Source organism: Staphylococcus sp. GDX8P54P, assembly GCF_017893165.1.
GTDB classification, from domain to species: Bacteria; Bacillota; Bacilli; order Staphylococcales; family Staphylococcaceae; genus Staphylococcus; species Staphylococcus borealis.
In genome coordinates, this window is record NZ_JAESMM010000033.1 from 1 (window position 1) to 57671 (window position 57671).

At 33.8% G+C, this 57671-nt stretch carries 54 protein-coding genes and 1 pseudogene (1 of these 55 running past the window's edge); 43 read left to right on the forward strand and 12 right to left on the reverse strand.

Annotated elements, in window-relative coordinates; all coding sequences use genetic code 11:
• From KA909_RS10555 to KA909_RS10570, 4 genes are all read right to left on the reverse strand, one after another.
• Window positions 1-652: TetR/AcrR family transcriptional regulator (locus tag KA909_RS10555; RefSeq protein ID WP_210130188.1), on the reverse strand; the 652-nt coding region annotated here is incomplete at its 3' end.
• Between the two features lie 12 nt (window positions 653-664).
• Window positions 665-1321, reverse strand: a complete 657-nt coding sequence (locus KA909_RS10560; protein ID WP_193839889.1) for an HXXEE domain-containing protein — start codon at window positions 1319-1321, stop codon at window positions 665-667.
• A 458-nt stretch (window positions 1322-1779) separates the two neighbouring features.
• The gene (locus KA909_RS10565) at window positions 1780-1950 is read right to left on the reverse strand and encodes a hypothetical protein (protein WP_193839890.1); all 171 of its coding nucleotides are present in this window, start codon (window positions 1948-1950) and stop codon (window positions 1780-1782) included.
• A 292-nt stretch (window positions 1951-2242) separates the two neighbouring features.
• A complete protein-coding gene (locus KA909_RS10570; protein WP_193839891.1) occupies window positions 2243-2764 on the reverse strand; it encodes a hypothetical protein in 522 nt (173 codons plus the stop codon).
• A 546-nt stretch (window positions 2765-3310) separates the two neighbouring features.
• Between KA909_RS10570 and KA909_RS10575 the strand changes: the two genes are divergently transcribed.
• On the forward strand, window positions 3311-4717 hold the full coding sequence (locus KA909_RS10575; RefSeq protein WP_193839892.1) for a glycosyltransferase family 2 protein: 1407 nt from the start codon (window positions 3311-3313) through the stop codon (window positions 4715-4717).
• Window positions 4718-5081: 364 nt separating this feature from the next.
• Here the strand turns inward: KA909_RS10575 and KA909_RS10580 are convergent, their stop codons facing one another.
• Window positions 5082-5573 (reverse strand): peptide-methionine (S)-S-oxide reductase, encoded by a 492-nt coding sequence (locus tag KA909_RS10580; protein ID WP_193839893.1) that lies wholly within the window; start codon window positions 5571-5573, stop codon window positions 5082-5084.
• Between the two features lie 142 nt (window positions 5574-5715).
• On the opposite strand from KA909_RS10580, the gene KA909_RS10585 reads away from it, so the two are divergent.
• The 7 genes from KA909_RS10585 to KA909_RS10615 all read left to right on the forward strand — a co-directional run bounded on the left by KA909_RS10585 (window position 5716) and on the right by KA909_RS10615 (window position 14879).
• On the forward strand, window positions 5716-6519 hold the full coding sequence (locus KA909_RS10585; RefSeq protein ID WP_193839894.1) for a Cof-type HAD-IIB family hydrolase: 804 nt from the start codon (window positions 5716-5718) through the stop codon (window positions 6517-6519).
• A 52-nt stretch (window positions 6520-6571) separates the two neighbouring features.
• Window positions 6572-8266, forward strand: coding sequence for an AAA family ATPase (locus KA909_RS10590; protein ID WP_193839930.1), 1695 nt, complete (start codon window positions 6572-6574; stop codon window positions 8264-8266).
• On the forward strand, window positions 8266-9306 hold the full coding sequence (mcrC, locus tag KA909_RS10595; protein WP_193839895.1) for a 5-methylcytosine-specific restriction endonuclease system specificity protein McrC: 1041 nt from the start codon (window positions 8266-8268) through the stop codon (window positions 9304-9306). The genes KA909_RS10590 and mcrC overlap by 1 nt, the downstream gene beginning before the upstream one ends.
• A gap of 517 nt (window positions 9307-9823) precedes the next feature.
• A complete protein-coding gene (locus tag KA909_RS10600; RefSeq protein WP_193839896.1) occupies window positions 9824-11137 on the forward strand; it encodes a PrsW family glutamic-type intramembrane protease in 1314 nt (437 codons plus the stop codon).
• Between the two features lie 6 nt (window positions 11138-11143).
• The gene (locus KA909_RS10605; RefSeq protein WP_193839897.1) at window positions 11144-12196 is read left to right on the forward strand and encodes a zinc ribbon domain-containing protein; all 1053 of its coding nucleotides are present in this window, start codon (window positions 11144-11146) and stop codon (window positions 12194-12196) included.
• Between the two features lie 29 nt (window positions 12197-12225).
• Window positions 12226-14265, forward strand: a complete 2040-nt coding sequence (locus tag KA909_RS10610) for an Ig-like domain-containing protein (RefSeq protein ID WP_210130189.1) — start codon at window positions 12226-12228, stop codon at window positions 14263-14265.
• A gap of 86 nt (window positions 14266-14351) precedes the next feature.
• The gene (locus KA909_RS10615; RefSeq protein ID WP_193839899.1) at window positions 14352-14879 is read left to right on the forward strand and encodes a DUF3267 domain-containing protein; all 528 of its coding nucleotides are present in this window, start codon (window positions 14352-14354) and stop codon (window positions 14877-14879) included.
• A 67-nt stretch (window positions 14880-14946) separates the two neighbouring features.
• Here the strand turns inward: KA909_RS10615 and KA909_RS10620 are convergent, their stop codons facing one another.
• Complete coding sequence (locus tag KA909_RS10620; RefSeq protein ID WP_193839900.1) at window positions 14947-15825, reverse strand: CobW family GTP-binding protein; 879 nt, start codon at window positions 15823-15825, stop codon at window positions 14947-14949.
• Window positions 15826-16102: 277 nt separating this feature from the next.
• Between KA909_RS10620 and KA909_RS10625 the strand changes: the two genes are divergently transcribed.
• The 4 genes from KA909_RS10625 (at window position 16103) to KA909_RS10640 (ending at window position 20937) form a co-directional block, all read left to right on the forward strand.
• Window positions 16103-17092, forward strand: a complete 990-nt coding sequence (locus KA909_RS10625; RefSeq protein WP_193839901.1) for a metal ABC transporter solute-binding protein, Zn/Mn family — start codon at window positions 16103-16105, stop codon at window positions 17090-17092.
• 159 nt (window positions 17093-17251) lie between these two features.
• On the forward strand, window positions 17252-17806 hold the full coding sequence (locus KA909_RS10630) for a TetR/AcrR family transcriptional regulator (protein ID WP_193838676.1): 555 nt from the start codon (window positions 17252-17254) through the stop codon (window positions 17804-17806).
• 282 nt (window positions 17807-18088) lie between these two features.
• Window positions 18089-19294, forward strand: a complete 1206-nt coding sequence (locus tag KA909_RS10635) for an MFS transporter (RefSeq protein WP_193838677.1) — start codon at window positions 18089-18091, stop codon at window positions 19292-19294.
• 290 nt (window positions 19295-19584) lie between these two features.
• The gene (locus KA909_RS10640) at window positions 19585-20937 is read left to right on the forward strand and encodes a trypsin-like peptidase domain-containing protein (RefSeq protein ID WP_481906438.1); all 1353 of its coding nucleotides are present in this window, start codon (window positions 19585-19587) and stop codon (window positions 20935-20937) included.
• A 307-nt stretch (window positions 20938-21244) separates the two neighbouring features.
• Here the strand turns inward: KA909_RS10640 and KA909_RS10645 are convergent, their stop codons facing one another.
• The gene (locus KA909_RS10645) at window positions 21245-22468 is read right to left on the reverse strand and encodes an ArgE/DapE family deacylase (RefSeq protein WP_193838678.1); all 1224 of its coding nucleotides are present in this window, start codon (window positions 22466-22468) and stop codon (window positions 21245-21247) included.
• A gap of 301 nt (window positions 22469-22769) precedes the next feature.
• On the opposite strand from KA909_RS10645, the gene KA909_RS10650 reads away from it, so the two are divergent.
• From KA909_RS10650 to KA909_RS10675, 7 genes are all read left to right on the forward strand, one after another.
• Entirely contained in the window at window positions 22770-23822 is a 1053-nt protein-coding gene (locus tag KA909_RS10650) for a PTS sugar transporter subunit IIC (RefSeq protein WP_053030192.1), read from the forward strand.
• 371 nt (window positions 23823-24193) lie between these two features.
• Window positions 24194-26110 (forward strand): threonine--tRNA ligase, encoded by a 1917-nt coding sequence (gene thrS, locus KA909_RS10655; RefSeq protein ID WP_210130190.1) that lies wholly within the window; start codon window positions 24194-24196, stop codon window positions 26108-26110.
• A gap of 151 nt (window positions 26111-26261) precedes the next feature.
• Window positions 26262-27116 (forward strand): GIY-YIG nuclease family protein, encoded by an 855-nt coding sequence (locus KA909_RS10660; protein ID WP_193838679.1) that lies wholly within the window; start codon window positions 26262-26264, stop codon window positions 27114-27116.
• 106 nt (window positions 27117-27222) lie between these two features.
• Entirely contained in the window at window positions 27223-27357 is a 135-nt protein-coding gene (locus KA909_RS10665) for a MepB family protein (protein ID WP_312883989.1), read from the forward strand.
• 571 nt (window positions 27358-27928) lie between these two features.
• Window positions 27929-28996, forward strand: a complete 1068-nt coding sequence (locus KA909_RS10670; RefSeq protein WP_193838680.1) for an acyltransferase family protein — start codon at window positions 27929-27931, stop codon at window positions 28994-28996.
• Between the two features lie 16 nt (window positions 28997-29012).
• Window positions 29013-29639 carry a glycosyltransferase family 2 protein gene (locus KA909_RS13560; protein ID WP_245339379.1) on the forward strand — a complete coding sequence of 209 codons (627 nt, stop codon included), beginning with the start codon at window positions 29013-29015 and terminating at the stop codon, window positions 29637-29639.
• A complete protein-coding gene (locus KA909_RS10675; protein WP_245339381.1) occupies window positions 29612-30907 on the forward strand; it encodes a DUF5776 domain-containing protein in 1296 nt (431 codons plus the stop codon). The genes KA909_RS13560 and KA909_RS10675 overlap by 28 nt, the downstream gene beginning before the upstream one ends.
• Window positions 30908-31403: 496 nt before the next feature.
• Here the strand turns inward: KA909_RS10675 and mntC are convergent, their stop codons facing one another.
• From mntC to KA909_RS10690, 3 genes are read right to left on the reverse strand one after another with little or no spacing between them, the layout of a single operon-like run.
• The gene (mntC, locus tag KA909_RS10680; protein ID WP_193838682.1) at window positions 31404-32333 is read right to left on the reverse strand and encodes a manganese ABC transporter substrate-binding lipoprotein MntC; all 930 of its coding nucleotides are present in this window, start codon (window positions 32331-32333) and stop codon (window positions 31404-31406) included.
• Window positions 32330-33166, reverse strand: coding sequence for a metal ABC transporter permease (locus KA909_RS10685; protein ID WP_053030184.1), 837 nt, complete (start codon window positions 33164-33166; stop codon window positions 32330-32332). The genes mntC and KA909_RS10685 overlap by 4 nt, the downstream gene beginning before the upstream one ends.
• Entirely contained in the window at window positions 33159-33902 is a 744-nt protein-coding gene (locus KA909_RS10690; protein WP_193838683.1) for a metal ABC transporter ATP-binding protein, read from the reverse strand. Before KA909_RS10690 ends, KA909_RS10685 begins: the two co-directional genes overlap by 8 nt.
• Window positions 33903-34160: 258 nt before the next feature.
• Here KA909_RS10690 and KA909_RS10695 point away from each other — a divergent pair, with 258 nt between their 5' ends.
• The 15 genes and pseudogenes from KA909_RS10695 (at window position 34161) to KA909_RS10765 (ending at window position 47541) form a co-directional block, all read left to right on the forward strand.
• Window positions 34161-35360, forward strand: a complete 1200-nt coding sequence (locus tag KA909_RS10695) for a GTP-binding protein (protein ID WP_193838684.1) — start codon at window positions 34161-34163, stop codon at window positions 35358-35360.
• A 230-nt stretch (window positions 35361-35590) separates the two neighbouring features.
• A complete protein-coding gene (gene brnQ / locus KA909_RS10700) occupies window positions 35591-36952 on the forward strand; it encodes a branched-chain amino acid transport system II carrier protein (protein ID WP_193838685.1) in 1362 nt (453 codons plus the stop codon).
• 169 nt (window positions 36953-37121) lie between these two features.
• Window positions 37122-37814, forward strand: coding sequence for a class I SAM-dependent methyltransferase (locus KA909_RS10705; protein WP_193838686.1), 693 nt, complete (start codon window positions 37122-37124; stop codon window positions 37812-37814).
• Entirely contained in the window at window positions 37811-39364 is a 1554-nt protein-coding gene (locus KA909_RS10710) for an ABC transporter substrate-binding protein (protein ID WP_210130191.1), read from the forward strand. The genes KA909_RS10705 and KA909_RS10710 overlap by 4 nt, the downstream gene beginning before the upstream one ends.
• Before the next feature lie 2 nt (window positions 39365-39366).
• Window positions 39367-40323 carry an ABC transporter permease gene (locus KA909_RS10715; RefSeq protein WP_210130192.1) on the forward strand — a complete coding sequence of 319 codons (957 nt, stop codon included), beginning with the start codon at window positions 39367-39369 and terminating at the stop codon, window positions 40321-40323.
• Window positions 40323-41090, forward strand: a complete 768-nt coding sequence (locus tag KA909_RS10720; RefSeq protein ID WP_019165743.1) for an ABC transporter permease — start codon at window positions 40323-40325, stop codon at window positions 41088-41090. The genes KA909_RS10715 and KA909_RS10720 overlap by 1 nt, the downstream gene beginning before the upstream one ends.
• Window positions 41057-41824 carry an ATP-binding cassette domain-containing protein gene (locus KA909_RS10725; RefSeq protein WP_193838689.1) on the forward strand — a complete coding sequence of 256 codons (768 nt, stop codon included), beginning with the start codon at window positions 41057-41059 and terminating at the stop codon, window positions 41822-41824. Before KA909_RS10720 ends, KA909_RS10725 begins: the two co-directional genes overlap by 34 nt.
• A pseudogene (locus KA909_RS10730) lies at window positions 41817-42451 on the forward strand (ATP-binding cassette domain-containing protein). The gene KA909_RS10725 and the pseudogene KA909_RS10730 overlap by 8 nt, the downstream one beginning before the upstream one ends.
• Before the next feature lie 159 nt (window positions 42452-42610).
• Window positions 42611-42835: a DNA-dependent RNA polymerase auxiliary subunit epsilon family protein gene (locus tag KA909_RS10735; protein ID WP_053030174.1), complete on the forward strand. Its 225-nt coding sequence runs from the start codon at window positions 42611-42613 to the stop codon at window positions 42833-42835.
• Between the two features lie 338 nt (window positions 42836-43173).
• Window positions 43174-43632: a MarR family winged helix-turn-helix transcriptional regulator gene (locus KA909_RS10740; RefSeq protein WP_210130193.1), complete on the forward strand. Its 459-nt coding sequence runs from the start codon at window positions 43174-43176 to the stop codon at window positions 43630-43632.
• Between the two features lie 21 nt (window positions 43633-43653).
• Window positions 43654-44514 carry a patatin-like phospholipase family protein gene (locus tag KA909_RS10745; RefSeq protein WP_210130194.1) on the forward strand — a complete coding sequence of 287 codons (861 nt, stop codon included), beginning with the start codon at window positions 43654-43656 and terminating at the stop codon, window positions 44512-44514.
• A gap of 56 nt (window positions 44515-44570) precedes the next feature.
• Entirely contained in the window at window positions 44571-45002 is a 432-nt protein-coding gene (locus KA909_RS10750; RefSeq protein ID WP_210130195.1) for a 6-pyruvoyl trahydropterin synthase family protein, read from the forward strand.
• A 161-nt stretch (window positions 45003-45163) separates the two neighbouring features.
• Window positions 45164-46180 (forward strand): hemolysin family protein, encoded by a 1017-nt coding sequence (locus KA909_RS10755; protein ID WP_210130196.1) that lies wholly within the window; start codon window positions 45164-45166, stop codon window positions 46178-46180.
• 156 nt (window positions 46181-46336) lie between these two features.
• Window positions 46337-46765 carry an Rrf2 family transcriptional regulator gene (locus KA909_RS10760; RefSeq protein ID WP_193838693.1) on the forward strand — a complete coding sequence of 143 codons (429 nt, stop codon included), beginning with the start codon at window positions 46337-46339 and terminating at the stop codon, window positions 46763-46765.
• Between the two features lie 137 nt (window positions 46766-46902).
• Complete coding sequence (locus tag KA909_RS10765; protein WP_193838694.1) at window positions 46903-47541, forward strand: NAD(P)-dependent oxidoreductase; 639 nt, start codon at window positions 46903-46905, stop codon at window positions 47539-47541.
• A 138-nt stretch (window positions 47542-47679) separates the two neighbouring features.
• Here the strand turns inward: KA909_RS10765 and KA909_RS10770 are convergent, their stop codons facing one another.
• On the reverse strand, window positions 47680-48594 hold the full coding sequence (locus tag KA909_RS10770; protein WP_210130197.1) for a LysR family transcriptional regulator: 915 nt from the start codon (window positions 48592-48594) through the stop codon (window positions 47680-47682).
• A gap of 174 nt (window positions 48595-48768) precedes the next feature.
• Here KA909_RS10770 and KA909_RS10775 point away from each other — a divergent pair, with 174 nt between their 5' ends.
• The 7 genes from KA909_RS10775 to KA909_RS10805 all read left to right on the forward strand — a co-directional run bounded on the left by KA909_RS10775 (window position 48769) and on the right by KA909_RS10805 (window position 54844).
• Window positions 48769-50085, forward strand: a complete 1317-nt coding sequence (locus tag KA909_RS10775; RefSeq protein ID WP_193838696.1) for a GntP family permease — start codon at window positions 48769-48771, stop codon at window positions 50083-50085.
• A 39-nt stretch (window positions 50086-50124) separates the two neighbouring features.
• Window positions 50125-50880 (forward strand): 3-hydroxybutyrate dehydrogenase, encoded by a 756-nt coding sequence (locus KA909_RS10780; protein WP_053030166.1) that lies wholly within the window; start codon window positions 50125-50127, stop codon window positions 50878-50880.
• 40 nt (window positions 50881-50920) lie between these two features.
• On the forward strand, window positions 50921-51343 hold the full coding sequence (locus KA909_RS10785; RefSeq protein WP_193838697.1) for a lipocalin-like domain-containing protein: 423 nt from the start codon (window positions 50921-50923) through the stop codon (window positions 51341-51343).
• Between the two features lie 147 nt (window positions 51344-51490).
• A complete protein-coding gene (locus KA909_RS10790) occupies window positions 51491-52249 on the forward strand; it encodes an SDR family NAD(P)-dependent oxidoreductase (protein WP_210130198.1) in 759 nt (252 codons plus the stop codon).
• Between the two features lie 260 nt (window positions 52250-52509).
• Window positions 52510-53034 carry a dihydrofolate reductase family protein gene (locus KA909_RS10795; RefSeq protein ID WP_210130199.1) on the forward strand — a complete coding sequence of 175 codons (525 nt, stop codon included), beginning with the start codon at window positions 52510-52512 and terminating at the stop codon, window positions 53032-53034.
• A gap of 85 nt (window positions 53035-53119) precedes the next feature.
• Window positions 53120-54169 (forward strand): ABC transporter permease, encoded by a 1050-nt coding sequence (locus tag KA909_RS10800; RefSeq protein ID WP_107629358.1) that lies wholly within the window; start codon window positions 53120-53122, stop codon window positions 54167-54169.
• Window positions 54170-54181: 12 nt separating this feature from the next.
• Window positions 54182-54844, forward strand: a complete 663-nt coding sequence (locus tag KA909_RS10805) for an ABC transporter ATP-binding protein (RefSeq protein WP_075109084.1) — start codon at window positions 54182-54184, stop codon at window positions 54842-54844.
• A gap of 84 nt (window positions 54845-54928) precedes the next feature.
• Here KA909_RS10805 and KA909_RS10810 read toward each other — a convergent pair whose 3' ends face one another.
• The gene (locus tag KA909_RS10810) at window positions 54929-56338 is read right to left on the reverse strand and encodes an amino acid permease (protein ID WP_193838700.1); all 1410 of its coding nucleotides are present in this window, start codon (window positions 56336-56338) and stop codon (window positions 54929-54931) included.
• Window positions 56339-56702: 364 nt separating this feature from the next.
• On the opposite strand from KA909_RS10810, the gene KA909_RS10815 reads away from it, so the two are divergent.
• Together KA909_RS10815 and KA909_RS10820 are read left to right on the forward strand one after the other, a co-directional pair.
• Window positions 56703-57326: a nitroreductase family protein gene (locus KA909_RS10815; RefSeq protein ID WP_193838701.1), complete on the forward strand. Its 624-nt coding sequence runs from the start codon at window positions 56703-56705 to the stop codon at window positions 57324-57326.
• 225 nt (window positions 57327-57551) lie between these two features.
• Window positions 57552-57671 carry the 5' portion of an MBL fold metallo-hydrolase gene (locus KA909_RS10820; protein WP_193838702.1) on the forward strand. Its footprint extends 546 nt past the window's final position, so the window shows 120 of its 666 coding nt (coding positions 1-120); the start codon lies at window positions 57552-57554; its stop codon lies beyond the right edge, outside the window.

The window sequence follows — 57671 nt, forward strand, 5'->3', positions numbered from 1 at the left end:
CAGGAGTCTGGACTTGACTTTTTAATGCTCTGTATATTTGTGAAACTAACTGTTCTTGTTGATTATCTTTAACATTAAATACATATATTTGTGTGAAGTTAATTAGTAATTGTCCCATAAAAATTCTTAGTAAAGAATTGTAATCTATATCAGACGCTAGTTCTTGAGTATTATGAAAGACTTTAAAAATTTTAGATGCATTGTCGAAATGATTGTTTTCTAAATATTTTATTAAATTATCTCTAATATCAGCATCGACTAAAATTTGGCTTAATATGATTGTTATGACATCTTTATTTTGTTCTAAAAACTGAATACGATCATTTACAACGAGATGTACTAAAGTTTTTAAATCACAATTTTCTTTTTTCGCTATTTGATTTGCGAATATATTTTCATAAGATGGAAGGCAATGCTCAAGAATTGGAGTGATTATAGCCATCAATAAACCACGTTTATTTTTAAAATATTTAAATATCGTCGCTTCACTTACACCGGCATTTTTTGCAATTTCAGAAGTACTTACAGCATTAAATCCAAATTTAGAAAATAAGTTAATACTTGAAATGAGTACTTTTCTTTTTCCTGGTGTAGTCTTTTCATTCTTTAAAATGAGTTCTAGGTCAATTTTAATATCGTTAGAATAATCCATAAATTTCTCCTATCAGTTATCCTTTCTTTGGGCAAAAGTTATTACTTTTTTAAATTGTTCAATTTGCCAATCTGAAATGATATATTTGGTATTTCTATCTTTTAATGCTTGGACAGGTAAAATGATAGTTACTACTAAAATTATAAAGAAGGTAATAATAGCGGCAATCCATATATAAATATTTATTAAGTGTTCATTGTATATATAAATAATGTAATAAATGCTTATAGGTGCAAAAAGAGAAACACTTGTAAACAATCCCGGATTGTACCATGTATTTAAAGCTTTATTCATTGATATACCATGTCCTAATACCTGCATTATATTAAATATCATTGTGGCTAATCCAAGCCAAATAAATTGAGGGAAAATAATAGCTAATACATAAAATAGATAAGCGCTAATGTTCACTATACAGATTGATAATGTATTACCAGGATAATGGTCGAAGTCTTCATCTTCTTTATAAGTTGCTTTATTAATAACAGGTGCACCGCCACCTGGGAAAACATATTCTTCAAATTGATGAATAGATAATGCCATCAAACTATACATTAGAATAATTTGAATTGAACTTAGTTTTGCATGACCATAAAAGCCCATGAAAAATGATAACCCTACGAAAATAAAAATTGTGAAGTAATACCAGTGATTTCGAATAAAATTCATAATGTTTACACCTCTTTGGTAAGTGATTACTTACTAACTATATATTATTATTTTTCTTTTGTCACGTAATTACTAAAAAAGAGTTTTATGTTATTAGTAATTGAACTTAAGTTCATAAAAAAAAGGGATATATTCAGTCTAGTATCAATTATTTTTGATTTAATAATTTTTAAAAGGGATATTGCGGATTTTAGCGTTGTTAGAGTAATTGTTATGTATAACGGCATGTTTATATGAGGAGTAGGTAATCTTGAGCAACTTACATTTGTCGAATATATAATTGTTATTCGATTATAGAAAAGATAAGAGTTATATTATTGATTATTTCAAATTCAAATATAAGAAATATTTAATGTTTATTCGTAGATTTAAAGGCGAATTTATAATAAGAAAAAGAGAAGTGTTTAAGACACCTCTCTAATTTAATAACCTATAATATTAGGATTTATTATACTATTTTAATCCTTTATCTTTTTTTGCTTATCAGTTAAAAAGTATCCTTCTGGATCGTCAGGTAATCCATCAGGTTCAGGTTGAAAATGCCCCTTGTGTTCGGCATCTAAAGCTTCAGGATTACTATTTGTTTCACTTCTAGTAATAATTCCATCATTATTAGTATCAAATCGCATAATATTATTTGGATTTTCTTCGTTATGATCAATGTTTTGTTGAGCGTTAGTTTCGTTTTCTATTTGGTCATCAGAGTTAATTTTTATTGTTCTTCTCTTTTAATTGATTTTTGGTAGTAGTATCAGTTTTTGTATTATCAATAATGAATGTATCTTTAGAAAAGTTTATTGCAAATAGCACTAAATCAATAAATTACGATTGATAGTATTGCAATTAAAAGAATATTAATCGTTTTTTTCATGCGTTACTCCTTTATTTATATAATTAATAATTTAATTTATCTATTTATTATTAATGTACTCTAGCACCAGGCTCTTCAATTTCTCCTCGGGCTGCTTGTTCATATACCTCTTTTTGTTTCTCATAATCTGTTTTATATTCATCTGGTGTATAGCCACCACCTGATTGAGACATTACGTCTTTTTCAAATTCAGCTTCTTCTTGTGGAGAATTAAACTCACCAATGTAATCAATCCCATGCTTTGTTTTATGTATGACCTCACCATTTTCGTTGGTTCTGACTTCATTTGTTGTAACATTATTTGTTGTATTTGATTGAGTATCATTAATTGCTGTTTCAGCTGAAGTGTTATTTTGTTGAGTATTTTGATAGTCAGTATTAATTTCTTGTGAGTTATCGGTTTCTATATTTTCTTTTTTATCCTTCTTACTTTCTTTGTTTTTAGCTGCGCTTTCTGTTTTTGTATTCTCTTTAGTTAAGATATCCTTACCAAAACTTACACCGAATACGACTAACCCTATGAGAATGACCGACAGAATAGCGATAATTAATATATTTATAATTTTTTGCATACTAGACTCCTTTAATTTATGAATTCAACAATTAAATTTTATCTTTTAATTATTGAATTATCTACTATATTTTTGATTTTTTAAAATAAAATTAGTATCGTGTTACGCTTTTTGATTCGCCACATTGCTACTAATTAAGGTGACGATACAATTAACTAGCCTGCCATTATTTTGTTTAAGTAAAAATATATTAATATAAAATATACTATAAATAAAGTTAATTTTATTATATATTATTGACTAAAACTAGAAATCAAATTATTATTTGTATTGTGTCATATATAATAAAGTAATTTAATAGTATGAACACATGTTATTATCACATCCCGGTGAAGTGTGTGTTCAACTGATAATTCAAAACTAAATGGGATATAAGGGTCATCGTTGTTATTGGTAACACGTAATTTCTCATGATAATGAGTTAACAGATGGAATACATCCATTATGTGATTACCTTCATAAACGATGTTTTGAAACTTTATGATTATTTAAGAATAGTGAATACGTTACATAAACAAAATAACGATTAATCAAAGGGGAATAGAAATGAAGATTATAAAAAATAAAGAAATTAATCACAGGCCTAAGGTAAGTGTACTAATAAGTACCTATAATAAAGAAAAGTTTATTGGTACAACATTAGATAGTGTTTTGAAACAAACAATGAATATGAAAGATTTCGAAGTGATTGTGGTGGACGATTGTTCAACTGATCAAACTTTCGATATTGTGAGTCAAAAAATAGAAGACTTTGCTAATTATAAGTTTGTTCAATTAGATGCCAATTCGGGTACGCCAGCTAAACCACGTAATTTATCTATCGAATTAAGCAAAGGGAAATATATTATTTTTATAGATGGTGATGATTGGTTACCTGAGGATGCTTTGAAAAAGCTATATACACTTTTAAAAACAAATAAGACAGACTATGCTACTGGTTTAACAAAATATGTGCATAGTGACCGTATTGCTAGAAGTGGCGTGGCGTTATCTAAACTTGCATATAACAAAGCAGATTTAAAATATTTTAAAAAATCGTTTTATCATTTAGCACCTGCTGGACGTATGATTAAAGCAAGCGTCATTAAAAAGAATCATATTCAATTTCCAGAAATGATTTTCGGAGAAGATTTACAATTCTTTGCTGAAGTATTTTTCAATACGAAGCGCATTAGTACGACACAAGATGTTGTTTATTGTGCTAATCGATATGATGATAATATTTCTTTAGTTAAATCAGAAAGTTCTACAAATATTAATCGAATGAAATGGCAAGGCGAAGCTTATAAACATTTAATGAATAAATATAAACATAATAAGTTAATGCCTAATTTACTATACCGTATTATTAATAAAGATATTTTAGAAGCTAAATTTTATAAAAAACGTTTTATTAATAACATAGATGAATTACTGCCTATTTTCCAAAATATTATTCAAATGATAGAAGAGAATTTCAATCCTTTAGATTATGTAGATGATGATTTAAATCGCCGAGCAATAGAATTAATACGCAAAGGTGATAAAGAAGCCATTTTAAATTTCGTTAACTTTTATCTTAAAAAAGATGAAAAGCCGCTCCATGAGAAAAATGATATCTATTATTACTCATTTAAAGGGAAACATTATAAAAAAAGAATGCACCCTACATTGCTAAAAATCGAGCAAGAGCATGATAAGATTTTCTTAAAATTACTTTCTAAAAATGCAGATTTAAAATATCTTGAAGTTAAAAATCGAAAAGACCCAACTCAGTTTATTGTAATAGATATTAAGAAAAGTCGTTTCAAATCTGGAGAATATAGTGTTCAGTTTAAAACAGATCACTTACCTAAAGGGAAATTGGCACTTACAGTTTATGATAAAGATTTAAATGGTTCAGTCATTAAATCGGGCATGCGTTTTGACTTTTATGAAACAGTTGGTGGTAATTTAGGATATATTAAGAAGTAATTAAAAGTTAAAACATAATTATCTTAGAATAGTCAATAAGATTAGACAAAAATATGGGAGTGGGACAGAATTCTTTTTAAATTCGTTGTCCCACTCCCAGCTTGCTTTGCTTGTAGAATTTCTTTATGAAATTCTCTTTGCTGGGGCCCCGAACCCCAACTTGCTTAGCTTGTAAAATCACTTTTGTAATTTTTTTGTGTTGGGGCCCCGCCCACCTCCGCAAGGGTGACTAGAACTGAGAAAAGCTTGATTTAAGCGCCTTCTCAGTTCAGTCAGCTACTGCGAATTTGCAAAATAACTTCATTATATTATTTTTGTCGCGGACTCATTTGTATATGTGATGGATAATTTGAGTTTACGACACCTACAATGATTTACTTTCAGTATTTTTATATTTATATACTAAACTTTTAGGTAGGTGACAGTAATCGTCAGGGTAACGTTCTAATCGATTTTGATGCATTTCAGCACTTTTAACGTAATTAGTGAGCGGTAAGACTTCGGTCGCTATAAGATGATGATCTTCTATAGCATCAATAAAGGCTTGTGCTTCTTTAAGGTGTTTAGGATCTTCACTATATAAACCAGTTCTATATTTTAAACCAATATCTTGACCTTGTTGATGAACGCTGTAAGGATCTATGATTTCGAATAGATAACCCATTAAGTCAGTAACTGATACTTTGTCAGAATCAAATTCTGTTTTAACAGCTTCTACGTAACCATCGTATTCTCCGTCTAAAGTATTCGTAATGCCGTTTGCTCTTCCACTAGTCGTATTGATAACGCCAGGAAGTGTGCGAATATATGCCTCTACGCCGTATAAACAACCTCCAGCTAAATAAACGGTTTCCATAAGTTCCACTCCTTTAATTGATAATTCTTCTCATTTAAAATGATAACGAATTAGATTTGTTTATTCAAATCAGAAGGGGTATGATTGCGTCAAAAGCATGTTGATATTTTAGGGAAATATAGTAAATAAATGGGGGATTACAATGTTTCAGCTAGTCGTTACTGATATGGATGGGACGTTTTTAAATTCAGAGAGTACTTTCAATCGTGAGAAGTTTCAAAGTTTACTATCGGAATTAAAGAATAAGGGTATTCGCTTTGCTTTTTGCACGGGAAAGCAAAATGAACGCGTGGATGCGATTGTGGGAGATTTGACGCAAGATGTGTTTATCATTGGGGATAGCGCATCTCGAATTAAAATCAATGACATGAACATTTATGCGAAGCCATTTAGTAATCAACTTGGCCTACAGTTAATCAAGCGCATTAAGCACATTGATGAGCATTTAGTAATGATTGTTTGTACTGAAGGTATGGCTTATGCGGAAAATCATATTTCCGAAAAAGAGAGACACATGGTTCTAGGTTCATATGAGAAAGTAACTTTTGTGGAAGACTTAAATACGATAGATCAAGATATGCTGAAAATTACGATTTTTGACATACAAGGTCAGTGCTTTGAACATGTTAAAGGTTTAAACAAATATGAGAATGATCTCTATATCGTTGCTGCAGAGGAGAATTGGATAGACATTACACACAAAGATGTCGATAAAGGAAAAACGATTCGCTTTCTACAACAATTATTAAATATCAGTAGCGAAGAAACCATTGTATTTGGCGATGGCCTAAACGATATCCCCTTATTTGAAAATGCACGATATAAAGTTGCAATGGACAATGCTTATCCAGAACTAAAACGTAATGCTAATTTGATTGCTATTAATAATGATAGAGACGGCGTGATAGAAACGCTGAATACATTGCTTGGAAGTGATGAAAAGTAATTATTAATGCGATGATATAATATTTATAAAATGAATTGGAGGATTTATAGTGATTGAAACAATCGATAAAACTTGGGTTGATTTTTACCATGAACTAGCCGAAAAGTTAGTTTATTATCAAGATAAGCGTAATGAATTAATTGAGATAATTAACAATGTCTATAAAACAACAGGTATAAACTTACCTACTTTAGAAAGTGATAATATATTAATTGATATTGATCCTTTTACTATATTTGCTTTATTTAATAAGGCTTCGATGAGGGATGTTAATAAAACGAAAATACTTACAGAATTTGCTTCATATTTTGATATTAAATCTAAAGTGCCTACAAGTTTTGATAGCATTCCCACAGTTAATAATTTGAACGCAACATATTATAATTTCAAAGGATATCGTAATGATAAAGACATTGATACTTTATGGGAGTTATTTATAGCTGCTTTAAATTACGCAAAAAATCGTTCCGAAGATAATCAAAGAAAATTTATTATATATTTTAATGAGATAATCAATCAACCGGGTATTGGAAATAGTAAGTTAACAAGTGGTTTATATTGGATTAATCCAGATACATATGCAAACTTTGATTCACGTTCTATTTGGTATATTTTTGATACATATAAACTACCTAAAGAATTAATTAAAGCGCAACTAAAACCTAAAGGAAAATTAACAGGAGAACATTATATAGACTTAATAGACATGTTAAAAGTAATCTTAAATAGTGGTGAAACAAATATAGATAATTTTGTAGATTTAAGTCATGAAGCTTGGCGCTATTCTGAAGAAGTAAATAAAGGTAAGATAAAAAAAATTCAATCTGTTATAAAAGAAAAAGAAGATACTAAATATGGAAAGCTATCTAAAGATACTAAACAAGAAGTGGATGACGTAATTTATGGCAAACAAGAGTTCTTGAATGAAGTTTTTATTAATGAATCAAACTATGATAGATTAGTACAACTTCTTCAAAGAAAGAAAAACGTAATACTTCAAGGGCCTCCAGGTGTTGGGAAGACATTTGCAGCGAAGCGTCTTGCGTATTCAATTATAGGTAGTAAGAAAGAAGAACGTATTAAACTTGTTCAATTTCACCAGAGCTATTCGTATGAAGATTTTATTATGGGATATAGACCCAATGGTGCAGGGTTCGAACTGACTACTGGCGCTTTCTATGACTTTTGTAAGAAGGCGGAAAGTGATCGTGAGAATGCTTACTTCTTTATTATCGATGAAATTAACCGTGGTAATTTAAGTAAAATTTTCGGTGAATTATTTATGTTGATTGAAAATGATAAAAGAGACGAAGAAATGAGATTGCTTTACAAAGATGAGCCATTTTCAGTGCCAAGCAATATTTATATTATAGGAATGATGAATACAGCAGATCGAAGTTTGGCTATCTTAGATTATGCACTACGTAGACGTTTTGCTTTTTATAATATGCAACCAGCTTTTAATACAATTAAATTTAAGAATTATCTTAAAGCAATGAATAATATCGAATTTGAATTGCTTATCCAGTGTATTGAAGATTTAAATAATGAAATTACTCAAGATGATATGCTAGGTAAAGGGTTCGTAATAGGTCACAGTTATTTTAGTAATATGAATTCTGTAACTAAGTTGGAACTGTCTAATATCGTAGAATATGAAATTATACCATTATTAGATGAATATTGGTTTGATGAACCTTCGAAAGTTGATTTTTGGTCTGAAAAATTAAGGAATGCAATAAAATAATGATTAATATTAAAAATGTTTATTATATGCTTTCTTATGCGTTCACTATACTAAACAAAAAGGGTTACCAAAAATTAGCTACAGAGCAGTTTGAAAATATACTAGATTTATATTCAGCAATACTTATTAAGGGAGTATCAAGTCAATTAAAGAGTGGACTCCACCATGAATACGTTGAGCATGATGATACTTTGAAAGTTATCAGAGGGAAAGTAAATGTCACAAATTCAATTCGTAACTTAGACATTTTAAATCAACGTATTAATTGTACTTATGATGAATTTTCAATGAATACATATATGAACAAGATTTTAAAGACAACTATGCAAATATTAATAAAGACTGATATTTCTAAGAAACATAAGAAAGAGATACGCAATTTATTAATTCATTTTAGTGGTGTTGATATATTAAACCCTAGTATGATTCAATGGCAACTTCCATTCAATCGTAATAATCATACTTATAAAATGTTAATTTCTATAAGCTATTTAATTCATCAAGGTGTAATTCAGTCAGAAAGTGAAGGTAATAAGCAACTGATGACTTTCGAAGATGAACAACAAATGGCTCGTTTATATGAAAAATTTATACTTGAATATTATAAAAAAGAGTTTCCTCAGCTGACTGTTACAGCTTCACATATACCGTGGGCATTAGATCATAATGAGAATTTGAATTTACTACCTATTATGAAAAGTGATATTATGATTAGCTATAAAAACAAATGTCTAATCATTGATGCAAAGTATTATAAGAATCAGTTGAGCAACTACTATGATACACGAAAGATACATTCAGCGAATTTATATCAAATATTTACATATGTGAAAAATCAAGAATTATATTTAAAAGATGAAGGTACAAAAGTTTCGGGCATGTTGTTGTATGCTGGAACAGATGAGGGATATATTTTAAATAATTCATTTTGTATGAGTGGCAATAATATACATGTGAGAACCCTAGATTTAAATAGTGATTTTGCTAATATCTCACGTCAGTTGAATGAAATTGTTAAAGAGATATTGATTAAAAAATAAATAAGACGATGAAATGCTAGTGGTAGGAGTTAGTGTATATCCAATTTCTATCTAGTAGACAATTGAATATTTAATAGTATTGAACAAATTTAAAAAATTAGAAAGCGAATGTGCGCGTAGTAGCACATTCGCTTTTTTAACGATTATTATTCTACATCTTCGCCATCATTATCAATACCCTCATGAGCTGCTGATATACCTGGTCCACCGACGTCGACTTGGATTATATCCAATTCCTTATGCAACTCGCTTGATTAGAGTGACAGATAGAATTGCAATAATTAATATGCTAATAATTTTTTTTGCATATAATACCCCGTATTTTGAAATTAATAAGTTGATTTCACCTTTAAATTAAATCTTTGGATACTGTAATTAAATATTATTTCAATATAGCAACGCCTATTAATTATATATTATAAATCCTTAAAAATTCTTTAAAATTAAATAGTATTTTAACGAAAAATAAATTAAAATATTTGTATTAATAATAATTAAAAATAAGGAGTGCAACTAAATGGAATGTTTAGCTTGTGGTGGTAATGTTAATCGTGATGATAAATTCTGCCAGCATTGTGGTCATGATTTAATGACTGATAATTTGAAAGCCATGGATCAAGAGGGCATCTCAACGCCTTTAACGTGTCCTACTTGTCATCAAATGGTAGATGAGAGTGACAAGTTCTGTACTAATTGTGGCTATGATTTAACAAATACAGATAATCATACAATGCAAGGGGCTTATATTCATAACAATCAACAAGTCGAAATGACAGAAAATATGAATTTAGCATATGAGGCAAAGAATTTATTTAATAATACAACGAAATCAATTGGTAGAATCGCTGGTAATGAAGAAGTGTTGCGTTTAAATTTAAAAGATATGTTTTCAGAAGTATTCAAATCTCATGCTAAGCATGAATCTGATGACATTTTTATTGCTGGTACGAGAAATACGACACCACACATTAAAGATGTATCACAAGAATGGGCTAAGCCATGGGTCTTTTCACGTGTGTTTTTAGCTTTAGGTATCACTTTTATGATCTTATTAATTTTAGTTAATACATTTGCGAATACGAATGCGTTACCTGGATTGATTTTTATAGGTGCACTCATTGTTCCTATTTCAGGTCTGATATTTTTCTATGAATCTAATGCGTTTCAGAATATTAGTTTCTTTGAAGTGCTGAAAATGTTTTTCATAGGTGGCGTGTTCTCGCTACTAAGTACGATCATTTTATATCATTTTGTCTCTTTTAGTGATGAATTAGAAACTTATGGGATCATGACGATTACTGACGCGTTCTTAATAGGATTAGTTGAAGAACTTGGTAAAGCCATTATAGTTATCTTATTTATTAACTATCTTAAAACAAACAAGATACTAAATGGTCTATTGATTGGTGCTTCTATAGGCGCAGGTTTTGCTGTATTTGAAACAGCAGGATATATCTTGAATTATGGGATTTTGAGTACTGGTACACCAGATTTAACTGAAATTATGGATATTACTATTTTAAGAGGTTGGTCAGCAATTGGTGGACATTTAGTATGGGCGGCTATCATTGGTGCGGCAGCAGTTATTGTTAAAGATGCGCGTCATTTTACCTGGGCTAATATTTTAGATAAACGTTTTCTATTTTTCTTTTTTGTATCTGTAATTCTCCATTGTATTTGGGATACTGATATAACAGTTTTAGGTAGTAGTAATTTGAAAATGATTTTCCTAATCATTATTGCATGGATTTTTGTGTTCATATTAATGAAATCTGGGCTTAATCAAGTAAACCAAATTCAAAATGATTATCTAGAAATGGAAGGAAGATAGTGCTAAATGAGATACTGTACAAATTGTGGACACAAAATCAATGACAATCAATCATTTTGTAATAACTGTGGGACTAAGCTACATGATGCTCAAAGCAATCAACAAAGTGATCAACCGAACAACCAACATGACAATCAATCAAGTCATCAACAAAATAATCAACATAGCCATCAACCAAATAACCAATACAGTCATCACAATAGAATTGCCAGAAATAGAGAAGTAAATGATCAATACGCATATCATTATCAAGATAATAGCCAACGTAAGCGTTCTGGGTTTGGAAGCGTGTTATTAGCCATACTTGCAGTCGTTATTTTAGGTTTACTCGTATATGGGCTTTATTTTGCTTATCATCAATTTACAGGTCATAACAGTTCTAATGATACAACACAAAGTCAAAGTTCAAATACGTCAGATGATAATGCTCACGGCGCTCAAATTGATATTTTTAGTGATACATTTGACCAAGCCTATACGAAAGCACCTTCTAAAGACGGCTATGCAGAAATATACAACGGTATGAGTCGCTCAGGTGTTGAAACGAAATACGGACAATCGAATGGCACAGTCTATTTACAAGGTAGTACATATGAAAAGTATGGAGATATAGCTGTTTTATATGATGAACACGATGATGTGAGCCAAGTCATTATCACACCAAGTAATATAACGGAAGACGACTACATTGAACATTACGGTGAACCTGACGATAGAGAAGGCAATACGCTCATTTATGATACTTACAAAGATAATGATTTTAGTGTCTTAGTAACAATTAAAGATGGCATGGTATTAGCTATAGAGAATGTCGATCAATTACCAAGTAATAATTCAGATGACAGCGATAGTGATGAAGTATCAAGTACAAGTGAAGCAAGAACCATTGCGAATGATGTGTTAGATGGTAGTGATTGGATACACTCAGTCGATGAAGGTGAATTCAGTTATAGAGTTAATTATGGTAAAGAAAATGAAGATAAAGCCCATCGTGCAATCATCGTAGAAAAAAGTGATGGCAGCACCTCTGAATGGCATGGCGAAGAATGGGATTATTAGGACAATATAAAAATTAAGGGGATAGGTAGATGAAAGAAAATATTCAAAAACGATTAGTCAAAACGACAATTAAGACAATCATTGCTTGCCAAGGCATGATTGCGGTAGGCATACTTACACATACTCTAGGTGATAATCAGCAGAAAGCTTTTGCGGCTGAGCGTAAAATAAACAATCAACAAGCGACGCCAACAGAAACCGTTCAACAAAATCAATTGAATGGTAAGGTTCAAAATAACGTTAATAAGACTACTGGCAGTCTAAATAATGTTAAAAATAAGCAACAAGCATATACCAATGTAAACACTGCACAACAAACGCAAAATAAATCATTCACTCAGTCAGACGCAGCGACTTTGAAACAATCAATCATTCCTAAAAGTGACGCACCACAAACTAACACGTCAAATATTCAAAGAAGTACGAGTCATACACAATCAACAAAGGTATCAATTGCACCCACTAAGGAAATAAATGACCAAAAAGCAGTTAGGCAAGAACAAACACATAGCACATCAAATAGTACTAAACATGTAAACACATCAGTTAAATATAGTAGTCATTCGAACAAAACACTTCACAACACTAGTGCACCAAAAGCGACGACACCACAAATTAAAGTGAATAGAAAATATACAGTTTCATCTAATGCTACAAGTGATCAAGAAAAAGAAATTAGAAGAATTAAAAAATATAATGATGAACGAATGAGTTACATAGAGGGAAATAGCACTTACAAATATGATGATGACGATACTACGTATCAAGGTATATTAGGAATTGAAACAGATAAAGTAACGTATAAACCAGGCGAAACAGTAAGAATATATACGGAACATAATAAAGATTTTGTTAAACCAATCTACAATGAAGCTAAACTTTTTTCTCATCGATTAGGTGGTTGGAATGGAATGGATCCGCCTTATTATTTTGATAGAACAGCTTACATAGGACGTACAACTCGATTCTACAAGAAACCCAATGGCAACTGGGAATCATTAATCGAAATTAAATTACCAGATAAAATGGTGGATGAGGCATTTGATTTAGATATCAATTGTTGGAATGATAATTATGCTAGTAACTCTAAAAGTAACTTCAATAATATTGTAATTAAAGTAATCAATGATAGTACAGCAGATCCATTAGGTGGTTATGATGGTTCAGCATTTGATGCTTCATCAACACGTAAAGCAGACTATGATAATCTGAAAGTGGTGAACATTAACTTAGATAAGAAAGTGTATAATCCTAATGACATTGTGACGCTTACGGCTGAGATTGAAGAGGCAAGTGATTTGATGTTTGCAAGTGCGGATATGTCTACAGTTGAACCATATGGTTACAAAAGAGGAACTCACCAATATATTCCAATGCAGTTTACACATTCTACAAGAACATTGACGCTACTGGACAATGGTAACTGGCAAGTTAAATTCCAGTTTAAACTTCCGGATTATATTAAGACAGGTGTTGTGAACATAGATCAAATATTAGCTGCTGATAAATATGGTAATGAAATGAGATATAATCCTGTGTTCGCTAACAACGAACTAAATGGTCAATTTAAAGTTGAAAGAACAGAGAATGTACAATCATTTTCAGCAGATCCTGTTGCAGACTTTTCAACGGAAATAAGAGGCAAAGCCACTTCAGGAATGACGATGTATGCTTATGTGAATGGTAAAAAGATAGGGCAAGCGCCAGTAGTAGATGGCAAATATTTTATGAAAATACCTAAACAATTGGCGAATAGCAAAATTCAACTTTACACAGTTAATAAATATAAAAATAAAAGTAAAATCATAACAATAACAGTGTTAGATAAGACAGCACCTAAAAAGCCAACAGTCAGCAAGATAGCGCCAAGAACGATTTCTGGCAAAGGAGAAAAAGGGTCAATCATTTATATTTATAAAGGCTCTACCAAATTGGGGAGCGCGACAGTTAATGCTAAGGGAACATATACGATTAATATAAGACCACAGAAAAAAGGAACAACACTCGTTATGTATGCTAAAGATAAAGCGAATAATAAGAGTGCTTCTTTAAAGTTAAAAGTAAAATAAATTAAAAATGAAACAATGATGCATTGTGAACTTCACGAAATCATATTACGATTGTAATAACAAAACTTTCAAAAGGGGCGCTATCTTTGGAAGAAATTAATTTGTTAGAAGATAAAAAATTGGCGAATAAGCTAGCTATATATTCTTATATTAGCTTTGTCGTTTTTGGTATCATTTTTTATATTATTATGAAGTTTTCGAATGCACCTAAATTTTTTGATTCTGTATTAGTTAACGCATTATTCGTGATTATTCTTATTGTACTAATGTTTGTTATTCATGAGTGTATTCACGGCGTATGTTTCAAACTATTTTCACCTAAGAATAAAGTCTACTTTGGGGCAGCTAGCGGTATGATTTATTGTGCGATACCAGGTGGGACGTTTACACCGCTCACATTTTTAATTAGTAGTATTGCACCGTTTGTCATTATTACAACGCTATTTATAGTGACGTTATTTTTAGGGTGGTTTCCACGGGGGCTCTTTTTCTTCTTTGCCACATTTCATGCAGGATGTTGCGCTGGTGATTTCTATTGGGTTTGGAAAATGATTAAAGCTCCGAAAGACGCAACCATTGAAACAACGGATAAAGGCATTATTATCCATTCATAATTAAGATATGATTAATAAATTTTTTAAAAGCATCCAACATTAAATGACCTGTTGGGTGCTTTTAGTTTTATAATACCAACGCTATATCATCTAACTGCTTGCCAATGACTACCAAATATAAAGGGACGTCTGATTTAAATTGAACGGGTGTTAATTCCATTTCTCCTTCAGCATACTGAACTAGATGTATCAATTCATGATCTGTAAAACGAACAAATCCTTTCACACGGTAAACTTGTTGTGGGAGTTGGGTTAATCTTTCAATTAACGCTGCTTTCGTTTGTGAGAGAGGTGGTTCTATTAACTGATGATTGATTGCGTGATGTAGTGAACCACTTTGTTTAACATCTAAATGTTTCACGTTTAACAATGTATTTAAAGATAATTCTCCCCATTGTCCTACTTGTATATTTGCCTCTCCATTAATAACCTCCAGGTGTCTTAATAGACGAGCAATCTGTTCGACATCAGCGATATCAATCTTATTCACAAATAATGTAGAACAATGACTTAACTGTTCATAGAATAACGCTTGAATATCTCTAGGGTATGTTTCCAATTGCGCATATAGATTCGCATCAATAATACCAAGCATGCTTCTTATTGTAGTGATTGGTGCTAAGACAGGTGTCAAACAGGCATCGACAACAGCCAATGGTTCTGCCACACCACTGCATTCAATGAATACTAGATCTGGTTGATGTGCTAAATATAATTCGTGTAGTTGTTGAGATACGTCGGACTTCATAGCGCAGCAAATGCAGCCTTCCACAATTTCGCTTATAGGGATAGCGGGATGGATGAGTTGACTATCGACGCTCATTTTTCCGAATTCATTTATAATTAATGCGGTTTTTAAGTTATGATCCAAGGCGTCTGTAATCAGATGATTTAATGTCGTTGTCTTGCCACTGCCTAAGAAACCCCCAACAATAATAATCTCCATAATAAACTCCTAACTATGAATGAGACGAGTGATGTCATTCATGATTTTAAATAACGATTATGATACAGGAAATAGATTCAAGTTTTTAAATCGTAATGATTACTATTTAAAAAGTATATCGAAACATATAATCATTTTCAAAATAAAATGTATAGATAAAGATAGATTAAATCTATTTCTATTGTCAGAGTTTTAAGATTTTAAAAATTAGCATTGACAATTACACTATTTAATGTGAATAATAAAACGTAACGATTTTGATTTAGGAGATGTGTACATGTTTAAGAAGAGTATTATTTTATTATTCGTGGCTGTTTTAACGTTATCACTTGCAGCATGTGGCAAAGGCGATAGTGAAAAGTCATCTGATCATAAAGGTAAATTAGAAGTTAAGACGACAGTTTATCCATTAAAATCATTTGCACAACAAATCGGTGGTAAATATGTTGATGTTGAATCAGTTTATCCAAACGGAGTAGACCCACATACATATGACCCAAGTCAAAAACAAATGGTTGATATCGGCAAATCAGATTTATTCGTATACACAGGTGACAATTTAGATCCTGTAGCTAAGAAAATTGCCAAAGCAATTAATGACAAAGATAAAACATTATCTTTAGAAGCAGCATTAGACAAAAATAGTGACTTATTAAAAGGTGAAGAACATGAACATGAGCATGAACATGGTGAAGAACATGACCATGATCATGGCGAAGAGCACGAACATCATCACCATGGTAAATATGACCCACATATTTGGTTAGATCCTGTCATTAGCCAAAAATTTGCTAAAGAAATTAAAGATGAATTAGTTAAGAAAGATAGTGAACATAAAGATTACTATGAAGATAACTATAAAAAATTAGTTAAAGACTTAAAAGGCATCGATAAAGATATGAAACAAGCAGTTAAAGGTAATGAAGGTAAAACAGTTTATATCTCACATGATTCTATCGGTTACTTAGCAGATAGATACAATTTCAAACAAGAAGGTATTCAAAATATGAATGCTGAAGAACCTAGCCAAAAAGATTTAACAAACATTGTTAAACAAATTAAAGAAGATAAAGTCAAATATATCTTAGCTGAAGAAAATGTATCGAACAAAGTTGCAGAGACAGTGAGAAAAGAAACAGATGCAAAAACAATCAAATTCTACAATATGGGCTCACATACGAAACAACAAGATGACGACAAAAATACGTATCAATCATTTATGAAAGAGAACGTTAAAGCAATTGAAAAAGCCCTTAAAAATGAATAATATGATTTAAAAAATAAGGTGACAGACCTTCGTGTATAGATCTCATGACAAGCGTCATGAGGTCTTTTTAAATAAATTAGAAAACTTCTTTTGACAGAAGAAAATATCTCTGATACTTTAAAGTAGAACGACTATTCTATTTTTAAATGAGTGATAATGATGTCGAAGAAGAAAAAAGATTTATTAGAAGTTGCCGAGCGACTGTTTTATGAATATGGATTCAATGGTGTAGGTTTAAAGCAAATTATACAGGAAGCCAACGTGGCAACGATGACTTTATATAATCATTTCGAATCAAAAGAGCATCTTGTTGAAGAAGTATTAAAACAGCGTGAAGAACGCTATTGGCAGTATTTAGATAGTTATGTAAGTAATCATCCAGAGCAACCCTTTATTAGTGCGGTCAAAGCACATTGTAAATGGTTGAAAGATTACTCGTATATGGGTGATTTATTTCTACGTGCGATAGAAGATTATGCAGATACAGATAATAACATTGAAGAAATCGCAAGAGGACATAAAAAGCGATTATTAGAATATTTAGAACAACTAGCGATCAGTAGTGGATTGAAGAATGCGCATGATCTTGCGAGTCGATATACGTTGCTTATGGAAGGAGCGACGTCAATGACGACACTTATCGGTGTTGAAGAAGCATCTAGTCATGCCTTATATATCGCACAGTTATTTATAGAGGAAGCTGTCGCAGAGTAAATCTGCAACAATACATCGAGTGTGGGACAAAAGTATTATTTTTTCTAAAATTTATTTCGATATCCCGCTCCTAGCTTGTAGAATTTCTTGATGAAATTTTCTTTGCTTGGGCCCTGCCGGCAAGGTTGACCAAATTAAAAGAAGCTTGTTACAAGCGCATTTTTAATTACGTCAACTACTGTCAACATATATTTGGAGCTTGAGATATCGATTTTTGTCCCAGACTCGTCTTTTAAACGATAAAAGTATAATGAACGTTCTATATAAAAGGGAGATTGAACAATGAAGTTTTCTAAAATTGTCTTACCAGGTATCGCGATGATTGCAACAAGCTATGGACTTGGGCGCTTTAGTTTTGGTTTATTTTTACCGAGTATTTCAAATGATTTAAACTTAAACGCGACACAAGCGGGGCTCATCTCATCGCTGTTTTATTTAGCATATTGCTTCACAATTATTTATGCTACTTTAAAAACAGACCGCGTTGGACCGAAACTTATGATTTTATTTGCAGGGTTATCGGTCTTAATAGGTCTCATGTTAATTAGTGTGTCTCATGCGGCATTGTTACTTGCAATCGCAGTTATATTCGCCGGGGGAAGTACAGGTTTAGTTTCACCACCATATGGCTACGCGATTTCACTATGGGTCAAATGGCATGAGCAAGGTAAAGCAAATACGTGGATTAATTCAGGGACAAGTTTAGGTCTCATGTTTACTGGTGTAACTGCGATGCTCCCGTTTTTAAATTGGAGAATGACCTATTTAATATATAGTGTTATTGCGATTATTGTCATTATTTGGAACTATTATGCGATTCCATCATTAAACAAAGAATTGAAGATCGAAACAGGGTCTTTCAACATTAGAGACGTCAGTACGAGTAAAAAGATTATTGTTGCCTCAACAGTATTGGGATTTTCAACAGCGCCATTTTGGACATTTTCTAAGTCCTTCGTAGAGAGTATTGGTACATATTCCAATGTTAGTCTCTCTGTGTTTTGGATTTTAATTGGTGTCTTCGGTATGGTAGGTGGCATGTCTGGTGCTATGATTGATCGTTATGGTTTACGTTCTGCTTACATGATTGGTGTCATCTTTCTATCTCTTGCCTCCATTGTATTAGCATTCACATATCATTTATGGATGATTCCATTTATCGCTTCATCTTTATTTGGAGCAAGTTATATATTTATAACAGGTGTGCTATTAGTTTGGGGCGTTAAAGTCTTCTTGAAAAATGCCTCCCTAGGCATCGGCATTCCGTTCTTAATGTTAGCAGTAGGACAAGTATTAGGTTCTGTAGTGGCTGGTTCTTTAATAGATCAATTTAACTATACTATGACATTTCTTATTTATGGTTTGATTGGTATGATTCCGTTATTTATTTATCCAAAAGTCAATGTAAAACCTATGAAAGTAGATGAATCTGAGGACTATACGAAAGTACAACTTAAAAATAAAGATGTGCTGAATATTGAAGACTAAGCGGTAAGTCTTACCTCCCTTTAGTAAGAAGAACATAGAAATGGCTATACATCCATGTTATGGTGTTAATGTATTCGAAGCGTGTCGTGTCCCGCTCCTTATATTGTTTATAAATAGGAATAAATTGTTGTTCATTCAAAAGAAAACAATTCTATTTATATAAATTTAATATTTATTAAAAATTAAAACACTTTAATTATTAATATTGTGGTGCGAGTCAAATAAGTTATATAATAAGTTAAAATAAAAGTTAATTAATTTGATACTTGAAGAAAGCAGGGACGAGTATAGTGAACAAAGGGGTAGCATTAAAGAAATATTCACACATATTAATTGTCATCCTAATGACAGTGGTATTATCTTTTCTGTTTCAATTAAATGATGCATATGCATCTACTAAAAGTAAGGATTTAAGTGTTCAACCAACATCTCAACAGCACAACCCAGTCAAAGGGGCTAAAGGTAACGTTGCAACGACTCAAGCTAAAGTGCAAACACAGCCTAAGGTAATTAATCGCAATCAAGTGACTAAAGTACCTTCTAAACAATCACATGTGGTAATGCATCGTACGACAGCACAAATTTCATCGCAAAACGTTTCAAAACAAAATCAACCAACTAAGGTTAACAAAAAAGTTGTCTCAACAAATACAAAACCACAAAATGCATCAAAAGTAACGCGTACACAATCTGCGAAGCCACAGTTATTAGCACAAACTACCAAAACGAAAAGTAAACCAATTACGAATGTGGCAGTTGTAAGTAAGACTAAAACTGCGAAACCAAGTGCGCAAACAACAGTCAAAGCGTCTAAAAAAACATCATCAACGGCGAAAAAGAATTACTATAATCAAGCGCCTAAGCGTTGGCCATCTAATGTGCCTGGTGGTGATAATGTACGCGACTTCGGCCAAACGACGAAAGAATCCGGTATTGACGACGCTTTAAAAATAATGAAGAAATCGGGCAACAAAGGCGTAACCATTGAGCACGCTAAAGCGAAAGATGCCAATATCGCAACGGTATATAACTGGAACCCAACCGCAAAACAATTAACATATGGCACTGGTACAGCAATTGGAAAGCATACGATTCTAACTGCGAATCATGTTGTTAATGATCAAAGTGCGCATAAACCTTTAACACCGTCACAACCACAAAATATGCGTATCAACATATTACAAGAGGGATCTAAAATTGTGCGTACACTTGAAGTCTTTGGTGTTCAAATGCTGCAATATGGTGATGTTTCTCTAGTGTATACGTATGAAGATATTTCAAAGTATATGAAGATAAGAAAGATTGCATCAGAAAATTCGATTAAATCTATGAAAGCAAACACACCTATTCACATGTACCACTATGGTAAGCCGACTGGTAAATATAAAAATGATCCTGCCGGCACAATGTATCATTCAAAAGGGAAATACACGATGACTGCACGTAATGTGAACCCGATTGGCTATTATCAAATGATGGCAGAACCAGGCTCTTCTGGTGGGGCAGTCTTGAATAGTAAGAATGAAGTGATTGGTATTCATGCTTTCCGATTAAACTCAGGTGATTATAAAAAATACAATTTAAATACGATGGCAGAAATCAGAGGCAAATTACGCAAAGAAATTATGGATAATATTGTGTAACAATCTGATTGCGACAATGAGCGGGATGACAGAAGTTAAAGCTAGTCAATATCCTGCTCTTTTTATAGTTACTTGAAGTTATGCGTCATAGCATAAAGGAGAGTTGTGGTTCAAACGAATATGACTGTTTTAGGGATGTTTTAATGAAAAAGTGTCGTCCATTACAAGGAAGGTAGACTGCGGTCACTAACAGGTAAGCCTAACCTCAACATTGGATTTTACTTAAATGCATCACTAAAATGACGTAGTATAGACACTGATTGTCATATGATCAATGCCTATACTACGTCGCATGTTAAATATTAAATTACTTTTTAGCCAAATACTTCACGGCTACCTCTTTGTAGATATCGATGTATTTAAGGTACATCTCTTTTTCAATATATTCATCGACTTGATGGGCCATAATTGTAATTCCTGGACCGACAATTGCAAGATCTACATTATTTGGATTATCACCTAGAAGACTAGATGCATCCGTAGTACCTATAAATGCTGCGACAAATACATCATCCTTATTCACATAATGTGGTGCAACGTCTGTAATCACTTTGATTAAGGTGTTGTCTTTATCACTTGTTACAGGACGATGGTCACTTACAACTTCAAATGACAATGCATCGCGATTTACTTCGTCAATCGTTTGCTGGAATAATGTTTTAACAAAGTCATTATTATACTCAGGTACAGGCCGTACATTGTATTCAATTGAGGCCTCTTCAGGTACAGAGTTGAATTGTTTACCACCTTTAATAACTGAACCGAGCATGGTAAAGCCAGATGCAAAATTTTCCGCTTCCTCACTTAATGTGCCTTTCATAAATTTATTTACCATAGGTGCGACATCCAACGCATGTTGCAGGTCATGTTGTTTAATATCCGCATACTTTGAATTTAACTGATTGATAAATTGTACAAGTGTGTTAATTGCGTTGTCTCCTAGAAATGGCATTGAACTGTGGGCAGCGACACCTGTGGCCGTCACTTTACATGCCATAGAACCTTTATGTGCATAGAAGACACCGTTATCTGTTGGTTCCCCGATGATTAAGCCATCAAGATCATCTAAATACCCTGCTTTCGCAAATAATTTGGCACCTGCCTGTTCTTTTTCCTCTCCAGTCGTCGCCAGCAAACGGATGGTTCCCTTTGGTAGCGCGTCAGACATTTTTAATTCAATCAGTGTAATCACCATTCCCATCAAGGCGCCTTTCATATCTGTTGTACCACGTCCATATAATTTGCCGTCTTGTTCAGTGAGTTCAAATGGTGGGTAAGTCCATTTCTCATGATTTCCGGCATCAACAACATCCATATGACCACTCATTGCTAATATCGGAGAACCACTACCGATTTCAGCGACTAAATTTGCTCTCGTCTCGCTCACTTTTAATATTTTAGATGGTATTTCGTAGCGTGCTAATACGTTTTGTAAATAACGACAAACGTCTATTTCGTGATCATTTTCTGACTGAATTTCAATAATATCTGCTAGTAACTCAATTTTATCTTCTTCTTTAAAAGTCCACATATGTATCCCAACCTTAAATTTAATATTAGTATTATGTATACATAAAGTGTAATTTATAAACATAATAATGAATATTCATCCTAATATATTTTATAAAATTGCATGTTAAATGATATAGTTATCAAAAAAGGGTTACATTCGTAATAGTTAATGTAATATACTATCGAAGTTGTGAACAAATGATGAATGTTACATATTTATTTTTATATGATTTAAAATAATGTGATTGATTTATTTGTTCGATACTTTAAAATCAAGATTAAAATTTGAAAAAGAGAAAGTTTTATGAGGGATAAGAATTATGGGTGAGAGAGAAATGATAACACCTAGAACATTTATATTTAATGTATTAAATGGTGTTGCTTTAGCAATTGTAGTAGGTATGATTCCAAACGCAATTTTAGGGGAGTTAAGCAAATACTTAGGTCAGTATAATGATATATTTACGAAAATCGCCTTTGTAACGCAAGGTATTCAATATTCAATTCCAATTTTGACAGGTATATTGATTGCGGCACAATTTGGCTTAACACAATTACAAACCGCCGTAACAGGGGCAGCTGCTTTTGTGGGGTCTGGTGCATCGACATTTGTAGATAACAAGTGGGTCATTGTTGGCATAGGTGATTTAATTAATACGATGATTACTGCTTCCATTGCGGTAGGCATTATTTTATTAATTGGCAATAAACTGGGTAGTTTAAATATGATTGTGTTGCCTATCGTTGGTGGTGCGGTGGCTGGATTACTTGGATTATTAATCTTGCCATATACTAAATTGATTACATTAGGATTAGGAGATGTTATCAATGGTTTAACGAATACACAACCTATTATCATGACGGTATTGATTGCAATGATATTCTCTATCTTAATCGTCTCTCCGATATCATCTATCGGTATAGGTTTGGCAATTGGAATCTCAGGATTAGCCGCTGGTTCGGCTGCAGTGGGTGTTTCAGCAAGTGCAATAATGCTTGCAGTTGGTAGCTGGCGTGTGAATAAACCAGGTGTTCCGATTACAGTATTACTTGGCGCAGTGAAATTAATGATGCCGACGCTGATTCGCCATCCAATGATGATGGTACCAATTATTTGTACAGCAGGTGTTTCAGGTTTTGTTGGTGGCTTGTTAAATATTAAAGGTACGCCAGATTCAGCAGGTTTCGGATTGATTGGTCTTGTAGGACCTATTAAATCATTAAATTTATTAGATATGGGTACAACGAGTGGCTTATTGATTATCGCCATTACGTACATCATTGTGCCGTTAATTTCGGCACTGTTTTTCCATTATTTATTTACAAAAGTATTAAAACTCTATGATCCTAATATCTTTAAATATAAAGTTTAAGCCAAATATTAAACATAAATTGTCAAAAAGATAACTCATGTAGGTAATTTAATATTTTGATACGTATTTGACTAACATTTAAGATAGGTATATGATGATTAAAAATTAATATTGAATTTAAGGACAAGAACTTTATGGTCAATTCACAGAGAGGGAATAAGTGCTGAGATATTCCTAAATTTAAAATAAAGTTTACTACCTTTATATACATTACATGGAAACATGTAACGTTTCATACGCGTTAAAGTATGACTAAAGTGCCATCTCTTGAATGAGATGGAATGTTGGGTGGAACCACGGGTATTCAAGACTCGTCCCTTTTATAGGGACGGGTTTTTTATTTTATATAAATGTTTAAGGAGAGATGTATCATGTCTAATCAACAAATTCATATTCAATTTCCAGATGGAAGTAAAAAAGCGTATCAAGCAGGTGTTCTAGCTAAAGAGGTAGCCCAATCTATTAGCCAATCTTTATATAAAGAAGCGGTCGTTTGCCGTGTGAATGACCGTTTAGTTGATTTGACCCATCCTCTCCAAGCGGATAGTGAACTCACATTCTACACTCTTAAAGATCAAGAAGGTTTAAATGTGATGCGCCATTCTGCGGCACATGTCTTAGCACAAGCACTTACTCGTTTATATCCTGACGTAAAATTAACAATTGGTCCTGTCATTGAAAATGGCTTTTACTATGATATTGATTTAGATGAATCGATTAGTGAAGCAGACTTAAATAAAATTGAAAAAGAAATGAAGAAAATTCATAGTGAAAATTTAAAATTTGAACGACAAGATTTAAGTTATGCAGAAGCTAAAAACATTTTTAAAGATAATCCTTATAAGTTGGAATTGATTGAAGAACATAAAGATGATCAGCTTTCACTGTATCAACAAGGAGAATTTATAGATTTATGTGTTGGTCCACATGTACCAAGTACGAAATTTGTAAATCATTTCAAGTTAACAAAAGTGTCTGGTGCATACTGGCGTGGCGATAGTGACAACAAAATGTTGCAACGTATTTACGGTGTAGCATTTAGTTCTAAAGATCAACTTGATGACTATTTTGAGTTTTTAAGAGAAGCAGATGAACGCAATCATAGACGTTTAGGAAAACAATTAAAATTATTTATGTTCTCTGAAGAAGCACCAGGTATGCCATTCTATCTTTCAAATGGTCAATTTATTCGAAATCAAATGGAAAGTTTCTTAAGAGAAGTGCAATTGAAACATGATTACGATGAAGTAAGAACACCGTTAATGATGAATAAACGACTATGGGAAGAGTCAGGACACTGGGATCATTATCATGAAAACATGTACTTCACTAAAGTAGATGAAAATGATTATGCATTGAAACCAATGAATTGCCCGGGACATATGTTAATTTTCAAAAATGAATTAAGATCTTATAAAGACTTACCGCTTCGAATTGCTGAATTCGGTCAAGTACATCGTCATGAATTTAGTGGTGCGTTGAATGGTTTACTACGCGTGAGAACGTTCTGCCAAGATGATGCGCATATCTTTATTATGAAATCTCAAATCAAATCAGAAGTACAAGAAATTCTGAAGTTAATTGACTATATCTATTCAGTCTTTGGCTTTGACTATAGTATTGAACTATCAACACGACCAGACGATTATCTAGGTGAAATTGATTTGTGGAATGAAGCGGAACAGTCATTGGCACATGTGTTGGATGACCTTGGTTTGGCATATTCAATTAATGAAGGCGATGGTGCCTTCTATGGTCCTAAAATTGACGTACATATTAAAGATGCATTAAATCGTAGTCACCAATGTGCAACAGTACAATTAGACTTCCAAATGCCAGAAAAGTTTGATTTAACTTATATCAATGAACAGAATGAGAAAGCACGTCCAGTGGTATTACACAGAGCAGTCTTCGGCTCTTTAGACCGCTTCTTCGGTATCTTGATAGAACACTTCAAAGGTGCCTTCCCATTATGGATGGCACCTGTACAAGTGAATTTAATCGGCGTATCAGATAATAATGATGACTACGTCCGTAAAGTTGCAGACACATTAAGAAACGAGAATATTCGCGTCGCTATAGACGACCGAGATGAAAAGTTAGGCAAGAAAATTAGAGAAAGCCAAATGAATAAAATTCCATACACATTAGTATTAGGTGACGATGAACAACAACATCAAACTGTGTCATCAAGAAAGTACGCACATCACGATAACGAAACAATGGATATTCAAACATTCGTTGAAAAACTAAAACATGAAATTGAAAGCAAAGCCTTATTAGTTTAATGATATAATCTGAACTCAACCAAGCCTATCAGAGTGCATATCTCTGATAGGTTTTTTATTATTTACTATTCAATATAAAATATTAAAATTGTAGAATAATTATATAATGTATTAAAATAATAAAAATACTAAATGATTAAGGGTTATAAAGATGATTAAGCTAACAGATTTTATACAGACACCAAATGTAAGTAAAACTAAAATTAAATTCAATATGAATGCTGGAGATATTAATAAGCGTGCATGGGACTTTTTGTTAGAAGATAGTGAAGATTGGATAGTTATGAATGCATGGAAAACGAAACAAAATAACAATAACCTCAATACGGCAGACTACTTAATAGCCCTAGCTCAATATTATCCATATGGGCCAGAATATTTCGTTTTTGGTGGTATTTATAAGGTTGAAAAGATCAATCCAGAAGTATTTAACCAAGTTGGGTACAAACTAACATTACTTGATGATTATAAAGAATATCGAAAAAGGCTCATTATTAAAATACAAAAACCTATCGGTAGAGATGTATATAATCGTCGCTATTCAACTGTACAGGAACAATTAAATCCAGAAGTTTATGAAATAGCACCAAATGTTAAATTAGGACATTTTAAAGGGTATCAACACGTTTGTTTAAAGCATAAAGAATTACAACAGATTATAGATAGAAATGAACCAAGTTGGAAAGATGCATTAAGTCATGTTAAAGGCGTTTATGTTATTACTGATTTAGAAACGGGACAACTCTATATTGGATCAGCGTCAGGCAATACTGATGGAATTTGGCAACGATGGTCGAACTATGCACATTTAAATAATTTAACCGGTGGCAATAAAGAATTTCTAACTATTTTAAATGAAAAGGGTAGAGAATATATTATTCAGCACTTTCAATACGCTATCCTAGAAATATTTGATACAAAGACAAAGTCCAATACAATAATTGAAAGAGAGAATTATTGGAAAACAGTATTGGATACCAAAAAGCATGGTATGAATCATAATTGATTTTAGAGATTAAATTGATTGTTTGTGAAATTTATAACAAATCAAACAAGGCGTTTGTATATGAAATCCATTGAAACATTGAAGTCTTATCACTTGCTAGAAAGGTATTTTAAAAAGTGATGCGTTTAAAGGAAAAATGGCATTAAGAGTGTACCCACCGTGGGAGACAGAATTAAATCAAACGGCAACGAAGACACAAGCATGGCAGTGTGCATATTTTAATGAGATAACGCATGAATAAATACCCAATCTACGTTTTACAGTAACAAATAATTTTATAAATAAATGGAGAGAATACATGGACGGTATTATTGCACTCATTCAAATGTTAGTCGTCGTACCTTATTCCATATTTTTACTGGCTGTGTTTATGTATTGTATATGGAAGTGCGTGTTTTTCGTAAATGATTTAATTAGATTATTGTTGAGAAACAAATTAAGACAAGATGTGTCTGAGGACTTGTCTTTTGTCATATTATTTTTCTCTATCATTTTTGGAACATTGCTTTTTATCATTCCTTTTTATATTGTTGTCCAAGTAATAGGCAACGTATTCCAATATGTTTTACTGATTTTCGGAATTTGTATCATTATAAAAAAACTGAAAAGATAAATATCTTTGATTGACAGCATGCTATTGAGTTAGCGTGCTATTTTTTTGATTTTTTCATTGATTGCATGTTTAAAACGATTTGATTTATATTTTTTTGAAGTTATATAAATTACTATTGTATAATAAGTGTTGATTGCGATTTTTTTGAGAATTCAAATATAAAACAATCGTAGTTTAGTATGAAAAAGGGAGAATACAAATGAGGGTTTATACATCGATTATTTTCTGGATGAGGACAATCGCCTGTTTAAGTGTTGTCATGATACATACAATAACAACGACCTTTTATAAATTCGATATGCCAAATGAAGGCTACTTGTTAAGAATCTTTCAATTGTTATTGTTATACGCAACACCGATGTTTGTTTTTATTTCAGAATTCTTGTTAGCTAAGCAGTATAAAACGAAAGTTAAAGATGGCTTCTTTAAGCAAAAGTTACTAACGTTAGGTATTCCATATATCATCATTAATTTAGGACTTGCTTATGTTTATGGACATCCTAAGAATTTTGAAGATTACATGGATTCTGTAGTCTTTATGATGTTTCGTGGTGGAACATTAACCTATTTTATTGTAATCATTTTTCAGTTTTATTTATTACATACATTATTTGCTAAATATTTGGTCAAACTTAATCCCATCAAATTAATTATTTATTCACTGATGATTACTTCTTTATTCTGGGCTATGAGAAATTTCATTCCCGCACCAGAATCAATTTATTTTAATTGGTTATGGCAAAGAGAAGGTTGGATGATCTTTGTTGGCTGGTTGAGTTACTTCCTATTAGGTTTCTATATGGGTTATCACTATGAAAAATTAATGAGTAACATTCAAAAATATACAGTCCATATTGTGAGTGGGACAATCATCGTTACTATATTTGTCATTTTTAATTACTTGTTTGGCATTTTAACTTTAGTTGATTCTAAACGCTTTGATACACCTATTTATGTGACATTAGTCATTTTACTATTCTTTTTAATTGCATCTTATTTCAAGTATGTTCCAAGATTTATTATTTTCATAAGTAATTATTCATTTTCAATTTATTTAATTCATTACTTCTTCGTGCATCGATTAGGAGCACTACATGATCATCCGTTATTAAACATATTATTTACGTTTACGTTAACCGTGACATTCTCAATATGTATCGCCTACGTTATGAACTTAAGTAAATTTGGTAAGTATATTGTTGGTGGCATAGGGAAGATGAAATATGAAACGTACTATCAAAGTTATAAACAAAATTTAGTTGATTAAAAAGTGGGGGATAATGATGGCTAAAGTAGTTTCAATTATTATATCTGTGTATAATAAAGAACATTTTTTAAAAAAGTGTATAGAGTCATTAATTGATTTAAAGATAGACAAAAGCACGATTGAAGCAATATTTGTAGATGATTGTTCGACGGATCAATCGGTTGACATTATCAAGGCATATGAAAAGGAATATGACTTTATAAAGTTAATTCAATTACCTGAAAATACAGGTAGTCCTTCTGAACCTAGAAATATTGGAATGAGAGAAGCACAAGGCAAGTATATTACGTTACTTGATGCGGATGATTGGTTGGATAAGGACGGCTTCCCACAAGTAATTGAGAAAGTGAATGCAGATGATGCTGATTTTGGCCTGGGTCAAAGTTACAAACATACGTCAAAAAACGTGGCATATCATTCCTTTTTCACTAGCTATAAAGACGCGTCTCATTTAAAACCACAAGATATTAGTAAACTCTTTAGAGCAGTAGGGCCACCAGGAAAAGTATTTAAACGAAGCTTAGTTATGGAAAATCATATTGAATTTGAGCATATGAAATATGGTGAAGATAAATTATTTTCTTCCAACTATTTTCTAAAGTGGAAAAGATTACAATGTCGACAAAACCTATGTATCACGTGAATCGCTATGATGAAAACAAATCGTTAGTACAACAAACATCAATGTTAGATAAAGCAAGCTTGAATTTAGCGATTCTAGATAGAACGTGTCGAATGGACATGCCTACACAACTTAAACATATGGCTTTATCAAGAATGGTCGAAGTAGACTTTATCTCGAGATTCCTTCGTACGAAGACATTTATTAAATCTATGGATAAACAGGCATTTTATGCTGTATTTGATAAAGTCGAACAAACATTAAATGCGCATGGTATTGATATCAACACTTTGATTACGAATCCAGTATTTAAGCAGATTTATACGTTATACCATCATGCAGATGAATCGGTATTTATTCAATTTACGAAAGATGTCGTATATAACCAATGGCGTTATATCATTCAAGATGGCATGGTCTTCAGAGATTTCGTTCATCCATACGACATGATTCAAGCAACTGCTGTTGATTGCTATCCAGTCTACGAAGGAACACAAATGGTAGAAGACAAGAAATATGAAGTCATTCACGTCATGAAACCAGATGATATCAGCATTAGTTCGGTGAGTATGGTTGAAATCAACAATGCATTTAATGAATATGAAGTGGCGTACCAATTTAATGACAATAGACTTTATATTGCACATGATGAATTTAAAAAGTTAGATAGCAACATCGATGTTAATTTTAATGTGAAGTATGGTGAATCAGGACAATCATTAGTATATGCCTCATATCCTAGTTTCAATGATGTCTATAAAATGAAACGTCAAAGTTTTAAAGTTGAATTCATTCATAAAGAAAACGAAAACCAAGCGCAACAATCAACAGATATAGCGCATAAATATTTCACTAAAGTCATGAATCCTATGATGACCTTGAAAAAAATTAAAGTATACAAAGACTTATCTTTTAATGAACAAATCGATAGTTTAGAAGCCGGTGCTAGAGTAGACGTATCAGATGTTCAATATACATCGAATGGTACACCGCGTCTGATATTAAAAGATGGTAGCGTTATAACAGCGAATAAAGACTTTATTACCTTGATTAACACAGCAGGTTTAGAACAGTATATTACTAAGGTGCCTAAAACTGTGAAAATTATAAAAGCTTGTAAATTGTATGACTCACGTAATTTCAAAGATAATGTAGTAGGTAAACTTAAAAAAGAAGATGTACTGACTATTAAAGACATTATTTATACTAAGAACGCAACACCAAGACTCGTAACACAAGAAGGGCTATTCTTAACAGCAAATAAGGATTTTATTGAGATAATCAAATAATACGACATTTATTTATGACTTAGGATTCATTAGTTCCAAAGATGGACATCGAATGACGTTGTGTGCGGGGCCCCAGCAAAGAGATTTTCAACAAGAAAATCTACAAGCAAAGCAAGCTAGGGTTGATGAACGTAAGTGCTCACACACTTAAGTAAGTAGTTCTAAAATGGGTAATGGAACGTAGTTGAGCGACGCCTGAGGGAGCAGGATGAGTGTCGAGACCAAGGCTCGACCCAGCCCCCTAGGCAAGCGTCTCAACTTAAGTGAAATGAAGATCCATTTAAGAACTACTTTAGAGACAGCACCCCAGGAACGCGAAGCAACTTATGTGAGTGATTATCCATCCAAGAGCTGCTTTAGGATCTAGATGTTAACTAAGCATATAAAAAATAATAAGCCAATAAATGAATTCCTAAAAATTCATTTACTGGCTATTTTAATAGGAGGATGATAATAATATTAATTTAATTTCTTAATTGCGTTGTTTTAATTAAGTCTATTCCATGCTTCCATGGATTGTTTCGATATTGTGTTTCATCATTTTATAATATGAATCACCTTTAGAGCCTTTTTCTCCGATTGAATCGGTAAAGACTTCTCCGTAAATCTGCTTACCAGTTTCCTCAGATAAGCTATACATAGATTTTTTATCTACACTTGTTTCAACTAATAAATGTTTGATGTGATTGTCTTTAACAAACTTGATAGCTTGTTTCATTTGTGACGGTGTACCTTGTTTCTCAGTATTGATTTCCCAAATATAGCCTGGCTTGATATCAAAGGCTTTTGAGAAGTATTTGAAGGCACCTTCACTTGTAATCATAGCACGTTCTTGTTTTGGAATATCATTGAATTTATCTTTACTGTCTTTGTTTAACTTTTCAAGTTCAGCAAGATAAGCATCACCTTGTTTGTGATAGTCTGCTTTATGTGAGGCATCTGCTTTCACAAGTTGTTCTTGAATATTCTTAACGTATTGAATACCATTATCCAAACTTAACCATGCATGTGGATCAATCTTGTCCTTATTACCTGTTTCACCATTTAAATAAATAGGATTAACGCCTTTAGACACCGCGAAGACTGACTTATCATCTGTAGATTTGCCAGCTTGTTCTAAAGCTTTTTCAAACCAACCGTTACCAGATTCTAAATTGAAACCATTGTAGAAGATAACATCTGCATCAGTAAGTTGTTTAATATCTTTCGGTTTCACTTCGTATTCATGCGGGTCTTGTCCTACAGGTACGATACTATGGACGTCTACCTTGTCACCACCGACTTGTTTGACCATGTCATAAATAATGGAATTGGTTGTGACAACCTTCAATTTGTCATGATTTTTAGAATGTTGGTCACTAGAATTTGAACTACACGCTGCTAGAACTAGAATCAATGCAATAAGTAATGGAATAAATTTTTTCATGTTGTGTGTACACCTCTATACTTTGTTTTTAATTTTGAAAAGAGAAGGGTCAAGATATATATACTAAATGTTGCAATGACAATCGTTGCCCCACTTGGAAGATTGTAAATAAAGCTAAAGTACAATCCGACAATCGAACTTACTACGCCAATCAAACTTGCTACAATCATCATTGAATAAAGATTCTTTGTGATTAAAAAGGCAGTCGATGCCGGTGTAACAAGTAATGCGACGACTAGGATAATGCCAACAGTTTGAATACTAGCAACGGTGACTAAGGCGAGTAAGAGCATTACAAAATAATGAATGACTGTAGTATTCAACCCACTTACGCGACTGAATGTTGGATCAAACGTTGAAATCATTAATGGTCGATACAATATGACAATCAGTAACATCACGATGGCACCAATAATAAGGGTTGTCCAAAATGTTTGTCGGGTAATCGCGAGTAAGTTACCAAATAAAATATGATGTAAATCTGTCGTGCTGTTTATCAGACTAATAATGATGACACCCGTTGCGAGAAATGCAGTGAAACTGATGCCAATCGCTGCATCTGGCTTTGTTTTACTATTATTTGAAATGTATCCAATTAATAAACTTGCAATCATGCCAGTGACTAATGCGCCGATGAACATCGGAATATTGAATAAGAATGACAACGCCACACCAGGTAAAACGGCATGACTCATCGCATCTCCCATCAACGATAATCCACGAAGGATGATTAAACTTCCGACAGTCCCACAAACCACGCCCACTATAATAGATGTAATTAAAGCGCGATTTAAGAACTGATAATCAAATAAATGTTGAATGAAATCAGTCATTTGCTATGTCACTCCCTTCATTAAACGTAGAAGTCACATTAAATAAAAATGTGCGATTGAGATATTGGGGCTGCATTGCTTGATGACTAGAACCAAAGAATCTAACTGTACGATTCAGTAAAAGAATACGGTCGAAATAGTCTTCTGCTTTAGATAAATCATGGTGCACGATAAGAATAAGCTTACCTTGCGCCTTTAATTGACGAAGTTTCTCCATAATAAGTTGCTCACTATTAAAATCGATGCCTACAAACGGTTCGTCTAATAAATAAACTGTACTATCAGACATCAATGCTCTTGCTACAAGAACACGTTGCAATTGACCGCCACTGAGCTCGGAAATTTGTTTGTATTGCAACGCTTCTAAATCTAAGTCTCTTAATAGTTTTTGAAATTTTGTTTTAGACGCATGATCGACACGTTTGAACCAGCCAATGGTTTGATAGCAGCCAGATAGAATGACTTTCTCAACATTGATTGGGAAGTCTAAGTCTAATTGCGCTTTTTGAGGAATGTATGTAATGTATTGCAATTGTTTATGTATGGATTTGCCATATAAATACATCTCGCCACTAGCGTTAAACGTTCCGATCAAGCTTTTTAGCAATGAAGACTTACCCGCACCGTTGGGCCCCATGATGCCAATGATTTCTCCTGATATTGGAATCTTTAAAGAAATATCTTTCAGCACATGTTTATGATTTAAATGCAAATTCATGTTGTTAATTTCTATCAACAAACTACCTCCTAAATAAAAGTTTAGGTTAACCTAATTTATTTCATAATAACTTCCGAAAATAGAGCGTGTCAAGTCGTGATAGTTAATAAAAGTGTGGAAAGAGTATTAATTCATTTCGGTAAATAAGTTCTAGAGTGAGCGTTAATCATTGATATGGCTACATTTGATTATCATTAGTTTGATTGACAATTAAAAATTTAAATGTAAAATATAAAACGTAATAATTACGATTTATAAAAAGAAAGGTATGATTTTATGGGCAAGATACCTGTAACGGTATTGAGTGGTTATCTTGGATCAGGTAAGACAACATTACTTAACCACATTTTAAATAATCGTGAAGGCCGTCGAATTGCGGTTATTGTGAATGATATGAGTGAGGTAAATATTGATAAAGACTTAGTTGCTGATGGGGGCGGGTTATCTCGAACAGATGAAAAATTAGTCGAATTATCTAATGGTTGTATTTGCTGTACGTTAAGAGATGATTTATTACAAGAAGTTGAGCGTCTAGTAGAAAAAGGAAATATTGATTATATTGTGATTGAATCTACAGGGATATCTGAACCGGTACCTGTTGCACAAACCTTCTCTTATATTGACGATGCATTAGGTATTGATTTAACTTCTATTTGTCGATTAGATACAATGGTAACTGTTGTAGATGCGAACCGATTTATTAATGACATTAATTCTGAAGATTTACTTGTAGATCGTGATCAAGGTGCAGACCAAACAGATGAACGCTCAATTGCCGATTTACTCATTGATCAAGTCGAATTCTGTGATGTGTTAGTGATCAATAAGACGGATTTAGTTACCGAAGCGGAATTAACAAAATTAGAAAACATCTTAAGAAAATTACAACCGGATGCTAAATTAATCAAAACGACAAATTCCGAAGTGGATATCAATGATGTGTTAAATACAGGTCGCTTTGATTTTGAACAAGCAAGTAATTCTGCAGGTTGGATAAAAGAATTAACTGAAGGTGGTCACGCTGAACATACACCTGAGACAGAAGAGTATGGGATTGGATCATTTGTCTATTCAAGACGTTTACCGTTTCACGCGAAACGTTTCAATGATTGGTTAGAACAAATGCCTAATAACATTGTTCGTGCAAAAGGGATTGTTTGGTTAGCACAATATAATCAAGTTGCATGCTTATTATCTCAAGCAGGTTCATCTTGTAATATTAGTCCGGTAACGTATTGGGTAGCTGCAATGTCGCCAGAACAACGAGAACAAATTCTTAATCAACGACCAGATGTTGCCGAAAGTTGGGATATCGAATATGGTGACAGAAATACACAATTTGTAATTATCGGTACAGAATTAGATCAAGAACAAATTGTAAAGGAATTAGATCAATGCTTAGTAAATAGCGATGAAATTGGTAGTGATTGGAATCAATTAGAAGATCCATATCAATGGCAAATTCGAAAAGCTTAATATCATACCATCGTTCCAGTAGTTAATGTTTGAAAGACAACGTGGCTTAGGATGGACGATAACACCTCGTAGATTGCGTGGAATAATCAAAACGCCCGTTACGAGGTGTCTTTTTTATGGCATCATCCATTGAATATAGTGATGATTTAAATTTATTGAATATTTTGAACAAATAGATGTTAAATTTATGTATAATAGCTAGTAAACACATAATAGGAGAGATGTAACACATGATGAAACAGAAACTTTCAATCAAAGAAAATATATTTATTGGTTCGATGTTGTTTGGTTTATTCTTTGGTGCAGGAAATTTAATCTTTCCTATTCATCTTGGACAAACAGCAGGTGCCAATGTTTGGCTTGCTAATTTAGGATTCTTAATTACAGCGATTGGGTTACCTTTCCTAGGTATCGTAGCCATCGGTATCTCTAAAACGAATGGCGTTTTCGATATTTCATCTAGAGTGAGTAAAGGCTATGCATATGCATTTACAATTGCCCTATATTTAGTAATTGGACCGTTTTTTGCGTTACCAAGACTTGCAACAACATCGTATGAAATTGCATTTTCACCATTTATTTCGGCAAGCACTGGAAAGTTAGTGTTACCGATATTCAGTATTTTATTCTTTCTAATAGCATGGTTTTTCTCTAGGAAGCCATCTAAAATTTTAGATTACATAGGCAAATTCTTAAATCCAGTATTTCTAGTATTGCTAGGTATCGTAGTTGTCTTAGCGTTTATTAAACCTATGGGTGGTATTAGTCATGCGCCAATAAGTGCAAACTATAGTAATAGCGTCTTATTGAAAGGCTTTATTGACGGCTATAATACACTAGACGCACTCGCATCACTCGCATTCGGGATTATCATTGTGACAACGATTAAGAAATTAGGTATTACCAATCCGAATGGGATTGCTAAAGAAACGTTTAAGTCAGGATTTATAAGTATCGTAGGAATGGGCGTGATTTACACGTTACTTGCTTTAATGGGTACGATGAGTTTAGGCCATTTTAAAGTGAGTGAAAATGGTGGTATCGCACTTGCTCAAATCGCGCAACACTATCTTGGAGATTATGGCATTATCATCTTATCGCTAATTATTATTGTGGCATGTTTGAAGACGGCGATTGGTTTAATAACTGCCTTTTCAGAAACATTCACAGAACTATTCCCGAAAATGAATTACCTTTGGTTGGCAACAGGTGTCGCACTACTTGCCTGTATCTTCGCGAATGTCGGATTAACTAAGATCATTATGTATTCAACACCTGTACTTATGTTTATCTATCCATTAGCGATTACACTTATTTTATTAACACTTGTCAGCCCATTATTTAATCATTCGACAATTGTTTATAAATTTACAACGTTCTTTACTATGTTTGCAGCATTCTTTGACGGCATCAATGCAAGTCCAGAATTCTTTGCGAAAACATCATTCGCACAAGCATTCATTGGCTTTGCCGAACACTATTTACCATTCTTTACAATTGGCATGGGCTGGATCGTTCCAGCAATTATAGGATTTATTATAGGACTAATCGTTTATTCAATTCGTTCTCGTAGACATACACAAACACAATAAATATGCAGTTATAAGCTGTGAGCCTGGGACATCGATCAATGTCCCGCGCCCATAGCTTATTTTTTTGCGTTCATTCATGACTTTAAAAAATTCTTATTGTGTAAATGTACATAGTGTAGTACTATTTAAAACGTAATTATTACGATTTGAAGTAAGCGAGGAGAATGAAATGACTAAGACTTATGACGTTTGGTGGCAAAAAGGTCAAGAATCAGATGATGATATGGCACGAGACCATCAAGAAGCTTGGGAGAGAACGATAGAAATGCTTGATACATCTGACATCGAAGGGAAAACGATTTTAGATGTGGGATGTAATCAAGGCGGATTTTTACGACAATTATACGATACAACTCCGTTTAAAGAAGGTGTTGGCATCGATTTAGCACGTTTATCTTTGGAAAAGGCAGAGACATTAAAAGGACAACGTCCACTTACATACTATTTAACAGATAAACCACAAGAAACGAAGCACCTATTTGATACGGCTGTAAGTACGTCTGTCTTGTACTTAATAGAGGATATTCCGCAACATGCGAAAGATTTAAAAGAGGTATTGAAACCAGGTGGCGTTTATTACGCTTCATTCGCGGATTTAACTCATAACCCGAGTCGTCAGTTTATGGATGATACGATTAATCAATATGGTGCCACACCGTCTCAAAATCACTCTCTAAAACATATCGTTGATAGCTTTGTGGATGCAGGATTTGAAGTTGCAGTGATGAAAGAGCCTGTACCTGACGTCATTGATTTAACACATTATAGCGATTTTTATTTATCACCAAATGATTATTTACAAACATTATATGAAGAATCATTTTTAATCAAAGCAAGAGTGAAAGAAGGTACTGAGAAATGAAGAAACGTATATTAATGACAGTAGCAGCAAGTGCTACGCTCTTATTAGCAGGTTGTGGCAATGGTCAAAAAGAAGATAAAGATGTTACGGTATCGCTACCTACCGAAGCAAAGGCGGATAAACTTGACGCGCAAGGCTATGATGCAGCGATGCCCGTTTATAGTGCAGTGTATGATGCATTAGTTAAATACGACAAAGATAAGGGCGTTAAAGCAGGTTTAGCAGATAAATGGCGCGTGGATGAATCAGGGAAAGTTTATGAATTCCATTTGAAAAAGAACGTTAAATTCTCAGATGGTTCAGCATTAGATGCTAAGGCCGTGAAATTCTCAATTGATCGTGCGAAAGCGATGAATAAAGATACGACTGTAGAAACGTTAAAAAAATTAGATAAGGTCGTTGTTAAAAATGATCACGTGGTCCAAATTAGATTGAAATCTCCATCAAATCAAGTGTTAAATGAATTAACACAAGTGAGACCGTTGCGTATTATGAGTCCACATTCAGTAGAAGATGGTAAAGTAAACGGTAAATTTGAAAAAGCGATTGGAACAGGTGCATTTGTTGTTGATAAAACTGGTAAAGAAAAAACGACAATGAAGCCAAATAAATATTTCGACAATGGTCACCCAGTCAATTATCATCTTGCATTCCAAACGATTGAAGATGGGGACTCAAGAAATTCTGCAGTACAAAGTGGTTCTGTAGATATTTCTGGTGGTGCTTTAGGTATGCTCTCAGATGAACAAATCAAACAAGATAAGAAAAATAAGAACTTAACGATTGAAGATAGACCTAGCACAGTAAGTCACTTTATGGCATTTAACCCTAAAAATGATGTATTAAATCATCGCGCAATTCGTGAAGCGATAAGTAAGAGCATCGATGCGAAAGACATTGCGGGCAAATCGGTAAATGGTTTGTTCCAGAAGAACGTACAATTTGTGACTAAAGATAATCAACAGCCACACGATTATGATATGAAAGCGGCTGAAAGATTACTTAAATCAGAAGGCTATCATAAAAACGATGACGGCATCTTTGAAAAGAATGGCAAACCTTTATCATTTAACTTAGTCATTCAAACTGCAGAGTTCCCAAGTTGGAAAGATAAAGCAGAAAAAGTGCAACGTCAGCTTAAACAAGCCGGTATTAAGTTAAATGTGAAGACGTTAGATTCACAATCATACTATGATACATTATGGACGAAAAAAGACTATGATTTGATTTTCTATAGAACATATTCAGATGCATTAATGCCTTACAACTTTATGAGTTCAGTGTTTAAAAATAATGATGGTCAACCAGGGGTGTTAGCTGATGATGAAACATTAACGCAACAGCTAGACGATTTCCCATCAACCGTATCAAAAGAAGACCAACAGTGTTCGTTTGATGACATATTTAAACACTTTAATCAACAATACTATGGTGTGCCAATTGCTTATCCAAATGAGACGTTTGTAGTGAGTGATAAAGTAAAACAATTCAAATTCTCTGGACTTACGGATGCACCAATTGATTATAAAGTGTTGAAAGTTAATGAATAACAATGCTCAAACGTACAATTAAATTCATACTTTATTTAATCGTAAGTTCGTTTATTATCTTCATTTTAGTTGAGAAGACATCTGGTAATCCAGCGATTCTGTATCTACAACGTCATGGTTATACATCGATTACGCAAGACAATATTGAAGCGGCACAACATCAACTTGGCTTAGGACAACATGTGTTACTAAGATATATCGATTGGGTTGGACATGCACTTACGGGCAACTTAGGATACAGCTTTAGTACCAACGAACCGGTTACCGCTATGATAATGGAAGCCATCATGCCGACGCTTGTGCTAATCATTGTCTCTAGTTGTATCATGTTGCCATTTGGCTATATTGTTGGTTACTTCGTTGGGACGCGTCCGCATACACGTTATGCTAATGGAATTCGTGGATTCGCCCAAGTGATGACCTCAATGCCAGAATACTGGTTAGCTATTTTATTCATTTATTATTTAGGCGTACGTTGGCAATTGTTACCATTTGTAGGTAGTGATTCATGGCAACACTTTGTGCTGCCCATCTTCACAATTGTTGTTATAGAAGGGTGTCATATCTTATTGATGACAGCGCATCTGATTGCGCAAACGTTAGATCAAGATGCGTATCAACTTGCGCAGTTAAGACATTTCTCATTAAAAGCGCGTATCATCGTACAAATTAAAGAGATATTTGCACCACTAATGACCATTTCAATTAACAGTGTCATTCATTTAATTGGAAAAGCCGTAATACTTGAAGTCATCTTCAGCATGTCTGGAATAGGTAAATTGTTGATTAATGCTATTAACCAACGAGATTATCCACTAATTCAGGGCATTGTCATCTTTATCATCGTCTTTATTATGCTAATGAATTATTTAGGCGATGTGATTATCTTGAAGAATGAACCTAGACTTCGACGACGTCATACCCAGCAGTCAGGCAATGAGAAAAGAGGTGCGATGTGATGAAAAAATATCAAACGTACATCGCAATAGGTTCACTATTAAGTTTGATAGTTGTATTAGTGACGTATGGTTTAATGCAAGACACGCAACATTTGAACCCACTTGAGTCACCTAATGGACAACATTGGTTGGGTACCGATCAATTAGGCAGAGACTTCTTAGTAAGACTGATTGTCGGTAGTCTTGTCACATTGAGTTTGACAGGTATAGTGATTCTATTAAGTGTTTGTATGGGACTTATCTTTGGCTTAATTGCAGGCATAGAAAGACGATGGTTAGATCAAATCATTATGTTTGTTGCTGATATGTTGTTGGCTATTCCGTCATTTATTATCGCATTAGTCATTTTAAGTTTAGTAAGTAACTCCATGATAGGTTTAATACTTGCTTTAACGATTGGATGGATAGGACGTTATTTACGTTACTTCAGAAATTTAACGCGAGATATTCAAAAACGTCCATTTGTTCAATATGCACGATTGAGTGGGAACTCAACATTCAAAACGACAGTAACACATGTGATTCCACATTTATTAAGTAATATATTCGCTTTGGTAACGGCTGACTTTGGCAAAATGATGCTCAGTATATCTGGCCTTGCCTTTCTAGGACTAGGTATTAAACCGCCGACGCCTGAGTTAGGAACCATTCTTTTTGATGGGAAAAGTTATTTCAACGGCGCACCGTGGCTCTTCTTCTTCCCTGGTGTATTGTTAGGAGGTTTCGCCTTATTATGTCAAATCATCAACAAAAAAATAACGCAGTAAATACGGTAGTCAACGTCAATCAATTATCGATTTTAAATCAAGAGAAAGTATTGTTAAAAGATGTTGATTTGACAGTAACTAAAGGTGCATTTCATTGCATTATAGGTGAAAGTGGCAGTGGAAAATCACTGTTAACAAGAACAATACTTGGAATGAAGCGGCCACAATTAAGTTATCAAGGAGATATTGACATCGATTTAACTAAAACAGATGCAGTGTTTCAAGATGTTCAAAGTAATATGTTTCAAAATATAACATTAGCTAAGCATTTCCAATACATTTATGAAGCCAATCGCACACATCTGACAAAACAGCGTATTAAGGATGATGTCTTACAGATGATGCAATTACTTGGCTTAAGACAAGGGGAACAATTACTTGAGCGTTATCCTTTTGAACTTAGTGGAGGTATGGCACAACGTGTCGCCTTTATAATGTCATTAATTAGACGTCCGGACTACTTATTTTTAGATGAACCGACGAGTGCACTTGATCAAGACAATGTTAAAAAGTTTATGCATTACCTTCTTAAGGCACAAGAACGCTACCAAATGACCATCGTTTTTATCACACACGATATTAACTTAGTGAAAGATTTTGCCACGCATATTAGTATTATGCAGCAAGGTCAATTGATAGAAAGTGGTGAGGCGGCGTCAATCTTAACTAAGCCGACACATAGTTACACGGAAAAATTAATTGCGATTGCACATCGGAGACAACCTTATGCTTAAAATAGAGAGATTAACCAAATATATAGATACGCAACTGATATTTAAAGAGATATCATGTACAATGAATGACCAGCACTTACTCATAAGTGGTGAGAGTGGTTGTGGTAAATCTACGTTAGCCAAGATTATCGCTGGCTTAGATACGGACTATCAGGGCAAATTATATCTTAATGGGCGCTTACGTGAATCTTATACGTCTAAAGAGTGGATGAAGCACATCCAATATGTACCTCAATATCAACGTGATACCTTAAATCAGCGTAAAACGGTGTTAGCTACACTATTAGAACCACTTAAGAATTACAAGGTAGACAAACAGCGTTATACATCAAGTATTGAAGCAGTGCTTGAACAGTGTAACTTACCACACGATATACTTAAGCAGAAAGTATCGACGTTAAGTGGTGGTCAATTTCAACGCGTTTGGATAGCTAAAGCTTTAATATTAGAACCAGAGATCCTCATATTGGATGAAGCTACAACCAACTTAGATGTCATTAATGAAGAAGCGATACTCAAATGCTAATGTCTTTAAAGACGACGCAATTAATCATTATTTCACATGATGCATATGTCTTAAGCCGATTTAACGGTATTCAATTACCGCTCAAACAATGGAATCAGTAGCGTTGAAATATAGTCACACGTCACCTCCCTCAGCCTGTTTTAAATCGTAAACAATAAAGAAGTTTGAAACTATTTAAAACAGGGCATATTTTACTAATTAAACCTTTCATGAAAAATGAAACGGCATAAGGTTTTTAACTTTTATAGGGGGATTGTCACATGAATATATATAAATTACGTTACCAACATTACAAAGATATCGTAGATGATAATATCTTAACGGTCTTTGTATTAGCTAAAAATGAAGAAGAAGTTGAGCAATTTGCGAAAAAAGTAAGTTATGCAGTTGAGAGTATTACTAAAATCTCTCAAGAAGCGTATGAAAAAGAAAAAGAAAAAAATGAACACTTCGGACTTGAACATGCTGAAAATTATTTAGATTAATCGTCCGTTACTGTGAATCATTAGAAGAGTCCGGGACATAAATAATATAATGAAGCTATTTTGCAAATTCGCAGTAGCTGACTGAACTGAGAAGGCGCTTTAACAAAGCTTTTCTCAGTTTTAGTCATCCTTGCGGGGGTCGGGGCCCCAGCAAAGAGAATTTCATCAAGAAATTCTACAAGCAAAGCAAGCTGGGAGTGGGACGAAGAATTTAAAAGAATTCTGTCCCATTCCCTTTTTTTAAAATGAAACAAGTGTGCATTATCTATTTAGTTGACAAGTCAACCAATACGTTATACAGTTAAATAGTTGATAGGTCAACTATGTGAGGTGAGGCAATGCGAAACGATAAAGAATTTGAGTATCGTGATATTAAATTTATTGGAAAATTATCATCGAAAATATATAGACGAGGCAATATTTATATTACAGAGCAGTTAAAGCCATACGGAATGAACTATATCCAGGTGATGTGTTTAGTTGCACTCTATATTGAGAATGGTATAAGACAAGAAACCATTGTTGAAGACATCGGTGTAGATAAAGCAAGTGTGAATCGAGCAATTAAGTATTTGGAAGAAAAGGGTTATATTACAAGAGCGCGTAATCAAGACGATAAAAGAGCGTATAATTTATTTCTTACGCCTAAAGCAATGGCATTTAAAGAAATAAGTTGGGACATTTTAAGTAAATGGGAATTAATGATTTCCGAGGGTATTGATGCTCAAGAGAAAGCAATCGCTTTCGATGTCTTAAAGAAAATGTCGCTAAATGCAGACAAATATTATAAAAATTAAATGAATCAAGGAGTATATATCATGATTAATAAAGACAATATGGAACATGCAATTGTATTAGGTGGCGGTGGATCACTTGCGATAGGTTGGGAATTAGGATATCTTTCAGTCCTTTCTAAAGCAAATATCGATGTGAGACACGCAGATTTAGTCATTGGTACCTCTGGAGGTGCTCAAGCTGGTACGAGTTTAACATCTGAACAGAGTTGGGACGAGATTTATGAACAACAAATTGCGCCAAAAGCCAATGAAGCGCCACCAGTAGACGACATGTCTGATATTTTTGCCAGATATGCTCAAATAAAAAATAGTGCAAACACACCAAAAGAATGGATTGAAAATTATAGTGTCTATGCATTAGAGGATCACAAATTTAATGAAAGCGTCCATATTAATCGATTACAAAATAGAATTAAAGTATCCAATTGGCCTGAAAATCTGATGATTACGGCAGTAAATGCGAATAAAGCAGCGCGTGTTGCTTTAACTTCAGATAGTCAAGTCGACTTGCATAGAGCAATGGCCTCAAGTGGTTCATTACCCGGTGTGTGGCCGGCAACAACAATTAATGGTGAGAAACATTTTGATGGTGGTTGTCATTCTATGGAGAATGCCGATTTAGCTAAAGGTGCTAAAAAAGTACTTATCTTTGCGACAAATCTTCCTGTATCAACACCATACAAACTTGAAGATGCGATGAAAGCACTCGAAGAAAGTGGTTCAGAAGTTAAATTAATTACACCAAGTAAAGCAGTGTTCGATAAATTAAATGAACTCGGTGGCAATACTGTTAATCCAGCTATTAGACCTGACATTTTTAAAGCGGGGGAAGCACAGGCCCTTGAAGATGTAGAGATGATACGAAGCTTCTGGAATGAATAAGCCTGATTGGCTTCCAAAGCAATGAAGAAAATAGATATAAAAGGGGGAACGCAAACATGTCTAACCGTTTCGATCATGTTCGACCACCAAAGCAGTTTAAATATAAAGAAGGACAAACCATATTAAAGCAACAATATGATTTCGTCTGTGATAATCGAATTTATTTTAGTGAAACGATCTATCGAGATTTACATAATCATTCATATCGCTTGTATGTAAACGTACTTTCGCCAATTGGAGATTATGGTTTGGGATTAGATTTTAATGATATAGATGCGATTTATAGCAAAGTGATTGAACCAAAATTAAATCATCAACTCATCAATGAGACGTTACCGGATATGAACACGACTGCTGAAAATATTGCGATGTGGATTTGGGATGAATTTGAACAATATCTTCCAGAACAAAATGATATGTATGAATTACAATTATTTGAGACTGACCGCCATGGGGTGAGTCTAAATCGTACAACAATGAAGCCGTAATATACAATTGAACACTATAAAAGTATGGTTCTCAAGGATGTATTTTCAATTAAGTGCTATTTATATTAGTATTTAAAATTTAAATATTTTGATTATATATAAAACATTGATATAATTAGTATAGTAGAAAGTCTACAATTTTTTATTTTGGAGGAACATATTTGGGGACCACATTTAGTCTTATTACTTTTATATTATTATTAGTCCTAACGGCTTTTTTCGTTGCAAAAGAGTTTGCTATCGTGAAAGTCAGAGAAACAAGAATTGCGCAATTGTCTAATGCAGGAGAGAAGAAGGCAATCGCTGCTAAAAAAGTTGTCGATCATCTTGATGAATATTTAGCTGCCTGTCAATTAGGTATTACCATTACTGCACTAGGTATTGGTATGGTTGGGGAATCAACATTTGAATTTATTCTACATCCGTTATTCAGTAGTATCGGTATCCCTGAAGCGTGGATACATCCATTTACAATTGGTGGTGCATTTGTCATCGCGACATTTTTACACGTAGTTGTAGGTGAGATGGCGCCTAAGACCATTGCGATTCAAAAAGCAGAGTATATTACATTACTCTTTGCAAAGCCGATTATCTTTTTCTATAAAATAATGTATCCATTTATTTGGATATTAAATGGTGCAGCACGATTAATCTTGAAAATGTTCAACATGAAACCAGCTAAAGAAAGTGAAGTATTCCACTCTGAAGAAGAATTGAAACAATTAATTCAAGATAGCCATGAAGGTGGCGAAATTAATGACAGTGAATTACACCATATCAATCAAGCATTTAAATTCGATAATTTAGTCGCAAAAGATATTATGATCGATCAAGCACATGTTAAAACACTCAATTTAAATACGCATTTTGATGATGCGATTCAACAAATTAAAGTAGATGCGTTTACGAGATATCCAGCTGTTAAAGATGATCAAATCGTTGGTTTTATCCATTCCAAATCACTATTTAACGTGGATCAGCCATCTAAGCTAGAGACATTTGTTAATCCAATTATCAATATTAAACCGGATACGCCATTGAAGCATATCTTGGAAATAATGAAGAAGAAAAAAGTTCATATTGCCGCAGTTTATGACGATGCTGATTTCAAAGGAATCATTACTTTAGAGAATATTCTGGAAGAAATCGTAGGCGATATTGAAGATGAATATAATTAATGTGAACATAGTCTTATATAATTAATGTAATTGCTTATATTGACCCTATCATTGAGATTTGAAAGTCTGAATGATAGGGCTTTTTTTTATGAATCGATTTAAAAAATTGACATTTAACTCAACTTGTAACTATAATGGTTACATGAGGTGAGAAGATTGAAAATTAGTAGTCGTTTTACTGTGGCTGTGCACATTTTAGCGTTAGTCAAACTAGAACAGTCGCAACCATTAACGTCTTCTTGGATTGCCAGCAGTGTGAATACAAATGCTGTCGTCATTAGAAGGTTAGTTAGTAAATTAAAACAAGCGAACTTAATTGAAACACAGCAAGGTAGTGGCGGTATTCAATTGTTGAAACCTTTAACGGACATTACATTACTTGATGTATATCAAGCGGTGGAAGTAGTAGAAGAAGGCGAATTATTCCAAATGCATGAAGACACGAATATGAATTGTGTTGTAGGTGCTAATATTCAAAGCGTACTTGAAATCATTCTCTTACGCGCACAAGATGCGATGGAAGGTGTCTTGGCAAATGTTACGATGGAGGATATCGTTTCAGGTATCTTGCAACAAAACGGATAAATCGTCATCCGTTATATCCAACTTGTAACTAAAATGGTTACAAGACAAAAGCAACAATACCAATTCACTATAACGACCTAATTGACGCATATCACCATTGAAATCACTATAAATACAAATAAGTGGAGGAATAAATAATGAAAATTGGCATTATCGGAGCAACAGGTAAAGTAGGAACTAAAGTATTACAAGAAGCAACACGTCGTGGTCATGAAGTGACGGCCATCGTCAGAAATGCGGCGAAATTAAATCACTCAGATGTCAAAGTGATTGAAAAAGATATTTTTAATTTAACAACAGAGGATATTAAAGATCTTGATGTCGTTGTTAATGCGTTTGGCGCACCACTCGGCGAGGAAGAAGCCCATGTTGAAGCAGGACGTGCGTTAATTGCATTATTAAAAGATGTAGATACAAGAGCGATTATTGTTGGAGGTGCGGGAAGTCTATTTGTGGATGAGGCACAAACAACTCGTGTCGTTGATACACCAGATTTTCCAGATGTTGTTAAACCGACAGCTAAAGGTCAAGGACGCAACCTTCAAGACCTTAAGGATGCAGAAGGTATCACTTGGACATTTGTAAGTCCATCTGCAGAATTTGATGCGGAAGGTAAACGCACAGGATCATATACATCAGGTAAAGATCAATTATTAGTGAATAGTCAAGGTAATAGTTACATTAGCTATGCAGATTATGCGATTGCGATTGTAGATGAAGCTGAAAATGCAGCCCACATTAATGAACGTTTTACTGTTGTTGGCGAACAAGCATAATTGATTAAACGAGCCATTTAAGACTAGTGGATATATTGTCTGAGTATAAATATACAAAGGGCGTGGAACAGAATGCTTTATGATTCATTGTTCCACGCCCGTTTTCTATGGCTAATACGATTGTTTTTAATGTATATCTTATTTCATTCCGGATTTCGCCATTTGGATAAAGGTCTTAGCTGCTCTGGATAATCGTTTTTTATCATTTTCTTTATATGCTAACACGACTTGATTGTAATAATGATGCGGGTTCAACTGGACAAACGCACCATTAAAACGATCAGATGTCATATCTTTAACGCTTTTAGGGACAAATGTGATAGCAATACCTTCATTTACGAGACGAAGCGCGTTCTCTACACTCACCGTTTCCATCATTACGTCAGGTACGACATGATAATCGTTTAAGATTTGATTGGTTAATTGACGTAACGTCATTTCAGGCTTTAGTAAGATGAATTTTTCATTATGCAATAAATGAAATGGGAATTTACCATCATCTGCATGGGCTTTTGCTTGGTCGATAAGGTCATGCCCAGGCGGTAACGCTAAATAGACATTTTCGGTATACAAAATATCATAAGATAAATCCTCAGTGTACAACGGTAAAATCGTTACACCGATATCCACTTTCTGATCGGAAACAATTTGTTCGATTCGATGTGCCACTTCTTCTACCAATTCAATCTCGACGCCAGGATAATGCTCGATAAACTTTGGCAAGATACTATAAAGCGTATGTGTAGCTAAAATTGGATTTACACCTATACGGATGCGTCCCTTTTTCAAATTAGAAATCGTCTGTAACTCATCGCGCATTTGCGTGTCGATATCCTCAATGTCGTGTAAATAATCTAGAAATCGTTCAGCTGAATAAGTGAGTTCTAAAGGATTACTGTCGCGATTAATCAAAGTAACGCCTAAGTCATTCTCAACTTCTTTAATATAACGACTTAAATAGGGTTGAGATATATAAAGATGTTTCGCTGCATGTGAAATACTGCCATAACGTTGAATAGCTTCTAAATATTGAATTTTATTTTTATAAGTCATGTAGATGACCGCCTTTCATCGTGCTATATATGGCTATAACTTTTTAGTTATGCATTTGATAGTTAAATACGTCTTTTACATTTAGGCTATAAGGTCAGATAATAGATTTAGACATAAAACAGACACATTTTCCAGAATGCGTATTGTTAATTTCATACCTTTGGGGGTGACATGATGGACATGATTGGAACGATAGGGATTGTATTAGCAATTCTTTTCATTATATATATGTCAGACAAGAACTATTCTATTTTAGTTATAGGTCCTTTGGCATCTATTATAGTCATTTTGACGAATAATTTACCATTTTTCGACTCATTAATTGGTACGAAAGCGTCATATATGACTGGGTTAGCAGATTTTATCGTTAGCTTCTTTGGCGTTTTTATACTTGGTTCATTATTAGCAAAATTTATGGACGACAGTGGCGCAGCACAATCTATCGCTGAAAAGATTGTGTCAAAAACAGGAACGAATAGTCCATATGCTATTTTAGTTGCCATATTCATTATTACAGCAATCTTAACATATGGTGGTATTAGTCTTTACGTCGTTGTATTTGTATTAATTCCATTAGCGAAACCACTTTTCAAAGAGATGGACTTAGCTTGGAACTTAATCGGTATTCCAGTTATGCTTGGTTTGGGTACATTTACCATGACTATGCTACCCGGTACACCTTCAGTACAGAATGTTGTACCAACTAAGTATTTAGGCACAACGTTAACAGCAGCACCGATATTAGGTATTGTAGGAGCGATTGTCGCAATTGTATTTGGTCTTTGGTATATGAAACATGCGTTAAATAAAAGTATCGCAAAAGGTGAATCTTTTGCAGACTATAATATCAAGGATATGCAATTTGACAAGAAGGAACAGACACCGCATTTTCTATTAAGTATATTACCAATTGTCGTGCTTATTGTGATGAATATCGTTGGTAGTGCAATGGGTATTTCCAATATTATACTGATCAGTTTAACGACAGCGATTATACTTTCAGCACTTCTATTCTTTAAATACATTCCAGTTAAAAGACAAGTGCTCAATGAAGGTGCATCTAATTCATTAATGCCAATGTTCCTTACCGGCTCAGCAATTGCATTCGGTACGGTTATTACATTAGCACCAGGATTCGAAACGATTCGCTCATTAATATTAAATATTCCGGGTAATCCATTAATTAGTTTAGCTGTTGCATCAGCACTATTTGGTGTGATTACAGGTTCAGCATCAGGTTCACTCGGCATTGTGTTACAAGCATTTGGTCAACACTATGTTGATATGGGCATTGATCCTGAAGTGATTCACAGAGTTGCAGCGATGTCATCATCAATATTTACAGTAATGCCTCACACAGGCGTTGTATTAACATTCTTTGCAATTACTGGTTTAACACATAAAAACGGCTTTAAATATTTATTCATTACAAATACCGGTGCCAACCTTTTAGCGCTGATCGTCATATTATTAGGCGTCATTATTTTTTAGGAAAAGGCAGCACCAAACACTTATAGGAGGTAATTCATTATGACAAGAAATGTAATCGTAACAGGTTCAGCACAAGGAATAGGATTTGCAATTGCGCAAGCATTTGATAAAGAACAGGATCGTGTGTTCATCTTTGATATGAACCAAGAAGCGGCAGACAAAGCAGCGAATGAATTAAACAATGGCGTTGCATACAAAGTAGATATTACAAACGAAGATGAAGTGTCACAAGCAATTAAAGACGTGAATAATCAATATGGTGCGGTTGATGTATTAGTTAATAATGCAGGTATTCAGCACATCGATAAAGTTGAAGATTTCCCATTAGATCAATGGAACAAAGTCATTGGTGTTATCCAAACAGGTACATTCTTAATGACTAAACACGTGTTACCTTCAATGAAACAACAACAAAGTGGACGTATTGTAACAATTTCATCAGCACACGGTGAAATGGCGGATCCATTTAAATCAGCTTATGTTGCTTCTAAATTTGCACAAATTGGTTTCACTAAAACAGTTGCGCTTGAAACAGTTAAAGACGGTATTACAGCAAATGCTGTGTTGCCTGGACCTGTGCGTACGTCATTAATTGAGAACCAATTAGCACACCTTGCAAAACAAGATGGTTCAACAGAACAAGAAGCAATGGAAAAATATATTACAGGTAAAATGCCTATGAACCGTTTATTAGAACCTTCAGAGATTGCAGCAACAGTTGTATTCTTAGCTTCTGAAGGTGCTACAGCGATTACTGGTGAAACAATCAGTGTATCTGGCGGTTCAAACGCATAATCATCAATTATTAAAAAAATTAAGAAAGGATGTATTTAAAATGGCAGAACTTAAAGAACAATTAATCGGAACTTGGAAATTAGTTAGATATCAAGATGAAGATAAAGATGGCAACATCTTCTTTCCACTAGGTAAAGATGCAACAGGATTCATTATGTATAATCCAGATGGTTATATGTCAGCACAATTAATGCAACAAGGACGTCAAGCTTATGAATCAGGTGACTTACACACAGGTACACAAGATGAAATGGCTGAAGCAGCACATGGTTACGTTGCATATTCAGGTCGTTTTGAATTAGACGAAGAAAATTCAACAGTGTACCACACAATGGAAGTGAGTATGAATCCAACTTGGTTAGGCGATACACAACCACGTTTATTTGAATTAGAAGGCGATACACTTAGCATTGTAAACGGCAATGTGCCTAACCAAAAATTAGTTTGGCAACGTGTGCAATAAAAATACTTTTCACGAAATGATTAAAGCGTGCATTTTAAAGGTAGACATGTTGTGAAAGCGATATGCGTGAGTCAATGTGATGCATAGCTTTCAATAATGGTTCTTTGCACATCGTATACAGAGATAAATCAAAGGGAGATGTTAAATATGAGATACAATGAGTTCGAAGGGAAAACAGTTGTTATCACAGGCGCAGCATCAGGAATTGGGAAAGCTACAGCATTAAAATTTGCTCAAGAGAAAGCTAACATCGTTATCGGAGATGTCGATGAACGTGCGCAACAAACAGCACAAGACATCAATGATAATGGTGGTCATGCAGTATTCGTGAAAACAGACGTTTCTGATCCAGAACAGGTACGCGCATTGATGCAAAAAGCACTTGATGAATTTGGTAGTTTGGATCACGCATTTAATAATGCAGGTATTTTAAATCAACCGAAAAAATTCGCTGATCTTGACCCTGAAACATTCGATAAAGTGATGAATGTTGACGTCAAAGGCGTATTCTTATCAATGAAATATGAATTAGAAAGCATGCTTAAAAGTGGTGGCGGCACAATTGTTAATACTGCATCAGTTGCCGGATTAATTGCTGACCCTCAAATGGGACCTTACATTGCTGCAAAACATGCAGTTGTCAGAATGACAAAATCAGCAGGTTTTGACCATGCAACAGATGGCGTACGTATCAATGCTGTTGCACCTGGCTTAACTGAAACAGAAATGACGAAAGCTTGGAAAGATGATGATGAAAAATGGCAACAAATGATTTCAGGTGTACCAATGGCAAAAGCAGCACAACCTGATGATATTGCTGACATCGTATTATTCTTATCATCTGATTCAGCAAAATTCATGACAGCACAAGTTTACCTTGTTGACGGTGGTCAAACAGCACATTAGTACTCATATTTATAAGATTTAGTTGTAATGAGTCTAGGACATAAAAATATAATAATGCTACTTTGCAAATTTGCAGTAGCTGACTGAACTAAGAAGGCGCTTTTATCAAGCTTTTCTCAGTTCTAGTCATCCTTGCAGGAGTGGGACGACGAATTTAAGAAAATTCTGTCTCACTCCTTTTGCCTTTGTCTTTATATTATAAGCCATTATCGGTATAGTTAGGTTCAAACTATATTATAGAGAAAAGTGAGTGGATAACGATGTCAGCAAATATTTGTGCCTATTTAGGTGTATCTATCGATGGTTATATAGCGGATCAATATGAAAGTGTTCAATTTCTAGAAGAGGTCGAAGGCGAAGGGGATAATGGTTATGCTCAATTTTATGACAGTGTCGATGTTGTGATCATGGGTGGGAATACATTTAGGTGGTTACTCGATAATGGCGTTAAGACAAATCCATATGAAGGTAAACGCGTCATCGTAATTAGTACGCAACACGTTACGATAGACTGGGATATTGAATTTTATAGTGGAGACCTAAAACAATTGTTTACGCAATTTAATAATGACGCACTGGTTTGGATTGTAGGTGGCGGAGCCTTAATTTCTGAGTTAGTGAATTTAAATATTCTAACATCAATGCGCTTAACGCTAGCACCTAACTTATTAGGTCAAGGTATCAGTTTGTTCAATGATATTAAGGATAACGTTTATTTAACGTTGCGTGATGTGACGCAATATAACCAATTTGTAGAATTAAATTATGACATTAATTACAAATAATAAAAAAATTTAAATCAATTTATTGTAATTCTTATTATAAGTATTGCTATACTTGTTAATAATATGCATAAAGGAGGGGAACGATATGTTTCTTGCATGGAACGAAATTAAACGGAATAAGCTGAAATTTGGATTAATTATAGGTATTCTTGTATTAATTAGTTACTTACTCTTTTTATTATCCGGCCTAGCGAGTGGTTTAATTAATATGAATACAGAAGGCATCAAGAAGTGGAAGGCAGATGCGATTGTCTTAAATAAAGATGCTAACCAAACTGTGCAACAATCAGTCATAAAAACATCAGACGTTGAAGGCAAATTTAAAGAAGAGGCGCCTTTGAAACAAATGGGCGTTATAGCATCAAATGGGGATAGTGAAGAGAATGCGCTACTCTTTGGTGTAACGTCAAATTCATTTTTGATTCCAAAGATTGAGGAAGGCAAAACATTTGATAAAGATAATGATGTCGTCATTGATCAATCATTGAAAGATAAGGGGTTCAATATTGGTGATACGATCAAGTTATCTCAATCTGATGAGAAATTACATATCGTAGGGGTATCAGAAAGTGCTAAATATAACGCTTCTCCAGTTATTTTTGCGAATAATAAAACGATGGAAAAAATCAATCCAGCATTATCATCAGATAAAACCAATGCTGTAGTCGTCAAAGATAGTAATTGGAAAGATAAAAAGGTTGATAGTGATTTAGAGGTTATAGGTATCGATGACTTTGTAGAAAACCTACCAGGCTATAAACCACAAAACTTAACAATGAACTTCATGATTACATTCTTATTTGTTATTTCTGCTACAGTCATCGGCGTATTCTTATACGTGATTACACTACAGAAAAAGAATTTATTCGGTGTGTTAAAGGCACAAGGATTTACAAATGGCTTCTTAATGAAGATGGTATTAGCACAAACCTTTATATTAGCCTTAATCGGAACGCTAATTGGTTTAATACTCACATTACTGACAAGTCTAGTCTTACCTGAAGCGGTACCTGTCCAATTTAATATTGGTACACTCATTATCTTTGGTATCGTCTTAATATTAACGTCACTTGTTGGTAGCTTATTCTCAGTACTATCTATTCGCAAAATCGATCCACTCAAAGCAATCGGATAAGGAGGTGCCACTATGTTAAAATTTGATGAAGTAACAAAAGAATTTCAAGATGGGAATCATATCATTGAAGCAGTTAAACCAACATCGTTATCTTTTGAAAAAGGTGAACTGATAGCCATTGTCGGCCCTTCCGGTTCTGGTAAGAGTACGTTTTTAACAATGGCTGGTGCGTTACAAACACCAACATCGGGTGAAATTTATATCAATGATAAGAAAATTTCGCAAATGAGTCAGAAACAATTAGCTAAAATGAGAATGAAGGAAATTGGTTTTATTCTACAAGCGACCAATTTAGTCCCATTCTTAACAATCAAGCAACAATTCCATTTATTGAAAAGTTATAAAAAAGATGTCTTAAGTACAGAAGAATACGATAAGTTGTTGAATGATTTAGGCTTAAAAGAAATTGAAAATAAATTACCTTCTGAGGTGTCAGGAGGACAAAAACAACGTGTCGCCATAGCTAAGGCGATTTATACGCAACCATCAATTATTTTAGCCGATGAGCCAACTGCATCACTTGATACGGAAAATGCAATGGCAGTTATGGAAATCTTAAAAGAACAATCTAAACAACGTCATAAAACGTGTATCATCGTTACTCATGACGAACGTTTAACTAAATTCTGTGATAAAGTCTTTCATATGGAAGACGGACGTCTAAAAGAAAAATAAATAAATGAAACACCCTCCGAGTAGGCTTTAAGTGCTCCTACTTGGAGGGTGTTTATAATAGGTTGAGATAACTTTAATCAACATCTATTTATCTTGTAATTCTCTCTCTAAATCAGTTTCATCTTCCATCGCGATGGTCGCTTTTTCAGATTCTTTTTTATATTTTTGATACATAATTACCAGTACAATTCCCCAAACTGGTGCAAAGAGTACAGCATAACGTGTACTACTATTGATCAGTAAAACAATAAAGATAAATGCGAAGAAGACAAGAATCGCATACGCCATATATTTGCCACCTGGCATTTTAAATGAACTCTCATTGTGTAATTCTGGGTTTCTTTTCACGAAACCTAGATAAGCAATCATAATACAAGTCCAAATCATAATATTAAGTACTGTTGAGAACGTTGTGATTTGAACGAATACTTTCGTAGCGTCTTTAAATATAGCGTTTAAGATAATCGCAATACTTAATAAACCACACGTTAATAAGATAGCGTAATATGGGACACCATGTTTATTCGTTTTATGTAAGAATGGCGGTCCTTGTTTTCTGCCGGCTAAACCGAATAACGTACGGCTATTAGCGAAAATACCACTATTACATGATGAAGCGGCAGCTGTTAATACAACAAAGTTAATAATTCCCGCTGCAAATGGAATACCAACTAAACCAAATAATTTAACATATGGACTTTCTGCAGGATCTAATTTAGTCCAAGGTACAACTGACATAATAACTGCTAATGAACCGATATAGAATATTAATATACGGAAAGGTACATTGTTAATTGCTTGAGGGATTGTTTTATATGGATTCTTAGTTTCTCCTGCAGTGATACCGATTAACTCAATACCAATAAATGAGAAGATTGCCATTTGGAAGGCCATTAAGAAACCAGAGATGCCGTTAGGGAAGAATCCACCATAACGCCAAATGTTCGATACACTTGCTGTACCGTAGTCAGTCTTCATTGCAAAGACAACCATCACAATACCTACAACAATTAACGCAATAATTGTTATTACTTTAATTAGTGATAACCAGAATTCTAGTTCACCAAATAGTTTGGCGCTGAATAAGTTCATGCCAACAAGTACAAGAATTGTAAATGCGACAGTTAACCAGTTCGGAATTGCTGGATACCAAAACTCAACATATTTCGCGACAGCTGTTACTTCAGCCATACCTGAAATAATCCAAGTGAGCCAATATGTCCAACCAACCATGAACCCTGCCATTGGGCCGATGTGATGATGCGCGATATCCCCAAATGATTTAAATCCTAAATTAGATAATAAGATTTCTCCCATTGCACGCATAAACATAAATAATACGAAACCAACGATAATGTATGTAAGTAAAATCGATGGACCTGCTAAATGAATGGATGCACCGGCACCTAAGAATAAACCAGTACCAATCGCACCACCAATTGCAATCAGTTGTATATGCCTATTGCTTAACTCCCTTTGTAATTTATCTGCCATAATGTTCGTCCTTTCATGAGTATATACATGACTTAAGGTTATGACTGACTATAGATACCCTTAATAATTAGTTAAATAATTGTATTAAATTATGTAATTAATTTTTTTGTTAAGATTAATGATACCCTATTTATTATTTTTTAATCAATTGATACTCAAATGTTCGGGCTATTTTAACAAGCGCAGATACGTGGATTGAAATCAGTGTGATACATCAAATCAGTGATTTCATTGGCGCTTTCGTTACTAAGGAAGACTGACGTGAGTCTAAAGTATAGTAACAACAGAAAACATATTATTGTACATAGATGCTATTTGCATTTAAATTATAACTAGAGAAAATGAATAGAAAGTAGGCTAAATCATGCTTAATGACTTTAATGAAATATTAGAAGGTCGTAGATCAGTTAAAGGTTTCGACCCAGACTATAAAATTCCGCATGAGGAAATGAATGAGATGATTGCAAAAGCAACCAAAGCACCATCTTCAGTAAACATGCAACCTTGGCGTTTTGTTGTGGTTGAAAGTGACGAAGCGAAAGCGAAATTGCGTCCATTGATTCAATTCAATACGAATCAAAATGACACATCATCAGCAATGATTGTTATATTCGGCGATTTACATTGCTATGAAGAAGGCGAATATATTTATGAACAAGCGGTGCTTAATGGGCACATGCCACAAGAAGTTAAAGAACAAATGTTGCCAATCGTCTTAGAGAATTATAAAAATCGCACACGCCAATCAATGAATGATATTGTGAAAGTAGATAGTAGTTTAGCCGCTATGCAATTAATGTTAGTAGCAAAACAACACGGTTACGATACAAATCCAATTGGTGGCTTTGAACATGAAGAAATCGGAAAAGCATTTGGCTATGATTTAGAACGTTATGTACCTGTCATGATTGTTGCCATCGGTAAGAAGGCTAAAGAGGCACATACATCATTCAGAATGCCAGTTGATCGTGTCATCGACTATAAATAATACGTTAAACATATCTTACAAGACACAGTAGCGAACGCCATTGACCGCTGTCGATAACGAGTTTTGGCTACAGTCATCCACATGGTGGGGCGGAACAGTAAATTCATGATGAATGCTGTTTCGTCCTTTTTAATTAAAATAAAGACCGTGAACATCAATGGTCATATTCAATATATAGAAAAAGGGTATAGCTAAAGATACAGAATTTCACAAAGGGTGATCCACATGGAAAATAAACAATTCGAGACATTAACACACATAGAAAAAGGGTTATATGAAACTACAAAGGCAGCCTTACCGTTTGATAAACGTTACCGTATCAAATCATTTGTATTAGAGCGATCA

Bases quoted from the DNA above. Each gene is read 5' to 3' on its own strand.
- KA909_RS10560 (WP_193839889.1), bottom strand. From the start codon at position 1,321: ATGAATTTTATTCGAAATCACTGGTATTACTTCACAATTTTTATTTTC.
- KA909_RS10565 (WP_193839890.1), bottom strand. From the start codon at position 1,950: ATGCGATTTGATACTAATAATGATGGAATTATTACTAGAAGTGAAACA.
- KA909_RS10570 (WP_193839891.1), bottom strand. From the start codon at position 2,764: ATGCAAAAAATTATAAATATATTAATTATCGCTATTCTGTCGGTCATT.
- KA909_RS10575 (WP_193839892.1), top strand. From the start codon at position 3,311: ATGAAGATTATAAAAAATAAAGAAATTAATCACAGGCCTAAGGTAAGT.
- KA909_RS10580 (WP_193839893.1), bottom strand. From the start codon at position 5,573: ATGGAAACCGTTTATTTAGCTGGAGGTTGTTTATACGGCGTAGAGGCA.
- KA909_RS10585 (WP_193839894.1), top strand. From the start codon at position 5,716: ATGTTTCAGCTAGTCGTTACTGATATGGATGGGACGTTTTTAAATTCA.
- mcrC (WP_193839895.1), top strand. From the start codon at position 8,266: ATGATTAATATTAAAAATGTTTATTATATGCTTTCTTATGCGTTCACT.
- KA909_RS10600 (WP_193839896.1), top strand. From the start codon at position 9,824: ATGGAATGTTTAGCTTGTGGTGGTAATGTTAATCGTGATGATAAATTC.
- KA909_RS10605 (WP_193839897.1), top strand. From the start codon at position 11,144: ATGAGATACTGTACAAATTGTGGACACAAAATCAATGACAATCAATCA.
- KA909_RS10610 (WP_210130189.1), top strand. From the start codon at position 12,226: ATGAAAGAAAATATTCAAAAACGATTAGTCAAAACGACAATTAAGACA.
- KA909_RS10620 (WP_193839900.1), bottom strand. From the start codon at position 15,825: ATGGAGATTATTATTGTTGGGGGTTTCTTAGGCAGTGGCAAGACAACG.
- KA909_RS10625 (WP_193839901.1), top strand. From the start codon at position 16,103: ATGTTTAAGAAGAGTATTATTTTATTATTCGTGGCTGTTTTAACGTTA.
- KA909_RS10630 (WP_193838676.1), top strand. From the start codon at position 17,252: ATGTCGAAGAAGAAAAAAGATTTATTAGAAGTTGCCGAGCGACTGTTT.
- KA909_RS10635 (WP_193838677.1), top strand. From the start codon at position 18,089: ATGAAGTTTTCTAAAATTGTCTTACCAGGTATCGCGATGATTGCAACA.
- KA909_RS10645 (WP_193838678.1), bottom strand. From the start codon at position 22,468: ATGTGGACTTTTAAAGAAGAAGATAAAATTGAGTTACTAGCAGATATT.
- KA909_RS10650 (WP_053030192.1), top strand. From the start codon at position 22,770: ATGGGTGAGAGAGAAATGATAACACCTAGAACATTTATATTTAATGTA.
- thrS (WP_210130190.1), top strand. From the start codon at position 24,194: ATGTCTAATCAACAAATTCATATTCAATTTCCAGATGGAAGTAAAAAA.
- KA909_RS10660 (WP_193838679.1), top strand. From the start codon at position 26,262: ATGATTAAGCTAACAGATTTTATACAGACACCAAATGTAAGTAAAACT.
- KA909_RS10670 (WP_193838680.1), top strand. From the start codon at position 27,929: ATGAGGGTTTATACATCGATTATTTTCTGGATGAGGACAATCGCCTGT.
- KA909_RS13560 (WP_245339379.1), top strand. From the start codon at position 29,013: ATGGCTAAAGTAGTTTCAATTATTATATCTGTGTATAATAAAGAACAT.
- KA909_RS10675 (WP_245339381.1), top strand. From the start codon at position 29,612: ATGTCGACAAAACCTATGTATCACGTGAATCGCTATGATGAAAACAAA.
- mntC (WP_193838682.1), bottom strand. From the start codon at position 32,333: ATGAAAAAATTTATTCCATTACTTATTGCATTGATTCTAGTTCTAGCA.
- KA909_RS10685 (WP_053030184.1), bottom strand. From the start codon at position 33,166: ATGACTGATTTCATTCAACATTTATTTGATTATCAGTTCTTAAATCGC.
- KA909_RS10695 (WP_193838684.1), top strand. From the start codon at position 34,161: ATGGGCAAGATACCTGTAACGGTATTGAGTGGTTATCTTGGATCAGGT.
- brnQ (WP_193838685.1), top strand. From the start codon at position 35,591: ATGATGAAACAGAAACTTTCAATCAAAGAAAATATATTTATTGGTTCG.
- KA909_RS10705 (WP_193838686.1), top strand. From the start codon at position 37,122: ATGACTAAGACTTATGACGTTTGGTGGCAAAAAGGTCAAGAATCAGAT.
- KA909_RS10710 (WP_210130191.1), top strand. From the start codon at position 37,811: ATGAAGAAACGTATATTAATGACAGTAGCAGCAAGTGCTACGCTCTTA.
- KA909_RS10715 (WP_210130192.1), top strand. From the start codon at position 39,367: ATGCTCAAACGTACAATTAAATTCATACTTTATTTAATCGTAAGTTCG.
- KA909_RS10720 (WP_019165743.1), top strand. From the start codon at position 40,323: ATGAAAAAATATCAAACGTACATCGCAATAGGTTCACTATTAAGTTTG.
- KA909_RS10725 (WP_193838689.1), top strand. From the start codon at position 41,057: ATGTCAAATCATCAACAAAAAAATAACGCAGTAAATACGGTAGTCAAC.
- KA909_RS10735 (WP_053030174.1), top strand. From the start codon at position 42,611: ATGAATATATATAAATTACGTTACCAACATTACAAAGATATCGTAGAT.
- KA909_RS10740 (WP_210130193.1), top strand. From the start codon at position 43,174: ATGCGAAACGATAAAGAATTTGAGTATCGTGATATTAAATTTATTGGA.
- KA909_RS10745 (WP_210130194.1), top strand. From the start codon at position 43,654: ATGATTAATAAAGACAATATGGAACATGCAATTGTATTAGGTGGCGGT.
- KA909_RS10750 (WP_210130195.1), top strand. From the start codon at position 44,571: ATGTCTAACCGTTTCGATCATGTTCGACCACCAAAGCAGTTTAAATAT.
- KA909_RS10765 (WP_193838694.1), top strand. From the start codon at position 46,903: ATGAAAATTGGCATTATCGGAGCAACAGGTAAAGTAGGAACTAAAGTA.
- KA909_RS10770 (WP_210130197.1), bottom strand. From the start codon at position 48,594: ATGACTTATAAAAATAAAATTCAATATTTAGAAGCTATTCAACGTTAT.
- KA909_RS10775 (WP_193838696.1), top strand. From the start codon at position 48,769: ATGGACATGATTGGAACGATAGGGATTGTATTAGCAATTCTTTTCATT.
- KA909_RS10780 (WP_053030166.1), top strand. From the start codon at position 50,125: ATGACAAGAAATGTAATCGTAACAGGTTCAGCACAAGGAATAGGATTT.
- KA909_RS10785 (WP_193838697.1), top strand. From the start codon at position 50,921: ATGGCAGAACTTAAAGAACAATTAATCGGAACTTGGAAATTAGTTAGA.
- KA909_RS10790 (WP_210130198.1), top strand. From the start codon at position 51,491: ATGAGATACAATGAGTTCGAAGGGAAAACAGTTGTTATCACAGGCGCA.
- KA909_RS10795 (WP_210130199.1), top strand. From the start codon at position 52,510: ATGTCAGCAAATATTTGTGCCTATTTAGGTGTATCTATCGATGGTTAT.
- KA909_RS10800 (WP_107629358.1), top strand. From the start codon at position 53,120: ATGTTTCTTGCATGGAACGAAATTAAACGGAATAAGCTGAAATTTGGA.
- KA909_RS10805 (WP_075109084.1), top strand. From the start codon at position 54,182: ATGTTAAAATTTGATGAAGTAACAAAAGAATTTCAAGATGGGAATCAT.
- KA909_RS10810 (WP_193838700.1), bottom strand. From the start codon at position 56,338: ATGGCAGATAAATTACAAAGGGAGTTAAGCAATAGGCATATACAACTG.
- KA909_RS10815 (WP_193838701.1), top strand. From the start codon at position 56,703: ATGCTTAATGACTTTAATGAAATATTAGAAGGTCGTAGATCAGTTAAA.